The following is a 57,671-nucleotide window of genomic DNA, read 5'->3' as shown; positions in this document are numbered from 1 at the left end:
TCGAGCGAGGTGATGCCCGGTCGGACGAGGTCACCGTCGGCGTCGAGGGCGTACAGTCCGTGACCGTGGCCGGCGACGCCCACGCCGGCGATGCGGTCAGCATCGACCTCCGGCGAACGGGTGACCTCCTCGACGACGTCGCAGGTGACGTCCCAGAACTCGTCGCCGTCGCGTTCGACGCGGTCCGGGCCGGCGTCGACGTTGGGCGACGAGCGAGCGGCGACGGCGAGTTCGCGGCCGTCGGCGTCGAAGACGGCCGCCTTGATGTTCGTCAGGCCGGCGTCGATACCGACGAGGAGAGGATGAGTCGGCTCCATCGGATTCAACGGAACTGGCTCTCCCCGGCGGAGCCGGAGAGTTCGGCGACGTCGACCATCACGTCGGCGATGCGTTCGCGGATGTCTCCGCAGACCCGGTGGGGGGTGAACGTCGCCTTGTCCGGCGACCAGTCGGTGTCGGCGAAGAACCCCTGGCGGTCGTCGTCGACACCCGCCGGGGGGACGATGGCGGACTCGTTCTCTCTGTAGAAATCGCAGGCGGTCCGGGCGAACTCGTACTGGTAGCGCGTGTTCTTGTTCAGTTTGCAGACGCCGGTGCTGAGGAGGTCACGCACCTGGTCGTCCGACAGGCCCGACGAACCGTGGACGACCAGCGGGGTGTCGAGGCCGTGGTCGGCGAGCGCGTCGCCCACCGAGCGGGCGATGTCCGGCCGGAGTTCGAGGTCACGGCCCTTCGAGACGCCGTGTTCGGTCCCGATGGAGACGGCGAGGAGGTCACAGCCCGTGCGGTCGACGAACTCGACGGCCTCTTCGGGGTCTGTGTAGTACGCCTCCGTCGTCTCGACGCCGCCCTCCATCCCTTTTATCATGCCCAGTTCGGCCTCGACGAGCATGTCGGCGTCGTGGGCGTCGACCAGTTCGACCGCCCGACGCGTCCGCTCGACGTTCTCCTCGAACGGTTCGTGCGAGGCGTCGACCATAATCGAGGAGGGAATCCCGGACTCGACACAGGCGCCGAGGAACTCTCGGTCCTCGGCGGGGACGTGGTCGACGTTCAGGAAGACGCCCACGTCGGCCGCCTCGCCGAGTTTCCGGGCGGTCAGTCCGAGAATCTCCAGTCCGACTCGTGGGTCACCCCGCCCGGCGAACGCCGCCGAGTCCCGCTTCACCTGGAGCACGAGGTCCGACCGGGCCCGCTCGGCCCCCTCGACCAGCCCCGTCATGATGTTCGTCTCCGTGACGTTGCTGGCGACGAAACCGTACCCCTGTTCTCGCGCGCGGGCGTACGCAGTCGACAGCTCTGAACCGCTCGCGTATGGCATCGTCTCTCTGTCCCCCGTCACACCGAAATACGTGTCGAAACCGATCATCTCACGAACGTGACCGCTCGCGCGACTCCCTTCCGGTTCGGGGGCGGTTCGACGAGAAGCGACGGAGAAAAGCGCCTCGTACCGTTATCAGACCTCGACGACGCCGTTTTCGAGCGACCCGACCTCGTCGAGTTCGATGTGGACTTCGTCGCCGGCTTCGAGCGTGAACTCCTCGCCGGGGACGAGCGCGGTGCCGGTCAGGAGGACCGAAAGCTCCGGAACCGCGTTGTGTCGCGTCAGATACGAGGTGAGTTCGTCGACGGTTTTCACCATTTCGGCGGTGTTCGTCGACTCGTCGTAGAGGACGTCGCCGTCGCGCGTGATTTGCATCGACAGTTCGAGCGCGTGTGGGTCGCCGACGGTCTCGGGGGAGGCGACGCAGGGACCGAGCGCACAGCAGCGGTCGTACACCTTCGCCTGCGGGAGGTACAGCGGGTTCTTCCCCTCGATTGAGCGACTGCTGACGTCGTTACCGATGGTGTAGCCGACGGGGTCCCCGCGGTAGAGGACGACGCCGAGTTCCGGTTCGGGCACGTCCCACTCCGAGTCGCCCCGGACGCCGACGGCTTCGCCGGGACCGACCGTTCGGGAAGGGGTTGCTTTGAAGAATATCTCCGGCCGTTCGCCCTCGTACACGTCGAGGTAGACGTCGGGCATCCCGCTCTCGGCCTCCCGCGCCTGCTCGCTGATCTCGTAGGTGACGCCGGCGGCCCACACCTCGTCCGGGGTGACCGGCAACGCCACTCGTCCTTCGAACGTTTCGGGCGAGAGACGGTCGGCGTCGGCGAGCAGTCCCGACGCGACGTCGTCGACGCCCCGGTCGGTGATGTGGGCCGTCCGGGCGAGGTCGGTGAACGTCCGGACGCTCTCGTTCGCGCTGGAGAGGTCGTACACGTCGTCCCCGTCGCGCGCGACGAGCGAGGAGGCCGAGCGCTCCGTTCCCGAGAGCAGGTAGTATCGCATAGTGTGGCGTCCCTTTCGAACACTCGTATATAATGGTTGGCACGGGTGCTGCGCTCGGGGTCCCGTGGCGAGCGACGCAGTCGTCGGTCCGTCCGGGGGCTCAGTCGACGGTCCGGACCCCGTGTTCGAGCGTCGGAATCCCCTCGATGTCGACGGCGACGTGGTCCCCGTCCGAGAGCGGGCCGACCCCCTCTGGGGTTCCGGTCAGGATGACGTCGCCCGGTTCGAGCGTCATGTACGTCGTGATCTCCTCGATCAGTTCGGGGACGCTGAAGATGAAGTCGGCCCGCGAGGAGTCCTGTTTCACCTCGCCGTTGACGCGGAGGCTGATCCGTGCGTCGTCCGGGACTTCGTCGGGCGTGGAGACGACGGGACCGAGCGGCGCGCTGTTGTCGAACGCCTTCCCGCGGATCCAGTTCTGTTCGACCTCCTGGTCGTCGCGGTTCGAGACGTCGTTGACGCAGGTGAAGCCCGAGACGACGTCCATGGCGTGGTCCCGAGAGACGTTCCGACACTGGTCCCCGACGACGACGCCCAGTTCGGCCTCGTAGTCGACCCGTTCTTTGCCCGCCGGAAGCGTCACCGTACTGCCCGGCGCGGCGACGGCGTTCGGTCCCTTCAGGAACAGGAGGGGTCGGTCGGGAATCTCCATCCCCGACTCCTCGGCGTGTTTCTCGTAGTTCAGTCCGACACAGACGATTTTGCTCGGCTCACACGGCGCGAGGAGGTCGACGGCGTCGGCGTCGAACGTCTCGCCGCCGAACTCGACGCTGCCGTCGTTCCACTGGCCGGTCCGGACGCTGCCCGCGGGGTCACGAAAACGCGCGTGATGCATACCGCACGCATCCGACGCGACCGACAAAACGTTTCGCCTCGTGTCAACGTTCCGGGCCGAGGGCCGCCGCGAGCAAGAGAGGCTCGCGCGCAACGAAAGGTTGAATATCGGACTGATACCACGTACCACAGAACGGGTCGCCGATGGACGCAAACCAGCACACAGCGAGCGTACGAAGGGGTATTGTGAGTCGGGAACGAGTGCAGCGTCACCGGGTGGCCGGGACGCTCCTCGCCAGCGAGGCGCTCGAACCGACATCCGGCCTCCGGAGACCCCGACGATGAAAGTCGTCGTCACCGACTACGACTTCCCGGACCTGGCGCTCGAACGGGAACTGGCCGCCGAGGCGGGCGTCGAACTCGCGGCCGCGCAGGCGCGGACGCCGGCGGAAGTCGTCGAGGCGGCCGAGGGGGCCGACGCGCTCCTCGTGCAGTACGCACAGGTCGACAGGTCGGTGTTCGAGGCGCTGGACCTCACGGCGGTCGGCCGGTACGGCATCGGCGTCGACAGCGTCGACCTCGACGCGGCCACGGAGCACGGCGTCCGCGTGCTCAACGTCCCGGCGTACTGTCTCGACGAGGTGTCGACGCACGCGTTCGCGCTGCTTCTCGCCTGCGTCCGGAAGGTCGCGCGCTACGACCGTGAGATTCGCGACGGACGCTGGGACTGGACCGTCGCGAAGCCCATCCACCGCTTCGGCGGGGGGACGCTGGGCCTCGCGGGGTTCGGGAAGATACCGCGCGAACTCGGTCGACGCGCCAGCGCGTTCGACCTCGACGTGATCGCCTACGACCCCTACGTCGACGCCGACGAGATGGCCGACCACGGCGTCACGAAGGTCGACTTCGACGCGTTGCTCGACCGCTCGGACTTCGTCTCCGTCCACGTCCCACTCACGGACGAGACGCGCCACCTGTTCGACGCGCGGGCGTTCGAGCGAATGAACGACGATGCGATCATCGTGAACACCTCCCGGGGCGCGACCGTCGACGTCCGGGCGCTCCACGACGCGCTTCGAGATGAGGAACTCGCCGGGGCGGGTATCGACGTGATGCCCGAGGAACCGCCGGAGTACACCGCGCTGTTCGACCGCGACGAGGTGGTCTGTACCCCACACGTCGCGTGGTACTCCGAGGAGTCGTACGAGGAACTCCGACGGACGGTGACCCGGGACGTCCTCGGCGTCCTCCGCGGCGACGACCCCGAACACCTGGTGAACACCGCGGTCGACGGGTAGCGCACGGCGAGGGAGAGCGTCGTTCCCCGCGTGCGCCTATAATGAACAAACGTTTTGTATTATCGTTTTCAACAGTGGTGTGGCATGGCAACGAACGCGGGGAACACGATCGGGGCGCTGGGGACGTCGTTACAGATACTCGAGACGCTGAAAGAGCGGGGGGGTGCCGGGGTGACGGAGCTCTCGAACACGCTCGGCCTGCCGAAGAGCACGGTGTACAGTCACCTCCGAACGCTGCGCGAACACGAGTACGTCATCAAAGAGGGCGACCGCTACTGTCTCTCGCTTCGCTTTCTCGACTTCGGCGAGCACACGCGCGACCGGATGCGCATCTACGAGGTCGCCCGGCCCGAGGTGGACTCGCTCGCCGAGGACACGGGCGAACTGGCGAACCTCCTCGTCGAGGAGAACGGGCAGGGCGTCTATCTCTACCGCGCGAAGGGGGCACAGGCGGTGAGCCTCGACACCCACGCCGGGATGCGGGTCGGCCTCCACTGCACCTCGCTCGGGAAGGCAGTTATGGCGCACCTCCCCGCCGAGCGCGTCGACGAGATAGTCGACCGGTGGGGCCTGCCCGCCCGGACGGCCGAGACCATCACGTCCCGGGAGGAACTCGACGAGGAACTCGCGCGTATCAGAGAGCGCGGCTACGCCCACGACAACGGCGAACGGCTCTCGGGGCTCCGCTGCATCGCCGCGCCCATCACCGACGCCGACGGACACGCCATCGGGGCCATCAGCGTCGCGGGGCCGACCAGCCGAATGAAGGGCGAGCGGTTCGAGTCGGAGATTCCAGAGCGCGTGATGAGCGCCGCGAACGTCACGGAACTCAACCTCACGTACTCGTAACGACCGACTCGACTCCCAGGGAACGCCCGACCGGTCTCCCCGTTCCTGCCGTTCTTCGGCTCTCTCCGCTCCCTCGACGCGTGTGTCCTCGAGGTGCCGTTCCGCCGACTCCCAACTCCCCTCGACGAGGCCGACGAGACGGCTACATCGACGGGCCGATGCGCGTGATGGCGAACTCCGTCAGCCCGTGGGCCTCCGCTCGGGTGGGTTCGCCGTCCGCGACGTCGAGGAGCGTTTCGAGCAGGTCGTTCACCTCCGACGCCGTCGCGTCGACGTCGATGTCGTTCGGGAGCGCGGCGGCGGTCCCGGGGTCGCCGGTCACCTTGACGACGGGGACGAGCGGGTGGCCGGCGATGATGCCGTCGCCGGTGACGTGGACGACGACGTTCGCGCCGGCGGCGGCGAGCGCGGTCGTCGCCTCGGCGAATCGCGACGGGGCGTCGACGACCGCCAGCCCCTCCGCGAGCGTGCTGCGCTCGCCGTAGCACAACACCTCCGAGACGGTGCGGTCGCCCCACGCCCCGGTCGCCACCTCGAACGAGTGGTTCCGCGCGAACCGGCCGACCCGCGTCGCGCGGTCCGGGTGTCCCTCGTGTCTGTCGAGGAGGTCTTCGAGCGCCGGGCGTGCGGCGTCGGCCGTGGCGTCGCGCGCCGCCTCGGGGTGGGCGGTGAGTCGCTCACAGCCGGCGACGACGACGCGACCGCCGGCGGCGACCACGGCACGGGCCGCCTCGCTGACGAGCGGATCCGCCCGTTCGACGGTCGAGGCGTCGAGGTCGCTGGAGACGACGCCGAGCGTCACCTCGCTCAGGTCGGCGGGCGTGCGCTCAGTGCGTCGTGACGCCACGAGTTCGCGCGCCGCCTCGACGCCCGCCTCGACGCACTCGTCGGTCCCGCCGACGCCCTGTATCGACAGCTCGCGCACCGTGACGCCGAGGTCGGTGAGGGCGGTGGCGACGTCGGCGCTCTGGACCTCCTCGCAGCCGAGGCCGACGACGACCACTCCGGCGACGTTCGGGTTCTGCGCGAGCGAGAGGAACGTCCGCCGGGTCTGTTCGTTGTCCGCGCCGAGCTGTGCGCAGCCGTGGTCGTGCGGCGTCGCGACCGCACCGTCGACGCGCTCGGCGATGCGCTCGGCGACGAAGTGCGAGCAGATGACCGACGGTAAGACGAGGACGTGGTCGCGAACCCCGACGCCGCCGTCGTCCCGGGAGACGCCCTGGAAGGTGCGCCGCGTGACGGTCGGCGCGCTCACGCCGTCTCACCCCGTTTCGCGGCCCGGTCACCCCGGCCGCGCGTGCTCTCGCAGTTGTGCGTGTGGACCCACTCGCCCGTGTCGATACGCGCCGTCGCCGTGCCGATGACCTCCCCGTACTTCCGGACGGCGTCTCCCGGTTCGTGTGCCGCCAGGGCGACCTTGTGCCCGAACGGGACGTCCTCACTGAGAACGACCCGTTCGCCGTCGTAGTCGAGTTCGGTGTCGGCGGTGAGGTCGTCGACGGCCGTCCCGACGGTGTCGTCGTCGCTCATGAGCAACACCCTGTCGTCGAGGACGCGACCCTTCATGCGCTGGCCCCCTCGCGCTCGCTGAGTTCCTCCGGCTGAATCTCGTTGATAGCGAACTCCTCCAGCCGACGGCGTTCGGCCTCGGTCCGTCGGCCGTCGGCCACGTCGACGAGCGTCTCGAACACCCGCCCGCCGACGGCGTCGATGGACTCGCCGTCGAACACCGTCCCGGCGTTGACGTCCATGTTGTTCGACATCCGCGACCAGGTCTTCGGGTTCCCCGTCACCTTGATCACCGGCGCGATGGGGTTGCCGGTCGTGCTCCCGCGACCGGTGGTGAACGCGACGACCTGCGCGCCGCCGGCGACTTTGCCGACGACGCTCTCGACGTCGTACCCGGGGGTGTCCATGAGGACGAGGCCGCCGCCGACCGGCAGGTCCTCCGCGTAGTCGACGATGCCGCGGACGGGCGACGTGCCGCCCTTCGAGATGGCGCCGAGGCTCTTCTCCTCGATGGTCGTCAGTCCGCCCTCCTGGTTACCCGGCGTCGGCTGCGCGCCGCGGAGGTCGACCCCCATCAGTTCGGCCATCCCCTCCCGCGCGTCGACGCGTTCGAGGAGCCGAGCGCGCGTCTCGTCGTCGACGCAGCGCTCGGCGAGGATGTGCTCGGCGCCGATGAACTCCGGCGTCTCGCTGAAGCAGGCGGTGCCGCCGGCCTCGACGAGGCGGTCGCAGGCGGAGCCGACCGCGGGGTTCGCCGCGATGCCGCTCGTCGCGTCGCTGCCGCCGCACTCGACGCCGAAGACGAGTTCGGAGACGTCCGCCTCCTCGCGTCGGGCCCGCTCGGCCTCGTCGTTGAGCCGCGAGAGGCGGTCCGCTCCCTCCGCGAGCGCGCTCTCCGTCCCGCCGGCCTCGCGGATGCAGAGCGTCTCGGTCGGTGTCCCGCTTCCGGCGATGCGGTCCGCCAGGTCCTCGATTTCGATGTCCTCGGTCCCGAGTTCGACGAGCAGCGCCGCGCCGACGTTCGGGTTGCGGCCGATGCCGGCGAGCACGCGCTCGGTCTGTCGCTGTGCCGGCTCCGGCTGGCTCGTCCCGAGCTGGTGTGGGGTCGCGCGCGCCCACGCGCCAGCCTCGCGGGCGACCGCCGACGCCACCGCCGACGCGGCGACCGACGTCGGAATCACCGCGACGTGGTTCCGGACACCGACACGACCGTCTGATCGTCGGTATCCCCTGAACGTGTGTCCCATGCGTACACTCCACTCGTACAGATATGTTAACCTTTCCCCCCCACGCTCCGACCGGTGAATCGGAGCGTGCCCGCGACCGGTGGCACGGTCGCGTACGGTCGCCCACGACCCCGAAGAGCGCGAATCCAGCCCCCTCGATCAGACGCGCGTCGTTCCCGACACGCTCGTGCGATGTGTGCTCTGTGTGTCTCGCGTGCGTCCCGGTTCTCGCGTGCCTCGTTAGGACGACACGAGGGGTTTTTGCCACCCCTCGCCGAACCGTGTCCGCATGACTCTGACGGGACTCGTCGTTGCGGACGACCTGACCGGGGCGTCGGACACGGGCCACGAGTTCGCCGCGCGCGGCTGTCGCACGCTCGTCTCGACGGGGGGCGAACACGAGGCGGACACGGACGTCCTCGTCGTCGACACCGATTCCAGGTACGAACCGCCGGAGGTGGCAGCGACCGCCGTCCGGGACGCCATCGCCGGGGGCGAGCACGCGTTCGTCTACAAGAAGGTCGACTCGACGCTCAGGGGGAACCTCGTGAGCGAAGTCGACGCCGCGCTCGACGCGACCGGTGCGGCCCTCGCGCTGGTCGCCCCCGCGTCGCCGCGGAACGGTCGGACGACCGCCGAGGGCTACCACCTCGTCGACGGCAGGCTCGTGACGGACACCGACGCCGGTGCCGACCCGGACAAGCCGGTCGAGACGGCACACCTCCCCACGCGGTTCGCCGACTCCGCGTACCGGGTGAGTCGACTCGGCACAGAGTGCGTCGCCGCCGGGAGCGACGCCGTCGAGTCCTCGCTCACGCGAACAGCGGGAGACGAGGAGGGGCCGACGGTCGTCGTCGCGGACGCCACGCACGAGCGACACCTCGCCGCCCTCGCCGAGGGGGCGGCACGGACCGCGTGCGACGTGCTGTACGTCGGGAGCGCCGGCCTCGCGCGGTACGTCGAGACGCCCGCCCCGACCGACGGCGGACCCGAACCAGTGGACGAGCGCGACCGGAGCGTCCTCTGCGTCGTCGGGAGCACGAGTCCGACGACGCGCGAGCAACTGCGCGCACTCCCCGAGGGCGCGCTCGTCCCGCTCGACCTCGCGACGGCCGTCTCCGACCCCGACGCGGCGAGTTCGGCCGCGGCGACCGCCTGCGCCGACAGACTCGCGTCGCCGGGACTCGCGGTCCTCACCTCGGCACCGGACGCCGACGCGGCCGACCGCGCGATTCGGGCGGGGCGCGACCGCGGCCTCGACGGGGCGACGGTTCGCTCGCGGGTCGGGAGGGCGCTCGGCGGGGCCGTCGAGCGACTGTGGACCGACGATCCGCCCGAATCGCTGTTCGTCACCGGCGGGGCCGTCGCGTCGGACGTCCTCTCCCGCCTCGGCGCGACGGGCGTGGCACTCTCCGGGGAGGCCGTCGAGGAGGGTATCCCGCTGGGGCGCGTCGCCGGCGGCGTCGCCGACGGCGTCCCGGTCGTCACCAAGGCCGGCGCGTTCGGCGGCCCGGGGGCAATACGTAAGTGCGCCGTCCGTCTTGGGGGACGTGATGACCTCAGGTAAGCCGCTCGTCGCCGTCACCATGGGCGATCCGGCGGGTATCGGCGCGGAAGTGGCGGTGAAGGCGTACCGCGACGCCGTCGCGTTCGCTCGGATCGTCGTCGTCGGCGACGCCGACGTGGTTCGCCGCGCGGTCGAGACCTGCGGCGTCTCGCTCGATGTGAGGGTCGTCGCGGACGGCGACCTCGACGGGGTCGACGACGACCCGGACACGCTCGCGGTGGTCGACTGCGACAACGTCGCGGACCTCGCGTACGGCGACCTGCGCGCCGAGTACGGCGCGGCCAGCCTCGAATACGTCGAGCGGGCCATCGACCTCGCCGTCGCGGGCGACGTCGACGCCATCGCCACCGCGCCCATCAACAAGCAGGCGACGCGGCTCGCCGGGAGCGACCACGCCGGCCACACCGGCCTGCTCGCCGAGCGCACGGGGGTCGAGAACTACTCGATGATGCTCATCGAGGAGGACCTCCGCGTGACCCACGTGAGCACCCACGTCCCCCTGCGGGAGGCGTGCGACCTCGTGACGACCGACCGGGTGCTCGACACCATTTCCGTGACCGACGAGGCGCTCGTCGAACTCGGCGTCGACGAGCCCCGGATCGCCGTCGCGGGGTTGAACCCCCACGCCGGCGACGGCGGCCTGCTGGGCGAGGAGGACGACGCCGAGATCGCCCCGGCGGTCGAGCGCGCCCGCGCGGAGGGCATCGACGCGGTCGGTCCGATGTCGCCCGACACGGTGTACGGCTCCGCCGCGCGCGGCGAGTTCGACTGCGTCGTCTCCATGTACCACGACCAGGGACACATCCCGCTGAAGATGCTCGGGTTCGACGCGAGCGGGGGCGTCAGCGGCGTCAACATGACCATCGGCCTGCCCATCGTTCGAACGAGCGTCGACCACGGGACGGCGTTCGACATCGCCGGCGAGGGTGTCGCCAGCGAGACGAGCATGGTCGACGCGGTGAGAGTCGCGGCGAGCGTCGCTCGCGACCGACAGGCCGCCGCAGACGGTGTCTCGACCACCGACTGACCAAACGACTAACTGTCGGCCTGCCGAACACGACCGCCATGGGTGGACTGAACCCAGACTTCGAAGGCGAGACTGTCATCGTGACCGGCGGCGCGTCGGGCATCGGCCGGGAGGTCGCCACGCAGTTCGGCGACGCCGGCGCGACGGTGCTCGTCGCCGACATGGACGAGGAACCGAAAGACGGGGACGTCCCCACACACGAACGAATCGAGGAGGCGGGCGGCACGGCCGCGTTCGTCGACTGTGACGTGACCGACCGCGCGGAGCTGAACGCGCTCGTGGAGGCCGCTCACGAGTTCGGTGGCGTCGACGTGATGGTGAACAACGCCGGCGTGTACATCGAGGGGTCGATCCTCGAACTCGATCCCGAGGAGTTCGACCAGGTGCACGCGGTCAACGCCCGTGGCGTCTACTTCGGAACACAGGTGGCGGCGAACGACATGCTCGAACGGGACGACCCGGGCGTCGTACTCAACACTGCCTCGATCAGTTCGAACCAAGCGCAACTCGACCAGGTGCAGTACGACTCCTCGAAGGGAGCGGTACGGATGATAACCCGCGGGGCAGCGCTGGAGTTGGCCGAGCACGGCATCCGCGTCAACGCCGTCGCGCCCGGGCAGATTGCGACGGAGTTCGTCGAAGGGCTCGCCGAGCGACAGCGTCGAGCGGCCGAGAACGACGAGCACATCAAGCCCGTCCCGCTCGGACGAGCGGGCGAACCGGCGGACCTCGCGGGGGCGTATCTCTATCTCGCGAGCGACGCCGCCGGGTACGTGACCGGCGAACTCCTCCACGTCGACGGCGGGTGGCAGGTGTTCTGAGGCGCGCCCCGGCGACGACTCGCTCTCGAACCGGGTCCGTCGTCGTGTGCGGCTCGCTGAACAGCACGTTCACCGGAACGAGGAGCGGTGCGGTGTGGATCTCGGAGACGCCGAACGGTCGAACGCGACCGACACGTCGACGCGCTCGGTCGCGTGGCTGTCCGAAGACCGGCTGCTCCGACGGCGAGATCAGCCGAAGTACTGACTGAGGTAGTCGCTGGCGTTGTCCTGTGTCACCTCGAGCCCCTCGATGACGATGGTGTCCTGGACGTCCTCGCCGGCGAGGTGAGCCTTCCCGCGGTCGATTGCGGTCGTGACCATCTCCTCGGGGAGTTGGGCGATGGTGCCGTAGTACTGGTTGTCGGAGAACAGTTCCACCCACGCCTGCGTGCCGTCGATACCGGTCACGGGCACCGACATATCGGCGTTCTGGAGCGCCTGGTGGGCACCGAGCGCCATCAGGTCGTTCTGGCAGAACACGCCGTCGATCTCGTCACCGTACTGGGTGATGAAGTCCTCCATCACGCTCAGGGCGTTCTGTGTCGAGAACTCGCCGGTCTGACTCGCGAGTCGGTTCAGGCTGTCGTTTTCGCTGACGGCGTTCTGGAAGCCTTCCCCCCGTTCGTTCGTGACGCTCGCACCGGGAGTCCCCTCCAGTTGAACGACGTCGTAGGTGTCCGCGTCCGCGTTGTCCTGCATGAACGAGAGACAGAGTTCGGTCGACCGGCGGCCGAGTTGGACGTTGTCCGAGGCGACGTAGGTGACCGTCTCCCCCTGCGCGACGTTTCGGTCGATGGCGACGACCGGAATGCCCGCGTCGTTGGCCTGCTGGATGGCGTTGATGACGCCCTCCGCGGTGATCGCCGAGATCATGAGGAAGTCCACGTCGTTCGAGATGGCCGTCTCGACGTCGGAGACTTGCGCCGATTGGGAGTTCCCCGAGTCGTAGAACGAGGAATCGGACGCGATCAAACCCTCGCTCTTGGCCTGCTCGAACGCGTTCTCCATCCGCGCGAAGAACGTGAACTCGAGCGACGGTACCGAAAGGGCCACCCGAGGGGTCGAGCCGCCTCCGGACGTCTCCGTCCCATCCCCACTGGCGGTCTCCGTGCCGTCGCCGCTCTCGGTCATCGCGCCGTCACCTTCGGTCGATGTCCCGCCACCGTCTCCGCCCTCGGTCGCCGCGCCGTCGCCCTCGTCGCCCCCTCCGCCGGCACAGCCGGCGACGAGCGCTGTACCAGCGACGAGACTGCTCCGTACGAACTGTCGTCTGTGAACGTCTCGTGACATGTGATACCACGCTTTCGGGTCCCAATTAAAAGAACTGTCGGTGAGATTGGACGAGCGTCCGGTCAGTCCCGGCCGGCGACGTTCGCGAGGACGGCCAGCATCAGAACGACGCCCTGCGCGACGAGTTGTCCCGCCGGGTCGACACCGAGGAGGTTGAGCCCGTTCTGCAACACGCCGAGGATGAGGACGCCCACGAGCGTTCCGATCATGTTCCCCGACCCGCCGAACAGGTCGGCCCCGCCGAGAATGACCGCCGCGATGGGAGGCAACAGGAGCCCGGCACCCATCGTCGGAACGGCGCTCCCGAGGCGGCCGAGCGTCACCAGCCCAGCCACACCGGCGAAGACGCCCGAGATGACCAGTGTGCCGAGTCTGACCTTCGCCACGTCGATGCCCATCCGCTCCGCTGCCTGCCGGTCGCCGCCGATGGCGTACACGTACAGTCCGAACTTCGTGTACGAGAGGATCAACTGTGAGACGACGAGCAGCGAGAAGAAGACGATGACGATACTCGGGAACCCCAGAATCCGCGACCCCCGACGGCCGTCAGCGACTCCGGCAGCCCGATGATGGGGCGGTTGCCGGAGACGATGAGGCCCAAACCGTCGGCGAGGAACAGCACCGCAAGCGTCGTCATGAACGAGGGGACACCGAACCGTGCCGTCACGTAGCCCGAGGTTGCGCCGAAGAGGCCGGCGAGACTCAGTCCGAGGAGGACGGCGAGCGGGGCCGGCACCGCTGACCCCTCGAAGAGTCGCGCGCCGACCGCGAGCGTCGCGATGGTCAGCCCCGCGACCTCCATCACCTGTGCGATACTCAGGTCGATCTCGGCGCAGAGGATGGGAAACGTGACGCCGATCGCCATAATACCGATGATGGACACCTGCTGGAGGACGTTCACTTGGTTGCCGACGGTGAGGAACCGGTCGTTCGTCAGCGTGAAGGCGACGTACAGCCCGACCAGCCCGATGAGCGGTCCGTAGCGACTCAGGCTCCCGACGGAGAGTCGTGTCCGTGTCGAAGCGACGACCGAGTTCAACATGACAGCCACCTTCTACGAGCACCGGTTTATACCTTGGGGGATGCGTTCGAGTCACGTGCCAGTCGGCCTCATGGTGGCGGCGAGGACCCTCCCGTGCGAACGTTTTTCACGCCAGTTATCGACATGAGTCACATGGCGCACGCCAGTGCTCCCGACGAAGACCTCGTCGTCGAGATGGACGCGATCACCAAGACGTTCGGCGAGGTGGTCGCCCTCGAAGACGTGTCGCTCGAACTCCGCCGGAACGAGGTGCTGGCGCTGGCGGGCGACAACGGCGCTGGGAAGTCTACGCTCATCAAGTGCCTCGCCGGCGCACACGAGCCGGACGAGGGGACGATTCGCATCGACGGTGAACCGGTCACTATCGACAGTCCACGGACCGCGAAGCGACTCGGTATCGAGACGACGTTCCAGGACCTCGCCGTCGCCGGTAACCTCACCGTCACCCAGAACATCTTCCTCGGCCGTGAGACGGTGTCCGGGCCGGACACGCTCCTCGGCGTCCTCGACAAGCGCGCGATGCGAGAGCGCGCCCGCGAACTGCTGGAGGAGTTGGAGATCGGCGTCGACGTCGACGAGAAGGTGGCCAACCTCTCCGGGGGGGAACGACAACTGGTCAGTATCTCGCGAACGCTGCTCTCCGACCCCAAAATCGTCATCATGGACGAGCCGACGAGCGCGCTCTCCGTCGAAGGCGCCGAACGGGTCCTCGAACTCATCGCCCGAATGCAGCGGCAGGGTATCTCGATCATCCTCATCTCGCACAACCTCGACTACGTCCGGCGGGCCGCCGACCGCATTCAGGTGCTCCACCAGGGTCGAAGCGCGGGCGTCGTCGACGCGGAGAACGTCGAACGCGAGGATATCGTGCGACGGATGGTCAGTGGGATGCCGGACGCGGACCGGACCGAACAGCCCGCAGACGCCTGAGACGCGGTCGAACCTGCTCCGGACGGCTCTTCACACGACGTCTCCGAGCGGTCTCACCAGCGGGACGAGCACGGTCGACGCGACCCGAGTGACGAGCGAGGTGGCGACCACCCGAGCGACCTGTGAGCGGTACACCGAGGCGCTGCTAGTCGATGCGATACCGCTCTATCGCCGCCGAGTCGAGGTCGACACCGAGCCCCGGCCCGTCGGGGACGGGAACGCGCCCGTCGCCATCGGGCCTCGGTGGTGACGGCGAGAGCTCCTCGCGGAGCGGGTTGGCCGAGCGGTCGAACTCGAGCCACGGTTCGTCGGGAAGGGTGCTGACGAGGTGGAGCGTCGCCGCGAGCGCGACGGGCGTGCCCCAGGCGTGGGGGACGACCGGGACGCCGTACTCGCGGGCGAGCGCCGCCACCCGACGGGCGGCCGTGAGTCCACCGACGTTGCAGACGTCCGGTTGGGCGACGTCGAGCCCGCCGCGCTCGAACAGCCGACGAAACTCGTACGGCGCGTGACACTCGCCGCCGGCGACGCGAACGTCGAGCGCGTCACGGAGCGCAGCGTAGCCGTCGAGGTCCTCCGGCGGGACGGGCTCTTCGAACCAGGAGACGTCGAGCGGTTCGAGTTCGCGGCCGACCCGGCGGGCCGTCCCCGCGTCGTACGCGTAGTTCGCGTCGACCATGAGCGTCGTGTCGTCGCCGACCGCCTCGCGGATGCGGCGGACGAGTTCGACGTCCTCGTCGGGGCCGTACCCGAGGAGTTGTAGACCGACTTTGGCCTTGACGGCCCCGAGCGCGGCGGCGTTCTTCCGCGCTTCGGCGGCGAGTGACTCGTACTGGGTTTCGAGGGCCGCGTCGTGTCTGAAGTAGTGGCCCGTCGCGTAGGCGCGGACCGACTCCCGACGGGCCCCGCCGAGCAGACGCGACACCGGAACGTCGGCGAGTTTCCCCGCGAGGTCCCACAGCGCCAGGTCGACGCCCGAGAGCGCCGGCAGCGGGACGACCGACTGGTACGCCCGCCGCCCGAGGTCGTAGAGGTCCTCCGAGCGACGTTCGACCGGTGTGGGGTCCGTACCCACCAGTTCCGGGGCGAGCAGTCGGTCGACGGTCTCGCGCGTCCCCGCGATGGGACCCCAGCACTCGCCCCAGCCGACGGTGCCGTCGCTGGCCTCGACTCGGACGAGCAGCGCCGCCCGCGTCTCGACCCACTCCTGTGCGTAGCCGAACGGTTCGTCGAGCGGCGCTTCCAGCGGGACCGTCTCGACGCGCTCGACGGTGACGTCGGACATCGTCTCGTCACCAGGAGGTTATCTCGACGTCGCGCAGCGGGCGGTCGAGCGGAATCGAGACGCGACTCCCCGTGAAGTGCGAGAGGTAGAAGGCGACGATGATTTCGAGCGAGCGCGTCGCCTCCTCGCCGGTCGAGCGGTTCTCGGCGTCTCCCGAGAGCACGTCGACGACGTGGGCGGCCGCGTTCGGGAACGCCTCGCGGTAGTCGTCGTCCCACGTCCACGCGCCCTCGATGCCGGGGAGGTCGCTCTCGACGTGTTCGCCGTCCCGGAGCCGCCAGTACCGCCACTCGCCGTCGTCGTTGTTCATGTAGAGCTTCCCCTCGGTGCCGATGAACTGGAGGTTCATCGACGATATCTCCCGGGGGAGCGTACAGTCGACCGTGACGAACGTCCCGTCGTCCATGACGACGTGCCCGCCGCCGCCCGAGTCGTCCACCTGTGCTGCGGCGTCGAGCGAGTCGACCGCCTCGTTCTCGCCGGTGATGTACCCCGATACCTGGTCGGCCCGGGCGTCGAGGAGGTAGACGAGCGTGTCGAGGAGGTGCGTCGAGTTCCGCATGAGTTCCATCCGGAACTGCGTGCCCACCGAGCGCACCTCGCCGAGCAGGTCCTCCTCGACCAGGAGTTCCCGGAGGTGGTGGAGTTTGTCGGTGAACCGGAACGAGTGGTTCACCACCAGTTCGACCCCCGTCTCATCACAGACCGAGACCATCTCCTCGGCGTCGGCGACCGAGGAGGCGATGGGTTTCTCACACCAGATGGCGTCGGGGCTGGCCGCAGAACGCGCCGCGTCGACAGCGTGGTCGTGGTGGAGGTACGAGGGCGTACAGACGGAGACGACGTCGAGGTCCTCGGCCGCGAGCATCGCCTCGTGGCCCACGTACCGCCCCGATTCGGGGATGTCCCACGCCGTGCCGAACCGTTCGAGGCGCTCCTCGCTCACGTCGGCCACGGCGACGAGTTCGATGTCCTCGGTGGCGTCGTACCCGCCCGCGTGGCTCGCCTGAAACTTCTTCTTTCCGATCTGGTCGGTGTCGTGCATCCCGAGGATACCCATCCCCGCGATGCCGCCGGCGCCGATGATGCCTGCGCGGTACGTCATCACTCGTAGACGTGGACGCTCCCCGTCTTGTTCGCCTCGACGAAGTCCCAGTCGTAGTCGACGCCGAGTCCGGGGTCGTCGGGGACGGGGACGGTGCCGTCGTCGTCGATGGCGTCGAACATGTCCGAGTAGTCGCCCTTGTACACCGGCGGCGGCGTGTTCTGCGCGATGGGATGAACGAGCGCCATCTCGTAGTAGTTCGCGTTGCGCGTCGCCGCGATACAGTGTCGCTGGGCCGGGCCGGGCGCGTGGAACTCCACGTCGAGGCCGAACCCCTCAGCCATGTGAGCGACCTTCATCGCGCCCGTGATACCCGCGTCGTACTCGGGGTCCGCGCGGACGAAGTCGGTCGCGCCGTTGGCGACGAAGTCCGTGTGCGGCTCTAACCCCCGGACGTGCTCGGTCTGCAGCAGGGGCGTGTCGATGAGTTCCCGGAGTTTCGCGTGGCCGTGCTGGGAGACGCCGCCGTCGCGGTAGGGGTCCTCGTACCAGAAGAAGTCCTGCTCGTCGCACGCTTTCCCCACCTTCAGGGCGTCGGCGAACGTCTCCAGTTCGCACGCGGGGTCGACCATGAGGTCCATCTCGCTTCCGACGCGCTCGCCGACCGCGTGGACCGTCTCCACCTCGCGCTCGACCTGCCGCGCCTCGTCGCTTCCGCCCCACCCGTGAATCTTGAAGCCGGGGTAACCCGCGTCGCGGCACGTCTCGGCGAAGTCGGCGTACGCCTCCGGCGAGTCGAGGCCGCCCGCGTCGTCGGCGTGATACGTGGAGGCGTAGGCGGGGAGTCGGGTTCGATAGGTGCCGAGCAGTTCGTGGATGGGCGCGTCGTAGTACTTGCCCGCGAAGTCCCACAGCGCGATGTCGATGGGACCCATCCCCATCCGGTCGTACTTCCTGAGCGCCCGTTTCACCTCGCTCCAGTGTTTCTCTCGGTGCAGCGGGTTGCGCCCGACGAGGTAGTCCGCGAACGTGTTGATCTGTGCCGCTCCGGGGGAGTTCCCGCCGATGTACTCGCCGGTGACCCCCTCGTCGGTGTGTATCCGCACGGCGAACAGTTTTCGTACCGTCGTCGTCCCGGGTTCGTACGCGAGGTTGAACCCGAAGCCGTCGGTGCCGACGTCTTCGAGTTCGTACTGAAACTCGGTGCTCTCGATCCGAGTGATAGTCGGTGCCATGCGTCGACCTCAGTTGGCTCGGTAATAAATGGTGGCGATGGGGATCGGGACCGCCGACGGACCGTCGCGTCGACCGTCATCAAACCCTTGTGCGACCATATCGCACGCCTCCGCCGGAGCGACCCCCGCACGTCTTCGACCCCCGCGGTTCGCCGTAACCGCCGGTAGAAGTTACAGATATATGTCTGTAATTTTCTCGAACACCGAAGACGCGACGAACCGCTAGTCGTCGTGTCGTCCCGCGATTCCGAGTGGTTCCCCCGCCGGAACGCCGGCCGGAGATTTCGGAGAGGAGCGTTCCGAAAAATCACCGCACTCACCCGCTCTGTATCGAACACCCGGATTCGACTTCCGAGAGGTCACTCCACGGAGTGATTTTACACTCATATCGGACACCGCTCGCTCGCGGACCGGTCGTCTCGAACACACGTCTGAGACGCGTTTTCTCCGTGTATTACCGAATCAGGTCGGACGTCGAGGCCCTCGGTCTGACACACAGACATCCTCAAATTCCGTATGGACGGGTGAGAGAGCGGTCGATAACGGTGCTCCGCATCTCGTTCACCAATGTCGAACAGTGACGGTCGAACTCCGGGAGGTCGTATGCCCCGAAACGCGGTGACTGGCCGCGTGTTCGACCGTGTGTCGGTCGACGACCCACGGCCGGTTCGGCCGGAGCACGTTCGAAGAGAGCGTGAGACGTCGTCGCGGCGCTGCCACGCGCAGGGGGGTGGCGAACGGGAGCCACATAGATTTATATGACGGGCTCTACTGCGGCACACCATGACAGACGACGAGTCGCGGACGACGGATTGGCTGGCCCGCGACGAGGCGGCGCGGAGCTACGTCGTCGAGTCGACGCGGGCGGTCGAGTCGCTCGTGGCCTCGACGTACGGCCCACGTGGGTCCGACTCGGTCGTCCTGACGTTCGACGGAAAGGGGGAGCCCGAAACCGTCGTGACGAAGGACGCGGGGGAGATTCTCGACGCTATCGAACGGGGCGACGGCTTCGTCCACCCGGTCGCGGCGCTGTTCGTGGACGGCCTCGACTCGGTCCGACGCGGACTCCACGACGGGACGACGGCCGCGGCGCTTCTCGGCGCGCGACTCGTCGAGTCGGGGGTGGACCTGATCGAAGAGGGCCTCCACCCGGGGTCGATACACGTCGGCTACGCGATGGCCGCCAACCGGGCGGGGGAGGTCCTCGACGGCCTCGCCCGTCCCGTCGACCCGACGGACCGGACGCTCCTCTCGCAGGTCGCCTCGTCGACGCTGACGACCGACCTCGACGCGACCCGGCGTCACGAGTACGCCGACGCCGTCTCCGCCGCCGTCGCGGGACTCGCCGCCGAGAGCGACGGTGAGTGGTTCGACACGGACGACGTGACCGTCCGGACCACGGTCGGCGACGGCTGCGAACTGTATCGGGGGCAGGTCGTCAAGCGCCGTCCCGGCGCGCACGAGACGAGCGAGCGGAGTCGGCTCTCGTTCGACTGGTCCCCCTCCGTCGAGGGCGTCCGAACGGGCGCGACCGTCGCCGTGGTCGAGCGCGAGATCGACGTCGAGGAGACCGCGACGAGTTTCGGGAGCGACGGGTCGGGCGGCGTCACCCTCGAAACCGCCGGCGGACTGTCGGCGTACGCGAGCGCGCGAGACGCCGCGGTCGAGTCGGTCGCGGCGGGCATCGCCGACCTCGGGGTCGAGGTCCTCGTCGTCAGAGAGGAACTGGACGACTCGGTCGCGCGGGCCATCCGGGCACGGGGCGTTTCGGTCGTCGACAGGGTGCAGTACCCGAAGTCGGATATCCACCGCGTGGCGCGGGCGACGGGTGCCTCCGTCGTCGGACACGTGGCGGACCTCGACCGGTCGAAACTCGGACGGGCGGGGCAGGTGTACGAGCGCCGCGTCGGCGACGAGAAGTGGACCTACTTCGACGAGTGCGACGGCTCCGTGTTCACCCTGGTGGTCGGGACACCGACCGAACAGAGCCGACGCATCAACGCGACGCTCGTGGAGAACGCCGTCGAGACGACCGCCGTCGCGGCGCTCGACCGGCAACTCCTCCCCGGTGCCGGTGCGGCGCCGCTCGCGGTCGCACACGACCTCCGCTCGTTCGCCCGGTCGGTCGAGGGGAGAGAACAGTTGGCTATCGAGGCGTTCGCCGACGTCTGTGAGTCGCTCGCGGTCACGCTCGCGGCGAACGCCGGCTACGACCCGCTGCGCGTGCAGGCGACGCTCAGGAACGCACACGCGTCGGCAGCGTCGCCCGCCCCCATCGGGTTCGATGTCGACACCGGGAAGCCGGTGGACGCGTGGGACCACGGCGTCGTCGAGCCCCGTCGCGTGTTCTCGCAGGCGGTCGACAGCGCGGTGGCGACGGCGGAGCAACTCCTCAGTATCGACGCCGTCGTCACGCCGGGGGTCGACCTCGGACGGCTCGACCCGCAGACCGAACACGCCTGAGCCGACGGTCGAGAGGAGAGGTCAGGTTCAGACCGGCGGGCCGTCGGCGACGCCGTCGTCGTCGCTCAGATCCGACGCCGACAGCCGTGCGTCGATGCGGAGCAACTGCGTCGAGAGGTCGGTCGCGGCGTCGAGGACGGCGCGCTTCAGCCCGAGCGGGTCGACGATGGGTTCGCCGTCGAGGACGTCCCGCGTCTCGCCGCGGAGGCTGTCGACGCCGAACGCGGACCGGCCCTCGGTGTGGGCCACGCGGAGGCGGATGACGCCGGCCCAGCCGTCGAGACCGGCGCTGACCGCGAGCGCGCGGGGGAGCGCGGCGAGCGCCTCGCCGAACGCCTCGATGGCCAACTGTTCGACGCCGTCGTGCTGGGTCGCGGCGTCGCGGACAGCGCGCTCGATTGCCATCTCGACCGCGCCCCCGCCGGGGACGACGCGCTCGTCGGCGAGCGCCGCGAAGACGGCAGCGACCGCGCCCTCGACGCTCTCCTCGAACGCGGAGACCGCGCGCGGGTCGGGCGCGCGACAGACGAGCGAGTACACCGGCGAGTGGTCGGCGTCGACGTGGACGAACTCGCGGCCGGCGAGTCGCTCGACGCGCACGTCGGCCGTCCCCATCGTCTCCGGCGTGACCTCGGCGAGCGAGGGGACGACCTGGCTACCGGTACACCGGACGAGTCGGCGCATCACGTCGTCGTCGACGCGCTGAATCGCCGTGACGCCGGCCTCGGCGAGGAGGGCTTCGACGCGTTCGTTCACCCCGCCCTCGGTCGCGACGAACCGACAGCCCGCGTCGAGCGCCGACCCGAGGAGACGGCGGAACTCCTCGCGTTCGTACTCGCCGATGGCCGCCCGCTCCTCGAACGTATCCACGTCGAGCGAGCGGGTGGTCTTCCCCGACTCGGTCGCGCTCCCGAGTTTCGGGACGTCCACCGTCGACGAGAGGAGGGCGACGCCCGCGTCGGGGAGGTGGCGCGGCATCGCCTCCGAGGCGGGCGGCGTCTCGACGACGACGCCGCGGAACAGTTCCGTGTCGCCGGTGCCGCCGATGCGACCGAGGACGTGGACGCTCTCGCGGCCGCCGCCGGCCGCCGACACGTCGGCCACCGCGTTCGTCACGGCCTCGCTCACGCGCGCCCGGGTCGCCGGGTTTCGCGTCCCCGTGAGCGCGCTCTCGGCGACGGCCTCGCTGCCGACGAGCGAGAGCGGGCGGGCCTGCGCGTCGAGTTCCGCCCGGGCGACGTCGAGCGCCTCGCGGTAGCCGCGGGCGATGGCCGTCGGGTGCAGGCCCTGCGCCGCGAGGTCGTCCGCGGCGCGGAGGAGCGCCCCCGTGAGGAGGACGAGGCTCGTCGCGCCGTCCCCGTGGGTCTCGCGGAAATCCGACGCCGCCCGGCGGAGGAGCGTCGTCGCCGGGTCGTCGAGGTTCAACCGGTCCAGAAAGAGGCTGGTGGACGACGTCGTCGTCACGCGGCCACCGGGTTCGACGACGAGCTTGTTCGTCCCGAACGGGCCGAGCATCGTCCCGACGAGGTCACAGACGCGGGTGACGTCGGCGAGGAGCGCTTCCCGTGCGTCGGAGTGCATACCGGGAGTCAACCGTGGCCCGACATAAGTGTACGGCCTTCCGCGCGGCGTCGGTGGACGCCTCACGGCAGGGAGGAGCGAAACGGTTAACAGACCGCGTGTGGACTGGCTTCGCACACCATGGCTAGCGAACGAGCAGCCCGGACAGTCGTCGTCACCGGGTCGAGCCGAGGGATCGGAAAACACATCGCGACGCGGTTCGCCGAGAGCGGTGACAACGTCGTCGTCTGTTCGCGGACGATAGAGGACTGCGAACGGGTCGCCGCGGACCTCGAAGCGGAGGGACACTCGGTCCACCCGGTGGAGGTCGACGTCAGCGACAAGGAGTCGGTCGAGAACCTGGTCGACGAGACCGTCGAGGAGTTCGGGCGGCTCGACGTGTTAGTGAACAACGCGGGCATCAACATCCGCGGCCCCGCGGAGGAGATGAGCGCCGAGGACTGGCAGACGGTCCTCGACGTCAACCTGACCGGGGTCTTCTACTGCGCGCAGGCAGCGGGCAAACAGATGATAGCGCAGGGCGACGGCGGCAGCATCGTCAACATCTCCAGCATGATGGGGAGCATGGGTCAACAGGACCGGACGCCGTACAACACGACGAAGGGCGGCGTCAACAACCTCACGCGGTGTCTCGCGGTCGAGTGGGCCGAACACGACATCCACGTGAACGCGCTCGCGCCGGGGTACATCATGACCGAGATGGTCGAGCAGGCACAGGAGGACGCCGGGTTCGACCAGCAGGACGTCAGAGACCGGACGCCGCTCGACCGGTTCGGGACGGTCGAGGAGATGGCGAACTGCGTGCAGTTCCTCGCCTCGGGCGACAACTTCGTCACCGGCGAAGTGCTCACCGCGGACGGCGGCTGGACGGCGTTCGGCTGGGGCTGCAAAGACGACTGAGCACCCAGAGACGGCGCTGGAGTCGTGACGGCGGACTCGTCCCGTCGCCGGTGGACACGGATCGGCCGCCCACCGCGGGAGAGAACGTCCCGGCGGCCGAGCCGCGCGGCGGCGTGCGCTCGGAGTCGGACGACGTGACCCGATGAAGCGCCCGTTCCCGCCGCGTCGACGCTTTTTGCTAGAAAAATTTAAGTACATTGTGTATAATGAAGAACTACGATGTCACAAGGCGACACGGATAGTCAGGAGAGCGCAGAGCGATCCGACGACGTGGACGACACGACACCATCGAGACGGCACTTCATGCAGTCCGCAGCGGTCACAGCGAGCGTCGGCGCGCTCGGGGCGCTCGCGGGCTGTACGGGCGGCGACGACTCGGGCGGCGACGACTCGGGCTCCGGGTCGACCGAATCCGGCTCCGGGTCGACCGAGTCCGGTTCCGGCGATTCTGACTCCGACTCGGGGAGTTCGGACTCCGGAGGCTCCGAGAGCGTCACCATCGACTACCTGAACGCGCAGGCGGCCGAGAACTCCGGTATCAAGTCGCACTTCCAGGAGTCGATGCGGACGTTCGAGGAGAAGAACGGCAACGTGACCGTCAAGCTGCAGACGGCGTCGTACGGTGACATCCGCTCGAAGCTCGCGTCGACCGTCTCGTCGGGGAACCCGCCGACGTTCGCCGAATCCGGCGGCGGTGGACTCCAGTTCTACCTCGATGGAAAAGTGCCGGACCACGCACCGTTCATCGAGAGCACGTCGAACCTGCCGGACGACTACACGACGGCGAACATCGAGTCGGCACAGTACCGCGGCGAGTACTGGTCCGCGGGCGGGATGCGCCACACGAACAGCAACCTCGGCATCAACCCGAAGCTGTTCAGTCAGGTCGGCGTCAGCGACCCGATGGAGGAACTGTCGACGTGGAGCGGGTTCCTCGACGCCGTTCGCAAGATCGACGAGCAGACCGACGCCATCGCCTACGAGGAGACCGGCGTCCCGGGCGACCTCGAATCGTACTGGGGGTACGCCCGAACGGCGTACACCGGCGGCACCGACCCGTGGATGCGCGGCCCGGGTGGAGAGAACACCATCGTCGTGGCCAACGAGGGCCACGAGGACCGCGGCAAGACCGACGGGATGATCAAGACCTGCGTCAAGATGGCTCAGGAGTTCAGCAGTTCGGAGTCCTCCCAGCGCGGCGACGAGGAGATTCCGTCGCTCATGCTCACCGACCGGGTGGCGTCGTTCAACTACGCCGTCCCGACCGCGAGTCGCTGGACCGCCGTCAAGGAGGACGTCAACTTCGGGTGGCAGGACGGCAGCGGTGACTTCATGCTCCTGCCGCACCCGAGGGTCGACCCCGAGTTCGGGAGCAACTTCGGCATCAGCGACCTCGAAGGCGTCGAGGGCGAACACGGCGGCCACATGTGGGCGCTCGAACAGCAGCAGACCATCTTCAACGCCAGCGACGCGAAGCAGAACGCGGCGTGGGACCTCAACATGTTCCTGCTCGACGACGACGAGTTCGTGCTGCCCGCGTGGGGCGAGTACTACGAGTCGCTCCCCGGCCTGCAGACGAAGCTCCAGCCGATCCTCGACGAGTACGAGATGGCACAGAGCACCGAGCAGGCGTACGAGAACGTCAACACCTACGGCACGCAGTACGCGACGACCGGCGCGGCGTGGGACGTCAGGGACACCGACCCGATCCGGTGGACCGACATCAACGAGACCATCAGCGAGGCCATCGCCGGGCAGCACTCCGTCGAGGAGACGCCCGGCCTCATCCGCCAGCGCATCGAAGAACGGCTCGGCCGGTAAGACGAGCCGTCGCCGGTCGTTCGAGGCCGGGTGCGTTCGTCCGGTCCGCTTCACCGCTCAGCCGAAGGACCGAGAAGACGACTCTCACGGCGAGCGACGTACTACGTCCGTTCTCGGGAGGCGACTCCCAAAGCGTTTTCAATGATTACCATGAACACTCGCTTACCGTGTCACAAGAGACCGCACAACACATCAGACAGAAGTATGGTCTGGAGGAGACGACACTCGTAGACAGGGTGCGGGAGAACTGGATCGGCTACCTGTTCATCATCCCGACGTTCGTGATGTTCAGCCTCCTGTTTTACTTCCCCATCGTCAGGGGTGTGTACCTCACCTTCACCAACACGCGCCTCGGGGAAGGGGGGAGCTTCATCGGCCTCGAGAACTACGCGTGGCTCCTGACGAACGACCTGTTCCAGTTCGCGTTCGGCTGGACGCTCGTGTTCGTCTTCGGGACGACGCTCCTCCAGTTGATCATCGGCCTGTTCGCGGCGCTGCTCCTGAGCGAAATCCGAGGTAACTGGCGCGACTGGACGAGCGCCATCATCATGTCGCCGTACTTCTCCGCGCCGCTGGCGGGCGGTGTCATCTGGATGTGGTTCCTCAACAGCGACTTCGGGATGCTCCCGCTGGTCGTCTCGGACTTCCTCGGGGTCGAGGCGCCGGGCTTCCTCTCGGAGGGGCTCTGGCCGTACGTCTCGCTCATCGTCGCACAGTCGTGGCACGACTACGGTTACGCCGGCATCATCTACGCCGCCGCCATCGTGGGAATCCCCGCGAGCAGTACGAGGCGGCGGCGCTCGCCGGTGCGGGGCGACTCCGGCGGTTCCGTGACGTCACGCTCCCGCACCTCGTCACCCCCACCATCATCATCCTCGCGCTCCGGACGGCGTGGAACGTCGCGGAGTTCGCCCAGCCGTTCGAGTTGACCGGCGGCGGACCCGGGACGCGGACGATGCTGATGAGCATCCTCACCTACGAGACGGCGTACGTCAACCTGCAGTTCTCGCGGGCGTACACGCTGGGGATGGCGATGATCGTCATCTCGATGGCCGCGGCCATCTTCTACGTGACCGTGATCCAGGACGAGGAGGAGCTGTACGTCTAATGATCAACGAAACACGCCGCAGTCGGCTGCTGCTGTACGTGGGGCTCGCCGCCTTCGCTCTCTTCGCGCTGACCCCGTACTTCTGGGTGGCTCGGACGTCGGTCCTGACGAACTTCGCGGCCATCGACCCGCGACGGGGATCATTCCGGCGCTGGAGAAACTCACGCTCGACCCGTACGTGAACATCTGGGAACAGTTCGACTTCGTGACGTTCTTCCGGAACAGCGTCGTCGTCTCCATCGCGGCGACGCTCATCTCGCTTCTGTTCTCCATCCCCGGCGCGTACGCCTTCGCACGCTTGGACTTCCCGGGGCGGAAGTTCCTCTTCTACACCGCCGTCTTCACCATCATGTTCCCGTGGATCGTCATCACCATCCCGGTGTACGAGGTGTTCTTCGTCCTCGGGCTCATCAACACGCTCACGGGGATCATCGTCGCGCTGTCCATCTTCGTCCTGCCCCAGACTATCTGGCTCCTGCAGGGCTTCTTCAGACAGGGCATCCCCGAGAACATCGAGGAGGCGGCGCTCATCGACGGCCACACGGAGATCGGCGCGTTCTTACGCATCGTGCTCCCGCTGTCGGCACCCGCCGTGGGCGCGGCGGCGCTGTTCTCGTTCCTCACCGCGTGGAACAACTTCCTGTGGGTGTTCGTCCTCACGAGCGACGAGGACGTTCGGACCGCGACGGTGGCGATTCACTTCATCCTCGGGAGCGACGTCCTCCGCGAGTGGAACATCCTCATGGCCGCCGTCGTCCTCCTCGTGGCACCGCCGGTCGTCTTCTACGGCCTGTCGCAGCGCTACGTCGGCGAAGGGCTCGGAGGTGCCTGAACCTCCGACGACCACCGCTTCTGATGTGTGACACCGACCCGACGAGGAACTATTAAATATTAGAGATTCAAATGATGCGAGCGAACTACTAACATGGCACGTGTAGAATTCGATACGGTAACCAAGGTGTTCCAGGACACGTCCGGCCCAATCGTGGCCGTCGAGGAACTGTCGCTGGACATTCCCGACGGCGAGTTCGTCGTGTTCGTCGGCCCCTCCGGCTGTGGGAAGTCGACGACGCTGCGGATGCTCGCCGGGCTGGAAAGCATCACCGACGGCGAGATACGACTCGACGGGACGCCGGTGAACGACATGTCGCCGCGCGACCGCGACATCGCGATGGTGTTCCAGTCGTACGCGTTGTACCCGCACAAGACCGTGCGACAGAACATGGGGTACGGCCTGCACCTCTCGACCGACCTGCAGGACGAGGAGATAGACCGACGGGTCGTCGAAGCGGCCGAGATGATGGGCATCGAGGACCTGCTCGACAAGAAGCCGGGGAGCCTCTCGGGCGGGCAGCAACAGCGCGTCGCCACCGGCCGCGCAATCGTCCGCGAGCCCTCGGTGTTCCTCTTCGACGAGCCGCTGTCGAACCTGGACGCCCAGTTGCGAAAGCACATGCGGACGGAGCTGGCGCGCATCCACAGCGAACTCGGCATCACGACCATCTACGTGACCCACGACCAGGAGGAGGCGATGACGATGGCGGACCGCATCGTCATCCTCGACAACGGACAGCTCCAGCAGGTCGGCACGCCGAAGGACGTCTACTACCGCCCCGCGAACACGTTCGTCGCGGACTTCATCGGGTCGCCGTCGATGAACTTCTTCGACGTCGAACTCGAAGCCACCGAGAGCGGCGGCCGACTCGTCGGCACCGGCATCGACTGCGAGGTGAGCAACCGGATCGTCGAACAGGCCGAGCCGGGCGAGTACATCCTGAGCCTTCGCCCGGAGAACCTCGTCGTGGACAACGAGGCGTCGGCGTCCGAGTCGTTCGAGGCGACCGTCGACGTGGTCGAGGTCATCGGGTCGGACAACTTCCTCTACCTCGACGTGGCCGGACAGGAGTGCCGCGTGCGCACTCCCGTCGATGTCGAACCGACCGAGGGTGAGACCGTCCGGCTGACGTTCGAGGAGTCGGACATCCACCTCTTCGACCGCGACACCGAAGAGGCGGTCCTCCACGGCTACACGCGCGCCGACAGTTCACCGCGGACCATCCAGCAGGAGGCGTGACGGGAGACGGCCGCGGACACGTGCCATCTCGCTGACGGGGGCGGGGGGAACGCTTTTGCTGGCGCTCGGTGATGGACCGGTGTGACCTACGAAATCGCACTCCTTCCGGGCGACGGTATCGGTGTGGAGGTCGTCGACGCGACGCTCCCACTCCTCGAAGCGGCCGCCGACAGACACGGGTTCTCCGTCGAGACGACGAGATACGGCTGGGGGAGCGAACGCTACCTCGAAGAGGGGTCGATGATGCCCGACGACGCCATCGAGACCTTAGAGCCGTACGACGCCATCCTCCTCGGCGCGGTCGGCCACCCCGACATCCCCGACCACCTGACGCTCCGGGGGATGATGCTCCCCATCAGGAAGGCGTTCGACCAGCAGGTGTGCAAGCGGCCGTCCGTGCTGTTCGAAGGGGTCGAGAGCCCGCTCCGCGGCTACGAGGGCGGCGACATCGACTTCGTGGTCTACCGCGAGAACACCGAGGGCGAGTACGCCGACATCGGCGGCCACGAACACCGCGGCTACGGCCACGAAGTCGCCGTCCAGACCGCTATCTACACCCGCGCGGGGACCGAGGCCATCGTTCGCGCCGCGTTCGAGGAGGCCACGGAACGCGACGGCCACCTGACGAACGTCACCAAGTCGAACGCGCAGGCGTACGGGATGGTGTTCTGGGACCAGGTCGTCGAGGAGGTGGCCGAAGAGTATCCCGAGGTGGAGGTCGACCGCCTGCTGGTCGACGCCGCCTCGATGGACCTCGTGCGCCGTCCCGACGAGTTCGACGTCATCGTCGCCTCGAACCTCTTCGGCGACATCCTCACCGACATCGGCGCTATCGTCAGCGGGAGCATGGGGCTGGCCCCGTCGGCGAACATCAACGTCGAGGGACACTCGCCGTCGATGTTCGAACCCGTCCACGGGAGCGCGCCGGACATCACGGGACAGGGCGTCGCGAACCCCCTCGCGACGGTGCTCTCGGTTTCGATGCTGTACGACCACCTCGGCGAGGAGGCGGCCGCGGCCGACCTGTGGGACGCCGTCGCCGAGCAACTGGCCGACGGCGACGCGCCGCGGACGCCCGACCTCGGCGGCGAGTCGGGAACGACGGCGGTCGTCGACGACCTGCGCAGTCGGCTGTGAGCGGGTGACCGAGCGATGCGTCGCCCGCGGGACGACCCAGCGCGGTTCGCCGCGGCGCTCCGGGGGCTCTCCTCGGACGAGTTCGCCCGGTTCGTCGCCGCCCTCTGGCGGGCGCGCGGCCGGCGCGTCGACAGGGACGGGGTCGTCCTCACGGTGCGCGACGGCGTCACCACCCAGCGGTTCGTCGTAACGCACGACACGGCAGACGGGAGCGACACCACGTCGTCGCCTCCGCGGGACGCGGAAACGCGGGTCGTCACCTCGCGGCGCGTCGACGGTGAGGGTGAGGAAAGCGTCGTCGACGCCGACGAACTCCTCCGTATCGTCCGCTACGCGGTCGACCGAGAGCGCGCGTCGAGCCTCCTCGACCGTCACCTCGGAGAGGGCGCGTCGGCGTTCTGTTCGGGTCGTGAACCGGAACCCGACGGCGACGAAGCCAGCCCCCGACGGCTGCCCCTGACCGCGCTCGCCGTCCTCGGTCTCGTTCTCGCTCTCATCGGCGTCGTCGCGGGGTCCGCGCTCGCGCCGGGGGCGCTCGGGGGCGGCGCCACCTCACCCCCACTGTTCGGACCGGCGCCGACGGACGAACCGACCGCGACGGGGACGGCCACTGCGACCACGACGCCGCGACCGCCCGCAGTCGACTACGGGGCGCTCGACTGCCCGACGCCGCCGACCGACGCCCACCCGGTTCGTCTCCGGCCCGGCGTCGTCCCCGGCGCGAGTTCGAGCGGGCTGGACGGCTGGCGGGTCCTGTCGGCGACGAACGCGACGACGTTCGAGGAGCGGCGGGCGCTGGGGCTCCCCGCCGAGCCGCTGGTTCGACACACGGTGCGGTACCAGTCGCCCGACGGGGCCACGTTCGCGCTGGCGCTCGACCGGTGGGAGTCGAGGCGAGCAGCGTCGGACGTCGGCCCGGCGCTCGCGGCGGACAGCGACGCGGCCATCCGGTGGGGCGCCTACACGGCGACGGTTCGCGCGTTCGACCGGAACGGGACGCGACTCGACCCCGAAACGCAGGCTGGTCGCGTCGAACTGCTGCTGTCGTACGTCCACCGGCCGTCGGGGATCCGTCTCGGCGACCGGTGCGTGCAGTCGCTCCTCGACACGTCGCGGTAGCGGAAGGCGTTGCCGGCTGACACACCGCTTAGCCCGGAGTCGCCGTCTCCGGAGGCATGCTTCGAAAGGGAGGTACTCGACAGTGACGGACGACGGGCCGGACGTCGTCGTGCTCCGAGAAGGCGTCCACGGCGTCTCGACGACAGAGTACGCCGAGGCGCTCCGGGAGCGACTCCCGGCGGACGTGAACGTCGCGCGCGCGAGAACGGCGGACGAAGAGCGTGAACTGGTACCGTCGGCGCGGGTCGTCACCGGACACCGCATCGACGAGTCGCTCATCGCCGACGCGACACGGATGAGGGTGTTCGCCTGCGCGTCGGCGGGGTACGACCACCTGCCGCTCGGCGCCCTCGAAGACGCGGGGGTGGCGGTGACGAACGCGTCGGGCGTCCACGGGCCGAACATCGCCGAGCACGTCGTCGGCGTCGTGCTCCAGTTCGCGCGGGAGTTCCGTCGGTTCTGGCGGCAACAGGAGCGCCACGAGTGGCGGCGCGGACAGGCGACCGAACTGTACGGGAGTACGGTCACCGTCTTCGGACTCGGTGCCATCGGCCAGGCGGTCGTCGACCGACTGGAACCGTTCTCGGTCGACACCGTGGGCGTCCGGTACTCCCCGGAGAAGGGCGGACCGACCGACGAGGTGGTGGGCTTCGACGACCACCGGGGCGTCGACGACGCCCTCGCTCGGAGCGACTACGTCGTCCTCGCGTGCCCGCTGACGGAGACGACCCGAGGAATCATCGACGCGGCGGCGCTGACGACGATGGAGCCACACGCGGTGCTCGTGAACGTCGGTCGGGGGCCGCTCGTCGAGACGGACGCGCTCGTCGCCGCGCTCCAGAAGAACGCCATCGGCGGCGCGGCGCTGGACGTCACCGACCCCGAGCCGCTCCCCCCGAATCATCCGCTGTGGGACCTCGAAAACGCGTTCATCACGCCGCACGCGTCCGGGCACACCCCCCGGTACTACCAGCGCCTCGCCGACGTTCTCGCGGCGAACTGGGCGGCCGTCGACGCGGACGAACTCGACGACCTTCGAAATCGGGTCCGGTGAAACGGCCGTCGTACCCACCGAGGCGGCGTGCGGGACGGCCGCCGTGGGTGGCGGGAGCACCCGTGTAAGGTTTATGTTCTCGGACGAGCGACGGGAGGACATGACCCACGGGCCGGACGCGGTTCACGAACTCGTCGCCGAATCGGGGTGGTCGTACCCCGTCTCGGTTCGCCGGATTGAGCGTGAACACGCGCTCGCGAACATCCAACTGGACGAGAAGGGGAACTCCATCATGGTGACGGAGCTCCTGGCGACGGTCGACGCCGACCGCTTCGAGAGCCGCGAGGACCTCGAACGGAAACTCGGGCCGGCGTTCGAAGCGGAGAGCGAGCGTCGCAAGGTGGGGCTCATCGGACATCTCAAGCGGACGTTCCTCGGACGAGAGAGATGAACAAGCTCCGTACGTTCGTCCGCTGGAGCGTCGCCACGCTCGTCGTCCTCGCCGCGTGGACCGCCTTCAGATACGGCTTCGCGCCGGGTCGGCGGCGGGGTACGCCCGAGCGCTCGCGGCCGCGGTGCTCGTCCCGGCGGTGCCGTTCGTGGCGGCGCGCGGCAAGTTCTGGGTGCGGTCCCTCGCCGAACAGCGGCGCAACGGCGAGGGGCTGAGCTTCGAGCGGAAGTCGATATTCGTCTCCGACGACCCGGTCGACGACCGGACGGACGTCCTCGCGTCCGTCGAGAGCGCCATCAGCGAGTCGGACGCGTTCGACGACTGCTACCCCGACCGTTTCCGCGAGGGAGAGGGGCTCACCGTCCGCCACACGGGCTTTCACAACTCGTTCGTCCGCGTCACGACCGACGGACGGATGGTCGTGACGGGCGCGTCCGAGAAGACACACGCCCTCGCGTCGCTCGTCGAGCGCGTGGCCGCGACGGCGATGGAGCGGACGCGACGGCACCCGTTCGTCGACACCGCCCCCGTTCAGGGCGCACCCCGCGCGTTCATGGGGCTGTTTCTCGTCGTCGTGTTCCTGTTCGGGGCGGGTGGCCTCGGGGCCGCCGCGTACCCCAACGACGTGTACAGCGACCCCGAGCGCGCCGTCCTCGTCGGGTACGACACCCGCGCGGACGCGGTGCCGGGCTACACCCGGACGGACGCGACGCTCGACAAGAGCGCGTTCCTCGTCGGCGCCCTCGACGAGGAGGCCGTCGAAGTGGGGTGGGACCGAGACGACGTCGCTCGCCTCGAAACGCACACCGACCAGGCCGTCGAACTGTCCGCGACCGTCTCCGACTCGCTCGACTCGGTCCGCGAGCGCGACCTCTCGGCCGACCAGCGCGCCCGAGTCGACGCGCTGGAGGCCGACCTCCACGCCGCGGAGTGTCGGGTCGCCGCGGCGGTGACGACCCGCATCGAGAAGGACCGAGTCGAGGGGGACCCCGCACCGCTCGAACGCGACCGGGCGACGCTCCGCGAGCGCGCCGCGGCGGCGGGCGTGCCGTGCTCCTGACCGGGTCGACAGACGGCCGTCGGGAGGGGGGCCGAACGGTGAGGATTCGACAGCCGAGAGTCGACGACCGGGGCAATAGCTAAGAGCCAGTGCCGTCTCGGTGGGCGCATGAAGCCCACGGCGAGAGAGCGACGTCCGAACGCGACGGGAGCGTCGCGTTCGGCAGGCGAATCGCTCCGACGACGAGCGCGGCCGGTCGAGACACCTCTGGTACGCGCGACCGACCGCCGGTCGAGAACCCGAATCGACGAGGGAACGAGGCGGACGAGACACGGACGCGACGGCCCCCGCGCGGTCGACCGGAGTCTCCGATGAGGGACTTCTCCAACCACGCGACGAACCGGCTGCCGGAGCGCGACGTCGCCATCACCGACATCGAGACGTGCGTCGTCGAGGGGAACTTCGAGTGGAACCTCGTCCGCGTCCACACGGACGCGGGCGTGACCGGCATCGGCGAGTCGTACCGCGGGGGCGGCGTCACCGAGATTATGGAGTACATGAAGCGCTTCCTCGTCGGCGAGAACCCCCTCGACGTGGAACGGCTGTTCCGCCGGATGGTCCAGGAGACGTCCGGGCACGGCGGGACGACGGGGAAGGTGGTGACGGCCGCCTCGGGCATCGAAATCGCCCTCTGGGACGTGACGGGCAAGCTCCTCGGACTGCCGATTTACCAGCTCCTCGGCGGGAAGTACCGCGACCGGGTGCGCATCTACTGTGACTGCCACGCCGGCGACGCGTTCGCGCTCGAAGACGGCTACCCCAGCGCGCACGACGACGACACCTACGACCCGGAAGCGTACGCCGCCGAGGCCGAGCGCGTCGTCGACATGGGGTACACGGCGCTGAAGTTCGACCTCGACCAGCCGTTCGACAACAACCCGGACCCGTACAACGGGCGCGTGAGCAACGCGGCGCTGAGTCGCAAGGTCGAGGCCGTCGAGGCCGTCCGCGAGGCAATCGGCGACGACATCGACCTCGCGTTCGACTGTCACTGGGACTACTCGCTCGACAGCGCCAAACGCCTCTGTCAGAAACTCGAACCGTACGACCTGCTGTGGCTCGAAGACGTGGTGCCGCCGGAGAACGCCGCCGCCCAGCGGGAGGTGGCCCGGTCGACGTCGACGCCGCTGGCGACCGGCGAGAACCGGTTCCGCGTCCACGAGTTCAAAGACCTCCTCTACGAGTTCGGCGTCGACGTGGTGACGCCGGACCCCACGACGTGCGGCGGCCTCGCCGAGTCGAAGGCCATCGCGAACCGCGCGGAGGAGAACTACATCACGTTCTCGCCGCACAACGTCTGCGGACCCATCGGGACGATGGCGTGCGTCCACCTCGGTGCCTGCGTGCCGAACTTCGACGTGCTGGAGTTCCACGCGCTCGAGGTGCCGTGGTGGGACGACCTCCACGACCGGGACGACCCGCTCATCGAGGACGGGTACATCGAGGTGCCCGAAGCGCCCGGTCTCGGCATCGGGCTGGACGAAGCGGTCGCCGCCGAGCACCTGTTCGACCGGGGGTCGATGTTCGCATGACCGGCCGATTCAAACGCGCCGTCGAGGCGGACGACCCGCTCGTGGGGACGTGGAACGTCGTTCCCTCCCCCGAACTCGCGGAGCTATCGGCGAGCGCCGACCCCGACTTTCTAGTGCTCGACGCCGAGCACTCGTCGATGTCCTACGAGACGATGGAGGCGATGCTCCGCGCGGTCGACGCCGCGCCCGGCGAGACGGAGTCTGTCGTCCGCGTCCCCGACGACGACCCGACGACGCTGAAGCGGACGCTCGACCGCGACCCCGACGGCGTCTTGGTCCCGATGGTCGAGACGGCCGAGCAGGCGGCGGCCATCGTCGACGCCTCGCGCTATCCTCCCGAGGGCAGTCGCGGCCTCGGCCTCGGACGGGCGACGGGGTACGGCCGCTCGCTCGCCGACCACGTCGAGACGGTCGAGGAGACGCTCGTCAGACACGTCCAGTTGGAGTCGGAACGCGCCGTCGACAACGCCGCCGACATCGCCGCCGTCGACGGCATCGACGGCGTGTTCGTCGGGCCGGTCGACCTCTCGATGTCGATGGGGCGGTTCGGCGAGTGGGAGGACGAAGGGTTCCTCGCTGCGGTCGACCGCGCGGTCGAAGCCGCCCACGACGCGTCCGTCGCGGTCGGAACGCTCGCGACCGACGCCGACTCGCGGGCCGCACGGCTCGACTGGGGCGTCGACTACCTCGTCGCCGGCGTCGACTCGCTCTACGTGGCCGACGGCGTCACCGACGCGCTCGACGGTGCCCGAGAACGTGCCGGCGGGACGGATAGTCGGTGACGGCACCGTCGACCAGTCGCGGGCAGCGACTCGCGCTCGTCGCCGCGGCCGCCGCGAGCAAGGGAAGCCCCATGTTGATGGCCACCGCGATGGCGGTCTACATCGGCCGGGCGGGCGGGTCCCCGCTCAGTGTCGGCCTCGTCGCCACCGCCTTCTACTTCGGGTGGACCGTCTGCGCGCCCGTCTGGGGGGCGCTGGCGGACGTCACCGGGAAGCGCCGGCGGGTGTTGCTGGTCGCCGCCGGACTCGCGACGCTGGCGACGCTTCCGCTGCTCGTCGTTCGTGGGGTCGTCGAGCCGCTCGTGGTTCGAACCGTCTACTCGCTGTTCGCGGCGGCGTACCTGCCGATCCTTCTGACCATCGTCAACACGCTCGGCGGGGCGTCACAGCGCGGGCGGTCGATCGGACTGTTCAGCAGCGCCCAGGGGGCCGGTTCCACCGTCGGTCGACTGTCGGCGGGCTTCCTCCTCGGACTGCTCGTTCCGTGGAGCCTCTACCTCGTCGTGACGGCGGTCACGGCCGTCGTCTTCGTCGCGGTCCTCGCTATCGACGACCCGACGCCGACCCCCGAATCGCGGTCGGCCGCCGAAGTCGCAGGCGAGGTTCGCCGTCGGCTCTTCCCCACGCGAGCGGGTCGCGCGCACTTCCGGACGCACGGCCTCCGCTGGCTCTACGTCGCCGTGTTGTTCCGGAACCTCGCCGTCATCGGCACCGGGAGCCTGCTGCCGGTGTACTTCGTCTCGACCCTCGGCGTCACGGAGGCGACGATGGGCGCGTTGCTCGCAATCAACCCCGGCGGGCAGACGGTGTTCATGTACCTCTCGGGAGGGCTCGCCGACAGACTGGGCCGAAAACCGCTCATCAGCGCCGGAATGGCCGGCAGCGGCGCGTTCGCCGCGCTCCTCGCCGGCGCGGGCACCGTCGAGAGCCACGTCGGCCAGGTGGCGGTCGCCGTCTGCGGGATGCTCACGCTCGCGTTGGCGTTCTCGCTGCTGCGCGTCGGTGCCGTCTCGTTCATCGGCGACGTCTCGCCCGCCGAGAGAGAATCGGAACTCATCGGCTTCCGGTCGACCGCCCGCGGCCTCGGCGGCATCGTCGGACCGGTCGCGGTGGGGGGCGCCGCGAGCGTAGTCGGGTTCGAGAGCGCCTTTCTCGGCGCGAGCATCCTGGCGTTCTCTGCGGCGGCGCTCGTCGCGGTCACGCTCACCGAGAGCCTCCCTGTCGGCGCGGCGGTGATGGACGTCGACTAGGGGGTCACTCGTAGACGTGGGTGCTCCCCGTCCGGTGGTCTTCGATGTACTCCCAGTCGTAGTCGACGCCGAGTCCCGGCCCATCGGGAACGGAGACGGTGCCGTCGTCGTCGATGGAGTCCAGTTGGTCGGCGTAGTCGCCCCGATAGACCGGCGGCACCGGGTTCTTCACGTCGGGGTGGAGGAGCGCCATCTCGTAGTAGTTCGTGTTCCGGGTGGCGGCCATGAGGTGTCGCTGGGCCGGGCCGGGCGCGTGGTACTCGACGTCGAGGCCGAACCCCTCAGCCACATGAGCGATTTTCATCGCACCCGTGATGCCCGCGTCGTACTCGGGGTCCGCGCGGACGAAGTCGGTCGCGCCGTTGGCGACGAAGTCCGTGTGCGGCTCTAACCCTCGGACGTGCTCGGTCAGGAGCAGGGGCGTGTCCAGGCGCTCGCGGAGTTTCGCGTGGCCGTGCTGGGAGATGCCGCCGTCGCGGTAGGGGTCCTCGTACCAGAAGAACTCCTGCTCGTCGCAGGCCTTCCCGACTTTCAGCGCCTCGGCGAACGTCTCGTACTGACACGCGGGGTCGAGCATGAGGTCCATCTCGTCGCCAACGCGTTCGCCCACGGCGTGAACCGTCTCGACCGCACGGTCGACGTCGCCCCACGCCTCCTGCTCCCAGACGTGGAGTTTGAACGCCGGGTAGCCCCGGTCGAGGCAGTCCTCGGCGAAGTCGGCGAACGCCTCCGGCGAGTCGAGGCCGCCGTTCATGTCGCCGTCGTACGAGGAGGCGTAGGCGGGGAGTCGGGTTCGATAGGTGCCGAGCAGTTCGTGGATGGGCGCGTCGTAGTACTTGCCCGCGAAGTCCCACAGCGCGATGTCGATGGGACCCATCCCCATCCGGTCGTACTTGCGGAGCGCGCGTTTTACCTCGCTCCAGATGCGCTCGCGGTCGAGGGGGTTGCGGCCGACGAGGAACCGACCGAACAGGTTGATCTGGGCGGCCGCCGGGGAGTTCCCGCCGACGTACTCGCCGGTGACGCCCACGTCGGTGTGGATTTTGATGCCGAACAGTTTCCGGTGGAGCGTCTCGCCGGGATCGTAGACGAGGCTGAACGAGTTGGGGCTCGTCCCCGCGTCCTCGACCGGGAACGCGAACTCTGTCGACTCGATCTTCGTGATGGTCGGTGACACACCGCGGGCTTCACGACGTCGTCGTATAGCTATTGCTGTCGTCCAGCGCGGTTCGAGGGCTACTGGTCGCCGAGGCCGAGCGTCTCCATCGTCTCCTGTTCGCGCTGGACGAACGCCGACTGGCGGTACGTCTCGAACAGTTCGTCGAGGTGCGGCGTCCCCTCGCGCTGTTCGGCCCGCCACTCCTCGGCGAACGCGCCGGACTGGATGGCGTCGAGTCGGTCGCGCATGTACGCGACCATCGGTTCGGGGTCGAACGACTCCAGCCCCTTCAACTGGCCGTACTGACTCGTCCGCGAGTGCAACAGGAGCTGTTCGATCATCCCCTTCGTCGCCGCCTGCTCGAAGATGTACGCCATCTCCCGCGAGAGGTACGACTCCAGGAGGGCGACCTCCGGCGGCACGCCCGCCTCGACCTCGACGCGGTACTTCGCCATGATGGCGTGGGCGAAGAGCGGGAACAGCGCCTGCTCGCTCATCAGATCGGTCGTCGTCTCGACCTCGAACGTCGACTCGACGACTCCCGAGCGCGTCGCGCCGATGCCCTTCGCCAGGCCGAGACCGACCTCGTGGGCCTCGCCGGTCGCGTCCTGGTGGACGGCGAACAGCGCGGGCGCGCCGCGGCCCTGGGTGTAGAGGTCGCGCACCATCGTCCCGATCATGCGCGGGGCGAGCAGGACGACGTCCACGTCGTCCGCGGGTTCGATGTAGCCGTAGGTGACGTTGAAGCCGGAGGCGAAGTTCACGAGGTCGCCCGGGGAGAGGTTCGGTTCGATGGCCTCCTCGTACACCGCCGGGGCGACCTCGTCGGGGATGAGTAAGAAGACGACGTCGGCCCTGGAGACCGCGCCCGCGATGTCGAACGCCTCGAAGCCGTCCTCGCGCGCTTGCTGACGCGAGTCGTCGGCGCGATTCCCGACGACGACGTCCGAGACGCCCGAGTCTCTGAGGTTCAGTGCCTGTGCGCGGCCCTGGTTGCCGTAGCCGACGACGGCGATTGTCCGGTCGCTCAGCACGGAGAGGTCCGCGTCCGCGTCGTGGTAGACGGTCGTCTCTGTCTCCGACATACTGCGTGACTCACGCGAGGGGGAGTTAGCTCTTCGGCTGGGGGAAGAACGGGGCGCGAATCGAGGCCAGGGCACGCGGGAGGTGAACGCTCGACAAGGTTTATACGTCTCTGTAGTGACCTGCGACCCGATGACGATACTGGCAGCAGTCGACGGCGACGACGAACCGGACCGCGTCGTCACCGTCGGTCAGGACCTCGCGGAGGCGTACGACGACGAACTCGTGGTGGTTCACGTCCTCGAACAGGACGAGTTCGAAAAACGCGGCGAAGTCCAGCGCGACGAACCGTACACCGTCGAGGACGGACAGCGCGACGCCGAGTCGACGGCGCGAACGGTGGTCAAAGCGTCGACCGACCGACCGGGACGGGTTACGACGCGCGGACTCGTCGGGAACGTGGTCGAGGAACTCCAGGGAGAGGTCTCGCGGTCGGACGCTTCGTACCTCGTCATCGGCGGGCGGAAGCGAACGCCCGTCGGGAAGGCGCTGTTCGGGAGCGTCACCCAGTCCATCCTCCTCGAAGCGGACGTCCCGGTCGTCGCGGTGATGGACGAGTAGCGGGTCTCGTCACCTCAGTCGGACAGCGTCTGACTCGGTGCCACCTATCGTCAGCGACTACGCTCGTCGTCGGTCGCGTAGGGGTCGGGTGGGAGGTCGCCGTCGACGAGTTCGAACGGGCGGCGTTCGAGGACGCGCACGTCGTCGCGGTCGGCCAGTTCCTCGACGACCGGGGCGGAGGCGACGAACCGACCGAGGTCGAGCGTGTTCGGCACGCGGACGAACCGGAGGGCCGCCGGGTCGCGCACGCCCGTCGTCGACGTCGCCACCCGGAGGGCCACGTCGTCGCGTTCGGCGATGAGCGGGATGCGCGCCCGGGAGACCTCCCCGCTCGTGATGACGTTCACGTACGTCTCGGTGAGGTCGAGGTCGGCGACGAGGTCCGCGTGGACGAAGTCCGCGAGGCCGATGCCGATGCCGTTGCCGTGTGAGGCCTCGGTGACGCCGCGGACGTAGATGCGCGTGTACGACGGCTCCTCGGGTTCGGGCTGGTTGTGGTAGCACACCCGGCCGACGACGTTGGTGTCCATCCCCGTGCCGGAAATCTCCTTGCCGATTTCGTCGATGACCAGGAGGTCGAGGTTCGAGGTCGGGAGCATCGGCAGGAGTTCCTTCGAGCGAGCCAGGAGGTCGGGTTCGCGGTCGAGTATCTCGTCGACCGGGACGCCCTCGACGTGTGCCGCCCGGTCGTCGGCGTTCTCGACGATGGCGACACCACCGACCACAGGTGTCTCCTCGAACAGCGCGGCGGCGCGCTCGGGAATCACCTCGTCCAGCCCCTCGACGAGGCCGACGTTGTGTGTGATCTCCGCGCCGCGCTGCTTCCCGAGACCGATGACGGCCATCTTCGCGAGACCGCTCTCGTAGCGGCCGCGGAAGTCGGTGTGGGCCTTCACCCGGTTGAGGAGGAGGACGGCGTCGGCCGCGAGCGCGTCGCTGGCGGCGAATATCGGTCGCCCCTCGCTGTCGTCGGCGACGCGCTCGACCGCCATCGACGACCGGACCTCACAGCCCATGGTCTCCTCGGTGACGCCGAGCGCGGCGAGCGCCTCGCGCTGGCCCTCCGCCGTCGCTCCGCCGTGGCTGCCCATCGCCGGGAAGACGAACGGCTCCAGCCCCCGCGCGTCGAGGTACTCGACGGTCGTGCGGAGGACCGTCGGCATGTCGTGGATGCCGCGACTCCCCGCCGTGAGGCCGACCGTTGCGCCCTCGGAAAGCGCGGCGAGGGCCGGAATCTCGTCCAGCGCCGTCCGCGTCGCCGCGGCCACGTCGTCCACCTGGGGGTGGTCCCGGACGTGTTCGAGGAGCGCGACGTCCGGCAGGTCTGCGGGCGTTGCGTCGGACAGGGCCGCGAGTCGGTCGGCGTCCGGTAACTCGAGCATCGTGGATAGTGGGAGTCCGACACGAGACGTTATCAGTGTGTGGGGCGCGGCAGGAGACAGAGCGCGACGCGCGAACCGTCACCGACGGCGCGGGAGGTGCGGAGACGCGACGACGCTACGCGTCCCTGACCCGCTCGAACGCCCGCGCGACCCGGAGGAGCGCGCGGTCCTCACACCGACCGGCGACGAACTGGACGCCGACCGGGAGGCCGTCCCCCCCGTCGGGGACCGTCACCGCCGGGACGCCCGCGAGGTCCGCCGGTCTCGTGTTGTACGCGAGCGGGACGTCCAGCCCCTCGCTCTCGCCGTAGCTGTGGGGCTTCTGGGCCCCGAGTTCGGGGGCGACGACGGGCATCGTCGGCGCGACGAGGGCGTCGTGTCCGTCGAGCGCCGCCTCGAACTCCGCGAGGAGCGTCGCGCAGACGTTCCGCGCGCGGGTGTAGTGCCGACCGCCGTACCGGTCGAGGAGAACCGCACCGACCAGCGCCCGTTCGCGGACGACGTCGCCGAAGCCGACGCCGGCAGTCGACTGCTGGGCGGCGGTCGCGTCGAGGCGCGCGAGGTCGTAGGGGCCGGGGCGGTCCAGCGGGAGCGAGCGACGGCGCAGCGCGGCGGCGAACTCGACGTTGGTGATGGCGTTCCAGACGTAGACGGCGTCGGCGACGGTCGGGAGCGAGACGGCTTCGACCGTCGCGCCGGCGGCTTCGAGCGACGACACCGCCGCTTCGAACCGCTCGCGGACCGCGTCGGAGACGTGATCAGCGAGCAGTTCGTCGGGGACGCCGAACGAGAGGTCGCCGGGTGATGGGGCGGACGAGAGCGCCTCGGCACACGCGCCGACGCCCGTCCGGTCGGCGATGGCGGAGGCGGGGTCGCGCGGGTCGTAGCCCCCGACGACGTCGAGGCCGAGCGCGGCGGTTTCGACGTCACGCGCGAGCGTGCCGACGTGGTCGAGCGACGGCGCGAGGTCGACGAAGCCGTCGCGGGGGACGGTTCCCCAGGTCGGCTTGACGCCGACGACGCCGCAGAACGACGCGGGGATGCGGACCGACCCGCCGGTGTCACTCCCGAGGGCGAGGTCCGCGGACCCCTCGGCGACGGCCGCGGCGCTCCCGCTGGACGACCCGCCCGCGACCCGGTCGGCGTCGGCGGGGTTCGTCACCGGGCCGAACCCGCTCGTCTCGCTCGTCGGCCCGTAGGCGAGTTCGTCCATGTTGGTCTTCCCGACGAGTCGAGCGCCCGCGTCGAGCAAGCGGTCGACCACGACGGCGTTCCGCCGGGGGATCACTCCCTCGAAGACGCGCGACCCGCACGTCATCGGGACGCCCGCGACGGCGAGGTTGTCCTTCACCGCCACGTCCAGTCCGGCGAGCGGGCCGTCGGCCCCGTCGAGAACGAACCGCGTGACGTAGGCGTTGTGCGGGTCGTCCCCCTCCCCGGGGTGGGTGACGTCGCGAACCGTGACGTCCCGGGCGGCGTCCGGCGACGCCAGTTCGTCGAGCGCGGCGTACCCATCGAGTTCGGCGTTCACGCTGTCGGTGAACCGCTCGGCCTCGGCGTCCGTGAGGTCGAACCCGAGCGACTCGCCCGCTTCGGCGACCCGGTCGGGTGAGACCGGCGGGAGCGACGGGGTCACCAGCGACCCCTCTGTCGTGACGGCGGACGGTAGGTCGTACAGGACATACCACTCACACACCACGAGGGGGACATAACCGTTCGGGTGGTCCCCGGACGAGAGAGTGCGGAGCGTGGTCGTCCGGGGACGAAGGTGAACGCACGCACACGAGGCTGAAGTCGGCAACCCCGGTGTCCTCCCGAGGAACTTTGCCGTCGCCTCTCGTGAGTCGCGTGTGAACATCACAGCTGTCAAGCCGTTCGTCGTCGACGCCGACTGGCGGAACTGGTTCTTCGTCAAGGTGGAGACGGACGAGGGGATACACGGCATCGGCGAGGCGCTGAGCGGGGAGGGGTTGACCGCCGCGCTCGAAGCGACGACGGAGGCGCACAAGCACTACGTCATCGGGGAGGACCCGCTCAACCGAAAGGCCATCTCGCGCAAACTCAGGCGCTACCCGTTCGCGTGGCGCGGCGGGAAGCTCATCAACGCCGTCGCGGCCGCCATCGACATCGCGCTGTGGGACATCGCCGGGAAGTACTACGACGAACCCGTGTGAAAGCTCCTCGGCGGGAAGGTCCACGACGAGATACCGGTGTACGCGAACGGGTGGCACATCGGCGAGCGGACGCCGGAGAACTACGCGCACCACGCGAAGAAGGCCGTCGAGGAGCAGGGGTATCCGGCGCTCAAGTGTGATCCGTTCGCTCACTACGAGTACTCGCTGACGGACGACCAGATACAGGAGGTCGCGGACCTCCTCGAAGCGGTCCGCGACGCCGTCGGCTGGGACGTCGGCATCGGCCTCGACTGCCACGGGCGGTTCACCCGACGCGGGGCCATCGAGGTGGCGAACGCCCTGGAGGAGTACGACATCATGTTCCTCGAAGAGCCGGTCGAACTGGAGGACAGAGAGGTGATGGCGGACGTGACCCAGCACGTGAACGTGCCCGTCGCCACGGGCGAGCGCATCTACAACAACGAGACGACCGAAGAGATCGTCCGGAAGCAGGCCTGTGACATCATCCAGCCCGACGTGACGAACTACGGGAGCCTCCAGGACATCCAGCACGCCGCGGCCATCGCGAAGTCACGCTACATGACCATCGCGCCGCACAACCCGAACGCGGGCGTGAGCACCGCCGCCTCGTTACACCTCTGTGCGGGGTTCGAGAACCTCGAAATCCTCGAACACATGAGCCGGGACGTCCCGTGGGGCGACGAGGTCATCCAGCACGAGTTCGAGGTCGAAGACGGGGCGATAGCCGTCCCGGACGAACCCGGTCTCGGCGTCACCTTCGACGAGGACGCCGCGCGCGCTCACCCCGGCGAACCGAAGGACAGCCACAGTCTGTTCGACGCGGACGGCGCGCTGAAGCGGCCGTGAGTGACGACGGAACCACACGCCGACGGGCGTGAGCGGAGATCATGACGGGACGGGGACACACCTTGACACCGACCCGTCGCTCGTCGACTGAACCGCCGGTGCTCATGCTGCCCTTCGAACCGCTCGACGTCATCGAGCGACGGCGCCCGAGGGTGGATGAACGACCGAGGGGGGCGTCTCACTCGACGGGAGTCGGAGAACTTCGCCGTCCCCGCGTGACCGCACGCTCCGGAAACGACCGACGAACTACATCGATAGAAATAGTTGAATTCACTGGAGCACGTCTGCTCGGGGCGTTCAGTAGTAAGGATAACCGACGTGAGCGGAATCAGTGAGAACCCCGATGCCATTCTCTTTAGTTCACGATTATTTCGAGGGTAGCCTAACTATAGTAGTATTTTTGAATATCTAGAGTATTACACAACTATTAGACCTTATCTCCGGTTAATACCAAATATCGCAAATTTTGTTCTCACTCGTCGAAAGATTTAATTATCTCTGTTCTGTTGACGGGGTCGAAGACGTCGGTCGGCGCGATACGCGCATCACGACGTAGTCATTTACATCGATACTATTGTAACGGAATATATGTCGGCGGTACGACGGCTATTTATAAATGTTCGTCTCTCACGAACGCAGTAGCGACTCGAAACGAAACTTCTCGGGACGCTCGGGATACGCTCCACCTGAAACGTTCAGTGCCTTCGAACGGTTCTCGAGAGACGGACGTTTATAAGAGATGGGCGTGCCATGACGGGCGCATCCGAGGGGAATGAAGAGGAGCAGCGACGAGTTTCGTCCGAGTTTCGTGCTATCATACCACATAGTTTCGCGGTCGAAGTATAAGAACGTCCCGCATGTCCGAACGAACGAGCACCGGGAGCCGACTCGGTCACGAACGTCTATAGGGATTGCCGTTCCAGAGGAAGTATGACAGAACGCCGGGGACGGACGGAGGGAACGCAGGTGCTACAGACGACGGCCGCCTCGCTCCAGCTCGTCGACGAGATTCTCGAACTCGGGGGGGCAAGCCTGTCCCAGTTGGTCGAGGCGACGGGGCTGGCCAAGAGCACCGTCCACAGCCACCTCCGCACGCTCTCGGAGTACGGGTACGTCGTCAACGAGGACAACCGGTACCACCTCGGGGCGAAGTTCTGCCACCTCGGCGATTACGTTCGGACGGGCAAGGAGTACCACCGAATCGCCGAGGAGGTCATCGCGGGACTCGCCGAGGAGTCGACGATGGAGGTCGACTTCGCCGTCGAGGAACACGGCCGCGTCGTCTCCCTGTACGGGAACCTCGACTTCTCGAACATCCCGCGGTTTCTCATCGACGGCAGCCCGTTCCACGTCCACACGACCGCCTCCGGGAAGGCCATCGTCGCCCAGTACGACGAGGAACGCGTCCGCGCCATCATCGACCGGTGGGGGCTCCCGGCGGCGACGGAGCGGTCGATCACTACCGAGGAGGAACTGTTCGAGGAACTGGCACGGGTACGCGAGCGGGGCTACGCCGAGAACCGTGGCGAGGCCATCGAGGGGTTCTGGGCGATAGGGAAGGCGGTGATGTCGCCGCGGGGGGAAGTGTACGGCTCGCTGAACCTCAGCGGACCGGAGTACCTCGTCGACGACGAGGTCCGAGCGACGCAGGCCGACCTCCTCTCGCGGGCCGTCGAGACGTTCGAGCGCGAGGTCGAACAGCTGTATCGACCGGCGTCGGACGCGACCGAAGAGTGAGTACGGAATCTGTGTACGCTCTCCATGGAAAACGTGGACAAATTTTTTATGGATGTTTTTCGTGGTTCGAACCATGGTCGCGAGTCCACCGATCGACGAGTTACACTACGACGACGCACCGGACGTGGACGCGGTCCCCGGGCCGAACTCGCGCGAACTGCTGGAGCGACAGCGCGAGATAGATTCGAGCGCAGTCGCCTACCCCGAGGACGTTCCAGTCGCCTTCGAGGAGGGCAAGGGCGCGACGGTCCGCGACGCGGACGGCAACACGTTCATCGACATGTTCGCGGGTATCGGCGTGTTGAACGTCGGCCACGCGAACCCCTACGTGATGGAGGCGGTCCACGAACAGGCGGACAAACTCGTCCACACCGTGGACTTCCCCACCGAGGCACGGCTCGAACTCATCGAGAAACTCGACGAAATCGCCCCGCCCGGACTTCGCGGCCAGAACCGCGTCGTCTTCGGCGGTCCCACGGGGAGCGACGCGGTCGAGGCGGCCATCAAACTCGCGAAGTACAACACCGGCGGCGACGGCCTCATCGCGTTCCGCGGCGCGTACCACGGCGCGACGAGCGGCGCGATGAGCCTCACCGGCAACAAGAAGTTCAAGGGCGAGTACACCCCGCTGCTGTCGGACGTCGTCCACGCCAAGTACCCGACGCCTGCGACCGACTCGAACGGGGACGCGGCGGCGCTGTGTCCGCGCGACGGGGGCGCATGCTGTGAGTCGTTCTCGTGTGCGCGGGCGCTTCGAGAAGTGAAAGAGATACTCGAAGACCCCTACGGCGGCCTCGCCAACCCGGCGGGCATCTTCGTCGAACCCATCCAGGGCGAGGGCGGCGTCATCGTCCCGCCGGAGGGCTTCCTGACGGGTCTCCGCGAACTCGCCGACGCCAACGACATCCCGCTCATCTTCGACGAGATTCAGAGCGGCTTCGGTCGCTCGGGACAGTGGTGGGCCTCCGAGTGGTACGACGTCACGCCGGACATCATGACGACGGCCAAGGCGCTCGGCGGTGTCGGCTTCCCGCTCTCGGCGACGATCTACCACGAGGACCTCGACACGTGGGGGTCGGGCGACCACGCCGGCACCTACCGGGGCCACGTCGTCGCGATGCGCGCCGGTTCCCGCGCCATCGAGTACATCCAGGAACACGACCTGCTCGCACACGCCCGCGACCTCGGCGAGTACATCCGCGGACGCCTCTCACAGGTCGCCGCGGACAACCCCCGCATCCTCGACGTGCGCGGGAAGGGGCTGTTCGTCGGCTGCGAGTTCGTCGACAGCGACGGCAACCCGGACGGCGACGCCGCCGACGCGCTTCAGGACTACTGCTTCGAGCACGGCGTCCTCGTCTGGAAGGCGGGGCGGCACGGCAACGTCCTCCGGTTACTCCCCCCGCTCGTCCTCACGGAGGACCTCGCCGAGACGGCGATGGACGTCGTCGTCGAGGGCATCGAGACCGTGACGGCGGAGGCACAGCACGCCTGAACGGGGGAGCGAGATGTCCACAGACCCAGTCGTCACGGACGACGCACCGCGGAACGACAACCCTTACTCGCAGGGGGTGCGCGCCGGCGACACGCTGTACGTCTCCGGCTACGGCCCGGTCGACCCCGAAACCGGCGAGGAGGTGACGGGAGCCATCGAGGAACAGACCGAACGGGTCCTCGACAACGTCGCCGCCGTCGTCAGGGCGGCGGGCGGCGACGGCCTCGACGACATGGTGAAGGTGACCGTCTACCTCACCGACCTCGACGACTACGACCGGGTGAACGAAGCCTACGGCGCCCGGTTCGGCGACGACCCGCCGGCGAGAGTCTGCGTCGAGGTGTCGCGCCTTCCAGGAGAGGTCCGCGTCGAGATGGACGCCGTCGCGTATCTGGGTTGAGTCGGGCGATCAGTCGTTCAGTTCTTCGACCCGGCGCTCGCGGCGCTCGGCCGCGGCGTCGACCCGTTCGAGGAACGCCGTCATCTGTGCTTTCATCTCCGAGCGGACGGCCGTCGCGTCGAAGTCGTCCGACTCGCCGAGCAGGCGGACGAACGCGCGGAGTTCCTCGTCGGTGAGGTCGTCGAACGCACCCGAGTCGAGTTTGTCGACGACGGCGTCGACGTCGATTCGGCCCACCGGGTCGACGTTGAAGTCGACCGTCACCATCCGGTACTCCGAGTCGGCCAGTTCCTGCTCCGCCCTGTTGACGCCCGTCGCGAGCATGTGTTTGAACGGGGTGTGATAGCCCATCGTCCCCAGGTGGAGAAAGGCGAGCATGTCCGTGATGCCCCGGGTGTACGCCTCGCGGTTCTCGTCGTCGGGGTTGAACACCGTCTCGCGGTCGCGCGCCTCCAGGTGTTCGAAAAGGATAGTGAAGTCGAGGATGGCGTTCCGGAGGCGGCGGCGGATGCGGTTGCGCTTCTGTTTCTTCGAGTGCTCGGTGTAGTCGGTCTTCCGGCCGAGGAGGAACTCCCGGTCGCTGGGGGTGAGGATGCCGCGGTCGCGGTCGGCCGAGAACGCGAGGTCCGTCGCTCGAGGCTCGTCCGCAGGCGTCCCGGCGTCCCCGTCCGCATCGGCGTCGGCATCGGCGTTCTTCATACACGGTTTTCGTTGACCGTCACGATTAAGCGTTACGCCGCTCGCTCGGTCGAGAGCGGGGCGTATCGAGGGTTTTCTCGCGTCTCGTGAGGAGTGAAAACTGTGTACAGCGATGGGAGGCGGCGCGACCGATGGCGTGGCGGACGTGGACGCCGGTGTCGCCAGGGAGGCGCCCGGACATACACGAAAACTGTACTCACCGGAACCGATTACCACAAGTTTTATCTACTACATTGACAATTGTCGTGACGGACGGCACCGAATACCATGGTAGCGGAGGGCAGTCTCATGCCAGTACCCAAACGCACTCGACGATACGACCGCGGAGTACAGTCTGATCACCACCGACTCGGACGCGGAGGTGGTTCGCGGTGAGCACCTCCGGCGGTGCCGTGAGCGAGTTCCTCGACGAAATCGAGCCGACCATCTTCGGGGCCGGGGCGGCCATCACGCTGCTTTTCGTCGTCGCCTTCGCGGTGAGTCCGGACGCGGCGTACAACGTCGTAGACGGGATACGCGTGTGGATCCTCGCACACTTCAACTGGTTCTTCCTCTTCGTCATGCTGGGGTTCGTACTCTTCCTCGGCTTCCTCATCTTCGGACCCTGGGGCCGACTCAGGATGGGTGACGAGGACCCCGAGTACAGCTACTTTTCGTACTTCGCGATGATGTACTCCGCCGGCCTCGCCGCCGGCATCGTCTTCTGGGGCCCAGCCGAGGCGTTGTTCCACTACTCGACGGTCCCGCCCATCTACGACGTGTCGGCGGAGTCGGCGGCGGCGATGCCAGTCGCGGTGCAGTACTCCATCTTCCACTGGAGTCTCACCCAGTGGTCGTGTTTCACCGTGATGGGCATCGGCATCGGCTACTTCGTCTACAATTACGACGCCCCGCTGCGGGTCTCGGCGGTGCTGACGCCGGTCCTCGGTGCGGACAACGTCAACGGTCCGGTCGGGAAAATCGTCGACATCCTCGCCGTGTTCGCGACGCTCGGGGGCGTTGCCACCTCGCTCGGCTTCATCGGGAGCCAGTTCATCACCGGCCTCGACTTCCAGTGGGGGGTTCAACTGGGTGACATCGGAACCATCCTCGTCATCACGGGGATGACGGTCATCTTCACCATCTCGCTGGTGCTCGGCGTCGACAAGGGTATCCGGCGGCTGTCGAACTTCAACATGGCCCTCTTCCTCCTGCTGATGGTCGCGACGCTGATCTTCGGCCCGACGGTGCGCATCCTCGAACTCGGCACGCAGGCGACCGGGAGGTTCGTCGGCGAGTTCTTCCAGACGAGCCTCTACACCGACTTCACGAACGGCGGCGACTGGGCGAACGCGTGGACCGTCTTCTACTGGCTCTGGCCGCTCGCGTGGTCGCCCTTCGCGGGGCTGTTCATCGCCCGTATCTCGCGCGGCCGGAGCGTCCGCGAGGTCGCCTTCGCCGGGATCGGCGCGACGTCGATGGCGACCATCCCCTGGTTCGCCATCGTCGGCGGATCGGCGGTCATCATGCAGCACACGGGGGCGGCGAACCTCCTCGGTCCCGTCACCGAGTACGGCGAATCCGTCTCGGGCTACGTCCTCTTCGGGGCGCTCCCGCTCGTCGGGACGGTGCTCCTCTTCGCCTTCCTGCTCCTCGTGACGACGTTCTTCGTCACGTCGGCGGACTCCTCGACGCTCGCGGTGTCGATGATGACCACCGGCGGGAAGGAGCACCCCTCCTCTATCAACCGAGTCTTCTGGGGCGTGCTGCAGGGGCTCGTCGCCTCCATCCTGATGGTCGTCGGCGGTGTGAACGCGCTCCAGTCGGCAGCCATCATCACCGGCGCGCCGTTCGCCGTCGTCTGTCTCGTCGCGATGCTCGGGCTCATCCGGACGTTCCAGAAGGAGACGGGCGGCGTCTTGCTCCAGGACCGGACGAACATCTTCGGCAAGCCGAGCAAGAGTGACGGCTCCTCCGGGCGGGTGGTCGCACAGGACGACGACTGACCGCCCGCTCGCCCCGTCGGCGTCTCCCCTCCCTCGGCTTCCTCCGACATCTTCAGGGAAATTGTACCAAGATTTAATTGACACCGGATACACCTTCTGTGTATGGACAGGGACACCGCGGAACCGAAAGCGGAGGCGCTGCCCGGTCCCAACGCGCAGCGGTGGATCGAGTTTCACGCCGAGCGTGCCGCCCCGAGCGAGTACTCCCACGACTTCGTCTGGGACATCACCGCCGAGGCGGACGGGCCGTTCGTCACCGACGTCGACGGGAACGTCCTCCTCGACTTCACGTGCCACATCGGCGCCGCGCCGCTCGGCTACGACAACGAGAAGGTGCTCTCGAAGCTCCGCGAGTTCGACCTCGTCGAGCCGCTGAAGATCGCCGGCCAGGACCTGTACTTCGGTGCGGGGCCCGACCCCGCGACGGCCGACTTCCCCAGTTCGAGCCACCTGATGAACCGCCTCGTCGACGTCTCGGACGAGTACGGGATGGACACGGTGTTCCTCTCGAACTCGGGCGCGGAGGCCGTCGAGAACGCGATGAAGATCACCCACGACCACAACCCCGCCGCACAGTACGGCGTCGCCTTCTCGGGGAGCTTCCACGGCCGCACGCTGGGAACGCTCTCGCTCACGAAGGCGAAGGACGTCTACACGCGGCACTACCCGCAGGTCGCCGGTATCGAGACCGTTCCGTTCTGTGACGACCGCGGCTGTACCCCCGACACGTGTGACTGTGGGTTCTTCGCGGGAGGGGAGTCGCGATTCCGGTCGATGCTCGCGCCCGAGGGCGGGCACATCGACCCCGGCGAGGTCGCCTTCGCCGTCCTCGAACCCATCCAGGGGGTGGGCGGCTACCGCTTCCCGAGCGAGTCGTTCATGGCCGAGGTGGGCGACGTCTGCGACACCTACGACATCCCGCTCGTCGTCGACGAGATACAGTCGGGCGTCGGGAGAACGGGGGAGATGTGGGCGTCGAACCACTACGCCATCGACCCGGACGTCATCTGCGCGGCGAAGGGACTGCGGGTCGGCGCGACGGTGTCCCGAGCGGAGATTTTCCCCAGCGAGAAGAACCGGCTCGGGTCGACGTTCGGCGGCGGCGACATCCTCGCGTCGATGTACGGGGCGTTCACCCTCGAAGCCATCGAGGAGCACGACCTGCTGGCGAACGCGACCCAACGGGGCGAAGAGGCGAAGGAACGACTCCGCGACGGCGCGCCCGACCACGTCGAGGACGTCCGCGGGAAGGGGCTCATGCTCGCCGTCGAGTTCGATTCGGCCGAGCGACGGAACGCGGTCGTGAAGGCCGCGCTCGACCGCGGCATGCTCACCCTCGGCTGTGGGAAGAAGACGATCCGCCTCCTCCCGCCGCTCGACGTGACCGAGCGGGAGATCGAGATGGGGACGGAGATATTCCGCGAGGCGATGGACGCCGTCGCCTCGACGGCGACCGCCTGATACTCCGACCGCGGACTCGGCTACTCGTCGAGGCTGTGGTCGACCACGGTAACGGGTGAGAGGTCGTCGAGCGCGCTGAGCACGCCCGTGAGGTGTTCCGCGCCGCTGCCTTCGAGGCCGATTCGAACCGGTGTTCGGTTCGGGTCGTCCGCCGCCGTCGGCCGCGCGCGTTCGAGTTCGTCGAGTTCGGCTCCCTCCGCTTCGACCGTCTCGGTCACGTCGCCGACGCTCGTCGGCCACCCGCGGAGCGCGAGGCGCGCCTCGACGTAGCGGTCGAGTTCCATCAGCCCCACCCGCGTCAGGTCGGCGTGGTCGGAGAGGTTCGTGTTGCCGCCGGAGACGACGCAGGCGACCCGCTCGCCCGCGACGTCGACGGCGCCCGAGAGGAGCGCGGCGACCGGGGCGGCACCCGCCGCCTCTGCCACCGTTTTCGCCCGCTCGGCCAACAGCGTGGACGCCACCGCGAGGTCCGTGTCTGTCACCGCCACCACGCTATCGACCCGCTCGCGTATCACGGCGAACGTCTTCTCCAAGAGGCGGGCGTCGGCGATACCCTCGGCGACGGTGTCGACCTCGTCCAGACGGTGGATGGCGTCGCGTTCGAGCGAGGGCCCGGCGTGGGCCGCCCCCTCGGGCTGGACGCCGACGACTCGTGTGTCGGGGACGTGCGCCTTCAGCGCCGTCGCGACGCCCGAGATGAGGCCGCCGCCGCCGATGGAGACGAGCACGGTGTCGGGGTCGAACTGCTCGCGGAGTTCGAGGCCGACCGTCCCCTGGCCGGCGATGACGTCCCGGTCGTCGAACGGGTGGACGAACGCTCTCTCCTCCCGGTCGCGGAGTTCGAGCGCGTGCTCGTACGCCGGTTCGTAGCTCTCGCCCTCGACGACGACCTCGGCGCCGTAGCCGCGCGTCGCCTCGATTTTCGCCGCGGGCGTCACCCTGGGCACGACGATGGTCGCGTCGATGCCCAGCAGTCGGCCGGCGAGCGCGACGCCCTGCGCGTGGTTCCCGGCGCTGGCGGCGACGACACCACGCTCGCGTTCTTCGTCCGAGAGTCGAGCCATCGCGTTGTACGCGCCGCGAATCTTGAACGACCCCGTCCGCTGGGTGTTTTCGAGTTTGAGCCCGACCGCCGCGGCGCCACAGCGCTCGGCGAGGGTGGTCGAAGTGTCGAGCGGCGTCCGGTGGACGACGCCGTCGAGGCGGTCGCGGGCGGCCTCGACGTCGGCGAGCGTGACGATGTCCGACGCGGGGGGACCTGCGCGCCGCTCACGGTTCGCCTTCCTCCACAGCCAGGATGGCGCCCGTCAGCACCTCGACGCCGATGGGGAGGCTCCGCTCGTCGACGTCGAACGTCGGGGTGTGGTGACTCGTCGGGTGGTCCGTGCCGACGACGAGGTAGGTGGCGAGGCCGCCCTCCTCCTGGACCCGTTCCATGAGGAACGTCGCGTCCTCGCTGGCCCCGAAGTCGGCCAACGAGACCACGCTGTCGACGCCGTCGGTGTCGCGGGCGACGTGTTCGACGACGGCGGCGAGTTCGGGGTCGCTGTCGGCCCGGGGGCTCTCGCTCACCACGTCCACCTCCGCCCGACAGCCGTGCATCTCCGAGGCCGTCTCGAACCGGTGGACGACTTCCGATTTGACGTACTCCATGAGCGCCGTCGTCTCGCCGCGGGCCTCCGCGACTGCGGTGACCTGCTCGGCGACGATGTTGCTCGCGGTCCCGCCTTCGACCCGGCCGACGTTCACCCGCGTCATCCCCGCTGAGTGTCGCGGGATCCCGTAGACGTTCTCGATGGCGGTGCCGAGCGCCTGGATGGCGTTGTTCCCCTCCTCGGGGGCCTTCCCGGCGTGGGCCGACGTTCCCCGGATGTCGACGTCGAGGTGACACATCGCCAACGGTCGTTCGATGCCGGCGACGACCTCTCCGGTGGGGTGGTCGAGGCCGACGTGGACCGCGAAGAGGTAGTCGAGATCGGCGGCGTAGTCGCTTTCGGCCATCGGATGCCCCCCGCCGGAAACCTCCTCCGCGGGCTGGAAGAACACGACGAGTCGACCGTCGAAGTCACTCTCCTTGATGGCTTCGAGCGTCGCGAGCCCCCACGTCATGTGGGCGTCGTGCCCGCAGGCGTGCATCGTCTCTCCGGTCTCCGAGTTGAATCCCTCCTGTGCGGGGAGGTGTTCTCGGTCCTCGGACTCCTTGATAAACAGCCCGTCGATGTCGACGCGGAGGCCGACGGCGGGACCGTCACCCCGGTCGAGGACGGCGACGACGCCGGTGTTCCCGCCGGCCATCTTGTCGAGGAGTGCGGGGTCGACGTTCCGGTCGCGGGCGCGGTCGTACCACTCCTCCAGCCGGTCGTCGGACGGGACCGCCATCCGGTCCGCGGGGTCGTACGCGTCGGGACCGACCGCGAGTTCGTCGACGCCGATCCGTTCGATCTCCTCGACGAGGCGAGCAGTCGTGTGGAACTCACACCACCCCGGCTCCGGATATCGGTGGAGTTCGCGTCTGAGTTCGGGCAGTCGCTCACGAATCGGCTCATGAATCGACTCGACCATGGCTCTCACTACCACTCTCCATCTACTTAATACCGAACGGCGGAGACGAAAAAGCATAAGCCGGCACCAACCGACCGGAAGCGTACGTGACCCGACCGTCGTCTCGGACGGGCTGTCGTGACTGTGTCCCGGTCGTCGCCGACCCTGTCGGCGACAGCCGGTACCGACTCGCGACGGGCCGTATCCGGGTTCTGACGGGCGGGGCGGAGCCACCCACCCATGAGCGAGAACACCGACCCCGACCCGGACGTCGTCGTCCTCCGCGAGGGGACCGAGGGCCTGTCGATGGAATCGTACGCCGAGACGCTGCGCGAACGCCTCCCCGACCGGCGGGTCGCGCTCGCCCGTACCCCGAAGCAGGAGCGCGAACTCGCCCCCAGAGCGCGGGTCGTCACCGGCATCACCATCGACGAGGACCTCGTCGTCGACTCGCGGATGGAGGTGTTCGCCTGCACGTTCGCCGGTATCGACCACCTCCCGAAAGAGACGCTCGAAGAGCAGAGGATCAGGGTGACGAACGCCGGCGGCATCCACGCGCCCGGCATCGCCGAACAGGCCGTCGGGAACATGCTCGTCTTCGCTCGCCGCCTCCACGAGGGGTGGCGGCGCAAGCAGCGCTCGGAGTGGCGGCACTTCCAGTCGAGGGAGTTCACCGACTCCACGGTGACCGTCGTCGGCCTCGGCTCCATCGGGGAAGCCGTCGTCCAGCGCCTGCAGGGGATGGAGGTCGACACCATCGGCGTCCGCTACACGCCCGAGAAGGGCGGCCCGACGGACGAAGTCGTCGGCTTCGACGAGGACGCGATTCACGACGCGCTCTCGCGGAGCGAGTACGTCGTCGTCGCCTGCCCGCTCAACGACCTGACGCGCGGGCTCATCGGCGAGGCGGAACTGGCGACGATGCCGCCGGAAGCCGTTCTCGTCAACACGGCGCGGGGAGGAATCGTCGACACCGACGCACTCGTGGCGGCGCTCCGCTCGAACAAGATTCGCGGGGCGGCGCTGGACGTGACCGACCCCGAGCCCCTCCCGAGCGAACATCCGCTGTGGGACCTGGAGAACTGTCTCATCACGCCTCACACGGGCGGTCACACCCCGAAACACTGGGACCGACTGGCCGACATCGTCGCGCGGAACGTCGAACGACTCGACACGGGCGAAGAGTTGGAGAACCTGGTCCTCGCACCGAGCGAGGACTGACCGGGTCCGACACGCCCTCGCGGGCGTGTTTCGGGGGGTTTCAGGCGTTTACCGTTCGGTCGCTCAGGGCCAGAGCCCGCGCGTCGACTTCGCCTCGCCGATGCGCGAGAGGGCGACGACGTAGGCGGCGTCGCGCCACGTCAGGCCGCGGGCGTCGACCTCCCGTCGGACGGCGTCCCAGGCGCCGAGCATCTCGGATTCGAGTTCCTCGTGGACGCGGTCGAGCGACCACTGCCGGCGGTTGATGTCCTGGAGCCACTCGAAGTACGAGACGGTCACCCCGCCGGCGTTCGCGAGGATGTCGGGGATGACCGGGACGTCTCGCTCTTCGAGGACGGCGTCGGCGGCGAACGTCGTCGGGCCGTTGGCTCCCTCGACGACCATGTCCGCCGAGACGTCGTGGACGTTCTCCGTCGTGACGACGTTGCCGACGGCCGCCGGGACGAGCACGTCGACGTCGAGTTCGAGCAGTTCGGCGTTCGTGAGCGTCTCCGGCGCGTCGTACCCCGAGACCATGCCGGGTCGCTCGTCGTGCGCCTCGACGTCGTTCGTGTCCAGACCGGCGGGGTCGTAGATGGCGCCGTCGACGTCGCTGACGGCCACCACCGTCGCACCCCACTCGTCGAGGAGACGCGCGGCGGGCGCGCCGACGCTCCCGAACCCCTGGACGGCGACGGTCACGTCGGAGAGGTCCCAGTCGTAGTAGTCGACGGCCTCGCGGGTGACGATGGCGACCGACCGACCGGGAGCCCCTTCGCGCCCGTGAGAGCCGCCGATGACGGGCGGTTTTCCGGTGACGACGCCGGGCGTGGTCTCGCCGGACTGCATCGAGTACGCGTCCATGAACCACGCCATCGTCTGGGCGTCGGTCCCCATGTCCGGGGCGGGGACGTCCGTCTTCGGCCCGATCACGTCGCGGATCTCCTCGGCGAACCGCCGGGTGAGTCGTTCGCGCTCCCCAGACGAGAGCGTCCGCGGGTCGACGGCGACACCGCCCTTCCCACCGCCGAACGGCAGGTCCATCACGGCGCACTTCCAGGTCATCCACATCGAGAGACCGATACACTCCTCGGCGTCGACCTCCGGGTGGTAACGCAGGCCGCCCTTGTACGGACCGCGGACGTCGTCGTGCTGGGCGCGGTAGCCCGTGAACACCTCCAGCGAGCCGTCGTCACGACGGAGCGGGACGGACACCCGGGTGAGTTTCGTCGGGTGCTTCAGCCGCTCGACGACGCCCTCGTCGACGTCGGTGTGCGTGGTCGCCCGTTCGAGTTGTCGCCGGGCGGTCGCCAGCGCGGAACTCGGTTCGTCGTCGTTCCCCTCGGCCGTGGTCGGGGAGTGCTCGACGGGGGCATGGTCAGGCAGTGAACAGCCGTCGTGGGAAGTCAGCGAGCGGTTCCGCTCCGGTGGACGTGACGCGGAACGTCTCCGAGAGTTCGACGCCGAAGTCGTCGAACCACAGCCCCGGAATCGTGTGGAACGTCATGTTCTCCTCCAACACGGTCTCGTCGCCGGGGCGGAGGCTCGCGGTGTGTTCACCCCAGTCCGGGGGGTAGCCGAGCCCCATCGAGTAGCCGATTCTATCCTCCTTCTCGACGTCGTGCTTCGCGATTTCGTCGCGCCAGGCCTTCTCGACGGCCTCGCAGGTGACGCCCGGTTCGACGGCGTCGAGGGCCGCCTCCATCCCGGCGACGACGATGTCGGCCGTCTCCTGAACCTCTTCGGGCGGGTCGCCCACGAACGTGGTCCGCGCGAGCGGGGAGTGGTAGCGGTGCCGACAGCCCGAGAGTTCGATGATGACCGGGTCGCCGTCTTCGAAGGGCCGGTCGGTCCACGTCAGGTGTGGCGTCCCGGTGTGGTCGCCCGAGGGCATCAGCGGGACGATGGCGGGGTAGTCGCCGCCGTACTCCCCCGTGCCCTCGATGAGCGCCGAGTAGATGGCCTCGGCGGCCTCGTACTCCGGGACGCCCTCGGCGATGGTGTCGAGGCCGGCCTGCATCGCGTTCTCGGAGATGCGCGCGGCCTGCCGCATGTACTCGATTTCCCGGTCGGACTTCTTCACCCGGAGCCAGTTCACGAGGAGCGTCGTGTCATCGAACGTGGCTTCGGGGAGGTTCTGTTGTAACCGAGTGTACGACTTCGCCGTGAAGTAGTACGCGTCCATCTCGAGGCCGATGCGGCCCTCGTCGAGGCCGAGGTCCTCCAGCACCTCGGCGACGAAGTCCATCGGGTGGAGGTCGTACGGCGAGTGGACGTGGTCGTCGCTGTACGGGCGGATGCTCTCTTCGGCCAGGGTCGTCGTGGCCCGCGCGCCGTTGGCGTCCATCTGACGGCCGATCCAGACCGGTTCGTCGCGGTCGGGCGTGACGACGACCCCCTGGTGGACGTAGAACGACCACCCGTCGTACCCCGTCAGGTAGTTCATGTTCGCCGGGTCGGTGAC

General features: G+C 68.3%; 53 protein-coding genes (2 of these 53 only partly in view). 29 read left to right on the top strand and 24 right to left on the bottom strand.

Translation table 11 applies throughout. The annotated features are described in order from the left end of the window. The 4 genes from C2R22_RS00815 to C2R22_RS00800 all read right to left on the bottom strand — a co-directional run. Window positions 1–317 carry the 5' portion of an FGGY-family carbohydrate kinase gene (locus C2R22_RS00815; protein ID WP_103423884.1) on the bottom strand. Its footprint begins 1,225 nt before the window's first position, so the window shows 317 of its 1,542 coding nt (coding positions 1–317); it begins with the start codon at window positions 315–317; the stop codon falls past the left edge of the window. A 5-nt stretch (window positions 318–322) separates the two neighbouring features. Next, window positions 323–1,321 carry a class II fructose-bisphosphate aldolase gene (fba, locus tag C2R22_RS00810; RefSeq protein WP_103427521.1) on the bottom strand — a complete coding sequence of 333 codons (999 nt, stop codon included), beginning with the start codon at window positions 1,319–1,321 and terminating at the stop codon, window positions 323–325. A gap of 135 nt (window positions 1,322–1,456) precedes the next feature. Then, a complete protein-coding gene (locus C2R22_RS00805; protein WP_103423883.1) occupies window positions 1,457–2,332 on the bottom strand; it encodes a fumarylacetoacetate hydrolase family protein in 876 nt (291 codons plus the stop codon). A gap of 100 nt (window positions 2,333–2,432) precedes the next feature. Then, window positions 2,433–3,167: a fumarylacetoacetate hydrolase family protein gene (locus C2R22_RS00800; RefSeq protein WP_103423882.1), complete on the bottom strand. Its 735-nt coding sequence runs from the start codon at window positions 3,165–3,167 to the stop codon at window positions 2,433–2,435. Between the two features lie 280 nt (window positions 3,168–3,447). Between C2R22_RS00800 and C2R22_RS00795 the strand changes: the two genes are divergently transcribed. Both C2R22_RS00795 and C2R22_RS00790 read left to right on the top strand, forming a co-directional pair. Beyond that, the gene (locus tag C2R22_RS00795) at window positions 3,448–4,404 is read left to right on the top strand and encodes a C-terminal binding protein (protein ID WP_103423881.1); all 957 of its coding nucleotides are present in this window, start codon (window positions 3,448–3,450) and stop codon (window positions 4,402–4,404) included. Between the two features lie 84 nt (window positions 4,405–4,488). Continuing rightward, window positions 4,489–5,253, top strand: coding sequence for an IclR family transcriptional regulator (locus C2R22_RS00790; RefSeq protein ID WP_103423880.1), 765 nt, complete (start codon window positions 4,489–4,491; stop codon window positions 5,251–5,253). Between the two features lie 142 nt (window positions 5,254–5,395). On the opposite strand, the gene C2R22_RS00785 is transcribed toward C2R22_RS00790, so the two are convergent. From C2R22_RS00785 to C2R22_RS00775, 3 genes are read right to left on the bottom strand one after another with little or no spacing between them, the layout of a single operon-like run. Continuing rightward, window positions 5,396–6,508 (bottom strand): UxaA family hydrolase, encoded by a 1,113-nt coding sequence (locus C2R22_RS00785; RefSeq protein WP_103423879.1) that lies wholly within the window; start codon window positions 6,506–6,508, stop codon window positions 5,396–5,398. Further along, a complete protein-coding gene (locus tag C2R22_RS00780) occupies window positions 6,505–6,819 on the bottom strand; it encodes a UxaA family hydrolase (RefSeq protein ID WP_103423878.1) in 315 nt (104 codons plus the stop codon). Before C2R22_RS00780 ends, C2R22_RS00785 begins: the two co-directional genes overlap by 4 nt. Further along, window positions 6,816–8,009 carry a UxaA family hydrolase gene (locus tag C2R22_RS00775; protein ID WP_103423877.1) on the bottom strand — a complete coding sequence of 398 codons (1,194 nt, stop codon included), beginning with the start codon at window positions 8,007–8,009 and terminating at the stop codon, window positions 6,816–6,818. The genes C2R22_RS00780 and C2R22_RS00775 overlap by 4 nt, the downstream gene beginning before the upstream one ends. Before the next feature lie 268 nt (window positions 8,010–8,277). On the opposite strand from C2R22_RS00775, the gene C2R22_RS00770 reads away from it, so the two are divergent. From C2R22_RS00770 to C2R22_RS00760, 3 genes are read left to right on the top strand one after another with little or no spacing between them, the layout of a single operon-like run. Continuing rightward, window positions 8,278–9,555 (top strand): four-carbon acid sugar kinase family protein, encoded by a 1,278-nt coding sequence (locus C2R22_RS00770; RefSeq protein WP_103423876.1) that lies wholly within the window; start codon window positions 8,278–8,280, stop codon window positions 9,553–9,555. After that, complete coding sequence (gene pdxA / locus C2R22_RS00765; protein ID WP_103423875.1) at window positions 9,542–10,582, top strand: 4-hydroxythreonine-4-phosphate dehydrogenase PdxA; 1,041 nt, start codon at window positions 9,542–9,544, stop codon at window positions 10,580–10,582. Before C2R22_RS00770 ends, pdxA begins: the two co-directional genes overlap by 14 nt. A gap of 38 nt (window positions 10,583–10,620) precedes the next feature. Continuing rightward, a complete protein-coding gene (locus C2R22_RS00760; protein ID WP_103423874.1) occupies window positions 10,621–11,403 on the top strand; it encodes an SDR family NAD(P)-dependent oxidoreductase in 783 nt (260 codons plus the stop codon). A 189-nt stretch (window positions 11,404–11,592) separates the two neighbouring features. Here C2R22_RS00760 and C2R22_RS00755 read toward each other — a convergent pair whose 3' ends face one another. The 3 genes from C2R22_RS00755 to C2R22_RS26815 form a co-directional block, all read right to left on the bottom strand. Further along, a complete protein-coding gene (locus C2R22_RS00755) occupies window positions 11,593–12,693 on the bottom strand; it encodes a substrate-binding domain-containing protein (RefSeq protein WP_103423873.1) in 1,101 nt (366 codons plus the stop codon). 62 nt (window positions 12,694–12,755) lie between these two features. Next, window positions 12,756–13,163, bottom strand: coding sequence for an ABC transporter permease (locus C2R22_RS26820; RefSeq protein ID WP_281259253.1), 408 nt, complete (start codon window positions 13,161–13,163; stop codon window positions 12,756–12,758). Next, window positions 13,160–13,735: an ABC transporter permease gene (locus C2R22_RS26815; protein WP_103423872.1), complete on the bottom strand. Its 576-nt coding sequence runs from the start codon at window positions 13,733–13,735 to the stop codon at window positions 13,160–13,162. Before C2R22_RS26815 ends, C2R22_RS26820 begins: the two co-directional genes overlap by 4 nt. A 132-nt stretch (window positions 13,736–13,867) precedes the next feature. On the opposite strand from C2R22_RS26815, the gene C2R22_RS00740 reads away from it, so the two are divergent. Beyond that, window positions 13,868–14,665, top strand: a complete 798-nt coding sequence (locus tag C2R22_RS00740) for an ATP-binding cassette domain-containing protein (RefSeq protein ID WP_103423871.1) — start codon at window positions 13,868–13,870, stop codon at window positions 14,663–14,665. A gap of 145 nt (window positions 14,666–14,810) precedes the next feature. Here the strand turns inward: C2R22_RS00740 and C2R22_RS00735 are convergent, their stop codons facing one another. From C2R22_RS00735 to C2R22_RS00725, 3 genes are read right to left on the bottom strand one after another with little or no spacing between them, the layout of a single operon-like run. After that, complete coding sequence (locus C2R22_RS00735) at window positions 14,811–15,950, bottom strand: mandelate racemase/muconate lactonizing enzyme family protein (RefSeq protein ID WP_103423870.1); 1,140 nt, start codon at window positions 15,948–15,950, stop codon at window positions 14,811–14,813. A gap of 7 nt (window positions 15,951–15,957) precedes the next feature. After that, window positions 15,958–17,055 carry a Gfo/Idh/MocA family protein gene (locus C2R22_RS00730; protein ID WP_103423869.1) on the bottom strand — a complete coding sequence of 366 codons (1,098 nt, stop codon included), beginning with the start codon at window positions 17,053–17,055 and terminating at the stop codon, window positions 15,958–15,960. Then, window positions 17,055–18,230 (bottom strand): enolase C-terminal domain-like protein, encoded by a 1,176-nt coding sequence (locus C2R22_RS00725; protein WP_103423868.1) that lies wholly within the window; start codon window positions 18,228–18,230, stop codon window positions 17,055–17,057. The genes C2R22_RS00730 and C2R22_RS00725 overlap by 1 nt, the downstream gene beginning before the upstream one ends. A 783-nt stretch (window positions 18,231–19,013) precedes the next feature. Here C2R22_RS00725 and C2R22_RS00720 point away from each other — a divergent pair. Further along, window positions 19,014–20,693, top strand: a complete 1,680-nt coding sequence (locus tag C2R22_RS00720; protein WP_103423867.1) for a TCP-1/cpn60 chaperonin family protein — start codon at window positions 19,014–19,016, stop codon at window positions 20,691–20,693. 27 nt (window positions 20,694–20,720) lie between these two features. On the opposite strand, the gene C2R22_RS00715 is transcribed toward C2R22_RS00720, so the two are convergent. Further along, window positions 20,721–22,274, bottom strand: coding sequence for a TCP-1/cpn60 chaperonin family protein (locus C2R22_RS00715; RefSeq protein WP_103423866.1), 1,554 nt, complete (start codon window positions 22,272–22,274; stop codon window positions 20,721–20,723). Between the two features lie 120 nt (window positions 22,275–22,394). Between C2R22_RS00715 and C2R22_RS00710 the strand changes: the two genes are divergently transcribed. Next, window positions 22,395–23,174: an SDR family NAD(P)-dependent oxidoreductase gene (locus C2R22_RS00710; protein ID WP_103423865.1), complete on the top strand. Its 780-nt coding sequence runs from the start codon at window positions 22,395–22,397 to the stop codon at window positions 23,172–23,174. 219 nt (window positions 23,175–23,393) lie between these two features. Continuing rightward, entirely contained in the window at window positions 23,394–24,995 is a 1,602-nt protein-coding gene (locus tag C2R22_RS00705) for an ABC transporter substrate-binding protein (RefSeq protein ID WP_245902847.1), read from the top strand. Window positions 24,996–25,380: 385 nt separating this feature from the next. On the opposite strand, the gene C2R22_RS27115 is transcribed toward C2R22_RS00705, so the two are convergent. Beyond that, complete coding sequence (locus tag C2R22_RS27115) at window positions 25,381–25,584, bottom strand: hypothetical protein (protein ID WP_321169886.1); 204 nt, start codon at window positions 25,582–25,584, stop codon at window positions 25,381–25,383. Between the two features lie 6 nt (window positions 25,585–25,590). Between C2R22_RS27115 and C2R22_RS26030 the strand changes: the two genes are divergently transcribed. From C2R22_RS26030 to C2R22_RS00650, 11 genes are all read left to right on the top strand, one after another. Continuing rightward, window positions 25,591–26,103, top strand: coding sequence for an ABC transporter permease subunit (locus tag C2R22_RS26030; RefSeq protein WP_321169885.1), 513 nt, complete (start codon window positions 25,591–25,593; stop codon window positions 26,101–26,103). 178 nt (window positions 26,104–26,281) lie between these two features. Continuing rightward, window positions 26,282–26,935: a carbohydrate ABC transporter permease gene (locus C2R22_RS00695; RefSeq protein ID WP_245902844.1), complete on the top strand. Its 654-nt coding sequence runs from the start codon at window positions 26,282–26,284 to the stop codon at window positions 26,933–26,935. A 93-nt stretch (window positions 26,936–27,028) separates the two neighbouring features. After that, the gene (locus tag C2R22_RS00690) at window positions 27,029–28,177 is read left to right on the top strand and encodes an ABC transporter ATP-binding protein (RefSeq protein WP_103423864.1); all 1,149 of its coding nucleotides are present in this window, start codon (window positions 27,029–27,031) and stop codon (window positions 28,175–28,177) included. An 81-nt stretch (window positions 28,178–28,258) separates the two neighbouring features. Then, a complete protein-coding gene (locus C2R22_RS00685) occupies window positions 28,259–29,314 on the top strand; it encodes a 3-isopropylmalate dehydrogenase (protein ID WP_103423863.1) in 1,056 nt (351 codons plus the stop codon). Window positions 29,315–29,329: 15 nt separating this feature from the next. Further along, window positions 29,330–30,433, top strand: a complete 1,104-nt coding sequence (locus tag C2R22_RS00680; RefSeq protein WP_103423862.1) for a hypothetical protein — start codon at window positions 29,330–29,332, stop codon at window positions 30,431–30,433. Window positions 30,434–30,515: 82 nt separating this feature from the next. Next, window positions 30,516–31,487, top strand: a complete 972-nt coding sequence (locus tag C2R22_RS00675) for a D-2-hydroxyacid dehydrogenase (protein WP_103423861.1) — start codon at window positions 30,516–30,518, stop codon at window positions 31,485–31,487. Between the two features lie 100 nt (window positions 31,488–31,587). After that, window positions 31,588–31,878, top strand: coding sequence for a hypothetical protein (locus C2R22_RS00670; protein WP_103423860.1), 291 nt, complete (start codon window positions 31,588–31,590; stop codon window positions 31,876–31,878). A 55-nt stretch (window positions 31,879–31,933) separates the two neighbouring features. Beyond that, a complete protein-coding gene (locus C2R22_RS00665) occupies window positions 31,934–32,938 on the top strand; it encodes a hypothetical protein (protein WP_245902843.1) in 1,005 nt (334 codons plus the stop codon). 311 nt (window positions 32,939–33,249) lie between these two features. Next, entirely contained in the window at window positions 33,250–34,470 is a 1,221-nt protein-coding gene (locus C2R22_RS00660) for a mandelate racemase/muconate lactonizing enzyme family protein (RefSeq protein WP_103427518.1), read from the top strand. Beyond that, window positions 34,467–35,252, top strand: a complete 786-nt coding sequence (locus tag C2R22_RS00655; RefSeq protein ID WP_103423859.1) for an HpcH/HpaI aldolase family protein — start codon at window positions 34,467–34,469, stop codon at window positions 35,250–35,252. Before C2R22_RS00660 ends, C2R22_RS00655 begins: the two co-directional genes overlap by 4 nt. Further along, on the top strand, window positions 35,249–36,502 hold the full coding sequence (locus C2R22_RS00650; RefSeq protein WP_103423858.1) for an MFS transporter: 1,254 nt from the start codon (window positions 35,249–35,251) through the stop codon (window positions 36,500–36,502). Before C2R22_RS00655 ends, C2R22_RS00650 begins: the two co-directional genes overlap by 4 nt. Window positions 36,503–36,506: 4 nt before the next feature. Here the strand turns inward: C2R22_RS00650 and C2R22_RS00645 are convergent, their stop codons facing one another. Continuing rightward, a complete protein-coding gene (locus C2R22_RS00645) occupies window positions 36,507–37,679 on the bottom strand; it encodes an enolase C-terminal domain-like protein (protein ID WP_103423857.1) in 1,173 nt (390 codons plus the stop codon). Window positions 37,680–37,738: 59 nt separating this feature from the next. Further along, window positions 37,739–38,746 carry a ketol-acid reductoisomerase gene (gene ilvC / locus C2R22_RS00640; RefSeq protein WP_103423856.1) on the bottom strand — a complete coding sequence of 336 codons (1,008 nt, stop codon included), beginning with the start codon at window positions 38,744–38,746 and terminating at the stop codon, window positions 37,739–37,741. Window positions 38,747–38,876: 130 nt separating this feature from the next. Here ilvC and C2R22_RS00635 point away from each other — a divergent pair, with 130 nt between their 5' ends. Further along, window positions 38,877–39,305 carry a universal stress protein gene (locus tag C2R22_RS00635; protein ID WP_103423855.1) on the top strand — a complete coding sequence of 143 codons (429 nt, stop codon included), beginning with the start codon at window positions 38,877–38,879 and terminating at the stop codon, window positions 39,303–39,305. Between the two features lie 50 nt (window positions 39,306–39,355). Here C2R22_RS00635 and C2R22_RS00630 read toward each other — a convergent pair whose 3' ends face one another. Then, the gene (locus tag C2R22_RS00630) at window positions 39,356–40,687 is read right to left on the bottom strand and encodes a DUF362 domain-containing protein (RefSeq protein WP_103423854.1); all 1,332 of its coding nucleotides are present in this window, start codon (window positions 40,685–40,687) and stop codon (window positions 39,356–39,358) included. Window positions 40,688–40,802: 115 nt separating this feature from the next. Continuing rightward, the gene (locus C2R22_RS00625; RefSeq protein ID WP_245902842.1) at window positions 40,803–42,383 is read right to left on the bottom strand and encodes an amidase; all 1,581 of its coding nucleotides are present in this window, start codon (window positions 42,381–42,383) and stop codon (window positions 40,803–40,805) included. Between the two features lie 154 nt (window positions 42,384–42,537). Here C2R22_RS00625 and C2R22_RS26025 point away from each other — a divergent pair, with 154 nt between their 5' ends. The 5 genes from C2R22_RS26025 (at window position 42,538) to C2R22_RS00605 (ending at window position 47,321) form a co-directional block, all read left to right on the top strand. Further along, window positions 42,538–42,861 (top strand): enolase-like domain-containing protein, encoded by a 324-nt coding sequence (locus tag C2R22_RS26025; RefSeq protein ID WP_245902841.1) that lies wholly within the window; start codon window positions 42,538–42,540, stop codon window positions 42,859–42,861. 36 nt (window positions 42,862–42,897) lie between these two features. Further along, complete coding sequence (locus C2R22_RS00620) at window positions 42,898–43,689, top strand: mandelate racemase/muconate lactonizing enzyme family protein (protein ID WP_245902840.1); 792 nt, start codon at window positions 42,898–42,900, stop codon at window positions 43,687–43,689. 930 nt (window positions 43,690–44,619) lie between these two features. Then, window positions 44,620–45,426, top strand: coding sequence for an IclR family transcriptional regulator (locus tag C2R22_RS00615; protein WP_103423852.1), 807 nt, complete (start codon window positions 44,620–44,622; stop codon window positions 45,424–45,426). Window positions 45,427–45,499: 73 nt separating this feature from the next. Next, window positions 45,500–46,921, top strand: a complete 1,422-nt coding sequence (locus C2R22_RS00610; protein ID WP_103423851.1) for an aspartate aminotransferase family protein — start codon at window positions 45,500–45,502, stop codon at window positions 46,919–46,921. A 13-nt stretch (window positions 46,922–46,934) separates the two neighbouring features. After that, complete coding sequence (locus tag C2R22_RS00605) at window positions 46,935–47,321, top strand: Rid family detoxifying hydrolase (RefSeq protein ID WP_103423850.1); 387 nt, start codon at window positions 46,935–46,937, stop codon at window positions 47,319–47,321. Window positions 47,322–47,330: 9 nt separating this feature from the next. On the opposite strand, the gene C2R22_RS00600 is transcribed toward C2R22_RS00605, so the two are convergent. Then, window positions 47,331–48,020: a hypothetical protein gene (locus tag C2R22_RS00600; RefSeq protein ID WP_245902839.1), complete on the bottom strand. Its 690-nt coding sequence runs from the start codon at window positions 48,018–48,020 to the stop codon at window positions 47,331–47,333. Between the two features lie 371 nt (window positions 48,021–48,391). Here C2R22_RS00600 and C2R22_RS00595 point away from each other — a divergent pair, with 371 nt between their 5' ends. Then, entirely contained in the window at window positions 48,392–50,005 is a 1,614-nt protein-coding gene (locus C2R22_RS00595) for a BCCT family transporter (protein ID WP_103423849.1), read from the top strand. Between the two features lie 102 nt (window positions 50,006–50,107). Beyond that, entirely contained in the window at window positions 50,108–51,466 is a 1,359-nt protein-coding gene (locus tag C2R22_RS00590) for an aminotransferase class III-fold pyridoxal phosphate-dependent enzyme (protein ID WP_103423848.1), read from the top strand. 20 nt (window positions 51,467–51,486) lie between these two features. Here the strand turns inward: C2R22_RS00590 and ilvA are convergent, their stop codons facing one another. Both ilvA and C2R22_RS00580 read right to left on the bottom strand, forming a co-directional pair. Beyond that, window positions 51,487–52,758, bottom strand: coding sequence for a threonine ammonia-lyase (ilvA, locus tag C2R22_RS00585; protein WP_103423847.1), 1,272 nt, complete (start codon window positions 52,756–52,758; stop codon window positions 51,487–51,489). Next, window positions 52,736–54,028, bottom strand: a complete 1,293-nt coding sequence (locus C2R22_RS00580; protein ID WP_394342373.1) for an amidohydrolase — start codon at window positions 54,026–54,028, stop codon at window positions 52,736–52,738. Before C2R22_RS00580 ends, ilvA begins: the two co-directional genes overlap by 23 nt. A 219-nt stretch (window positions 54,029–54,247) precedes the next feature. Here C2R22_RS00580 and C2R22_RS00575 point away from each other — a divergent pair, with 219 nt between their 5' ends. Next, window positions 54,248–55,228, top strand: a complete 981-nt coding sequence (locus C2R22_RS00575) for a D-2-hydroxyacid dehydrogenase (RefSeq protein WP_103423846.1) — start codon at window positions 54,248–54,250, stop codon at window positions 55,226–55,228. Between the two features lie 63 nt (window positions 55,229–55,291). Here the strand turns inward: C2R22_RS00575 and gdhB are convergent, their stop codons facing one another. Next, window positions 55,292–56,593 (bottom strand): glutamate dehydrogenase GdhB, encoded by a 1,302-nt coding sequence (gene gdhB / locus C2R22_RS00570; protein ID WP_103423845.1) that lies wholly within the window; start codon window positions 56,591–56,593, stop codon window positions 55,292–55,294. Further along, a protein-coding gene (locus C2R22_RS00565; protein WP_103423844.1) for a M24 family metallopeptidase crosses the window boundary here: on the bottom strand, window positions 56,586–57,671 show its 3' portion. It continues 93 nt past the right edge of the window; the window shows 1,086 of its 1,179 coding nt (coding positions 94–1,179); the start codon falls outside the window, past its right edge — the gene reads right to left on this strand; it ends in the stop codon at window positions 56,586–56,588. Before C2R22_RS00565 ends, gdhB begins: the two co-directional genes overlap by 8 nt.

It is taken from the genome of Salinigranum rubrum (genome assembly GCF_002906575.1).
Lineage (GTDB): Archaea > Halobacteriota > Halobacteria > Halobacteriales > Haloferacaceae > Salinigranum > Salinigranum rubrum.
This window is presented reverse-complemented; position numbering and strand designations above follow the sequence as displayed.

Bases quoted from the DNA above. Each gene is read 5' to 3' on its own strand.
- C2R22_RS00580 (WP_394342373.1), bottom strand. From the start codon at position 54,028: ATGGTCGAGTCGATTCATGAGCCGATTCGTGAGCGACTGCCCGAACTC.
- C2R22_RS00790 (WP_103423880.1), top strand. From the start codon at position 4,489: ATGGCAACGAACGCGGGGAACACGATCGGGGCGCTGGGGACGTCGTTA.
- C2R22_RS00615 (WP_103423852.1), top strand. From the start codon at position 44,620: ATGACAGAACGCCGGGGACGGACGGAGGGAACGCAGGTGCTACAGACG.
- C2R22_RS00740 (WP_103423871.1), top strand. From the start codon at position 13,868: ATGGCGCACGCCAGTGCTCCCGACGAAGACCTCGTCGTCGAGATGGAC.
- C2R22_RS00610 (WP_103423851.1), top strand. From the start codon at position 45,500: ATGGTCGCGAGTCCACCGATCGACGAGTTACACTACGACGACGCACCG.
- ilvC (WP_103423856.1), bottom strand. From the start codon at position 38,746: ATGTCGGAGACAGAGACGACCGTCTACCACGACGCGGACGCGGACCTC.
- C2R22_RS00660 (WP_103427518.1), top strand. From the start codon at position 33,250: ATGAGGGACTTCTCCAACCACGCGACGAACCGGCTGCCGGAGCGCGAC.
- C2R22_RS00715 (WP_103423866.1), bottom strand. From the start codon at position 22,274: ATGCACTCCGACGCACGGGAAGCGCTCCTCGCCGACGTCACCCGCGTC.
- C2R22_RS00760 (WP_103423874.1), top strand. From the start codon at position 10,621: ATGGGTGGACTGAACCCAGACTTCGAAGGCGAGACTGTCATCGTGACC.
- C2R22_RS00690 (WP_103423864.1), top strand. From the start codon at position 27,029: ATGGCACGTGTAGAATTCGATACGGTAACCAAGGTGTTCCAGGACACG.
- C2R22_RS00805 (WP_103423883.1), bottom strand. From the start codon at position 2,332: ATGCGATACTACCTGCTCTCGGGAACGGAGCGCTCGGCCTCCTCGCTC.
- C2R22_RS00795 (WP_103423881.1), top strand. From the start codon at position 3,448: ATGAAAGTCGTCGTCACCGACTACGACTTCCCGGACCTGGCGCTCGAA.
- C2R22_RS00575 (WP_103423846.1), top strand. From the start codon at position 54,248: ATGAGCGAGAACACCGACCCCGACCCGGACGTCGTCGTCCTCCGCGAG.
- C2R22_RS00670 (WP_103423860.1), top strand. From the start codon at position 31,588: ATGACCCACGGGCCGGACGCGGTTCACGAACTCGTCGCCGAATCGGGG.
- C2R22_RS00720 (WP_103423867.1), top strand. From the start codon at position 19,014: ATGACAGACGACGAGTCGCGGACGACGGATTGGCTGGCCCGCGACGAG.
- C2R22_RS00600 (WP_245902839.1), bottom strand. From the start codon at position 48,020: ATGAAGAACGCCGATGCCGACGCCGATGCGGACGGGGACGCCGGGACG.
- C2R22_RS00590 (WP_103423848.1), top strand. From the start codon at position 50,108: ATGGACAGGGACACCGCGGAACCGAAAGCGGAGGCGCTGCCCGGTCCC.
- C2R22_RS00705 (WP_245902847.1), top strand. From the start codon at position 23,394: ATGTCACAAGGCGACACGGATAGTCAGGAGAGCGCAGAGCGATCCGAC.
- C2R22_RS00800 (WP_103423882.1), bottom strand. From the start codon at position 3,167: ATGCATCACGCGCGTTTTCGTGACCCCGCGGGCAGCGTCCGGACCGGC.
- C2R22_RS00770 (WP_103423876.1), top strand. From the start codon at position 8,278: ATGACTCTGACGGGACTCGTCGTTGCGGACGACCTGACCGGGGCGTCG.
- C2R22_RS00710 (WP_103423865.1), top strand. From the start codon at position 22,395: ATGGCTAGCGAACGAGCAGCCCGGACAGTCGTCGTCACCGGGTCGAGC.
- C2R22_RS27115 (WP_321169886.1), bottom strand. From the start codon at position 25,584: ATGACACCGCCCGCCAGCGGCGCGGAGAAGTACGGCGACATGATGATG.
- C2R22_RS00730 (WP_103423869.1), bottom strand. From the start codon at position 17,055: ATGACGTACCGCGCAGGCATCATCGGCGCCGGCGGCATCGCGGGGATG.
- C2R22_RS00725 (WP_103423868.1), bottom strand. From the start codon at position 18,230: ATGGCACCGACTATCACTCGGATCGAGAGCACCGAGTTTCAGTACGAA.
- C2R22_RS00630 (WP_103423854.1), bottom strand. From the start codon at position 40,687: ATGCTCGAGTTACCGGACGCCGACCGACTCGCGGCCCTGTCCGACGCA.
- fba (WP_103427521.1), bottom strand. From the start codon at position 1,321: ATGCCATACGCGAGCGGTTCAGAGCTGTCGACTGCGTACGCCCGCGCG.
- C2R22_RS00780 (WP_103423878.1), bottom strand. From the start codon at position 6,819: ATGAAGGGTCGCGTCCTCGACGACAGGGTGTTGCTCATGAGCGACGAC.
- C2R22_RS26815 (WP_103423872.1), bottom strand. From the start codon at position 13,735: ATGTTGAACTCGGTCGTCGCTTCGACACGGACACGACTCTCCGTCGGG.
- C2R22_RS00735 (WP_103423870.1), bottom strand. From the start codon at position 15,950: ATGTCCGACGTCACCGTCGAGCGCGTCGAGACGGTCCCGCTGGAAGCG.
- C2R22_RS00680 (WP_103423862.1), top strand. From the start codon at position 29,330: ATGCGTCGCCCGCGGGACGACCCAGCGCGGTTCGCCGCGGCGCTCCGG.
- C2R22_RS00655 (WP_103423859.1), top strand. From the start codon at position 34,467: ATGACCGGCCGATTCAAACGCGCCGTCGAGGCGGACGACCCGCTCGTG.
- C2R22_RS00755 (WP_103423873.1), bottom strand. From the start codon at position 12,693: ATGTCACGAGACGTTCACAGACGACAGTTCGTACGGAGCAGTCTCGTC.
- C2R22_RS00635 (WP_103423855.1), top strand. From the start codon at position 38,877: ATGACGATACTGGCAGCAGTCGACGGCGACGACGAACCGGACCGCGTC.
- pdxA (WP_103423875.1), top strand. From the start codon at position 9,542: ATGACCTCAGGTAAGCCGCTCGTCGCCGTCACCATGGGCGATCCGGCG.
- C2R22_RS00775 (WP_103423877.1), bottom strand. From the start codon at position 8,009: ATGGGACACACGTTCAGGGGATACCGACGATCAGACGGTCGTGTCGGT.
- C2R22_RS00605 (WP_103423850.1), top strand. From the start codon at position 46,935: ATGTCCACAGACCCAGTCGTCACGGACGACGCACCGCGGAACGACAAC.